The following is a 57671-nucleotide window of genomic DNA, read 5'->3' on the forward strand; positions in this document are numbered from 1 at the left end:
GGGCTGGTGACGGGAATGCGTTCCATGCTGGGCGTGAGGATCCTCGCGGCCAGCGCGCGGCGCGGCGCGTTCGACGGGCAGCGCGGGAGCTTCTGGCGGGCGCTCCGCTCGCCCGTGGCGCAGCGCGCGCTGAGCGTCCTCGCGGGCGGCGAGCTGCTGTTCGACAAGCTGCCCTCGACGCCGAGCCGCCTCGCCCCGGGGCCGCTCGGCGCGCGCCTCGTGATCGGGGCGGTCCTGGGCGCCGCCGTCGGCACGCAGAGCCCCGAGAAGAACCTGCGCGTCGCCGGCGCCGTGGTCGGGGCGGCGGCCGCCGCGATCGGCGCGCTCGTCGGGAACCGCGCCCGCACGTGGCTCGACCGCGGGACGCGCATCCCCGGCCCGCTCGCGGCCGTCGCCGAGGACGCGATCGCCTTCGGCCTGGGCGCGCTGGCGGCGCGCCGCTAGTGCCGATCCCGGCGCGCGCACGTCGCGTCCTGCCACAGCGAGGCGCCGCTGCCGTTGCGGTCGCGGCGCCGCGATCCATGCTGGCGCCTGCCATGCCGCCGAGCCCGCGCGCCCGCGTCCGCCGCTCCGGAGCGCGCGGGGCGCTGCTCGGCATCGCCGGCGCGCTCCTCGGGACGCTCGGCGCCTCCGCGGCGCACGCGCAGGGGCGGTACGAGTCCGCGCTCCTCGGCGGGCGGTCGGCGCTCCTCGGCGGCACAGGGGTCGTGCTGGGGGTCGACGGCGCCGCGCCCTTCCTGAACCCGGCCACCATCATCCGCATCGAGGACCGCAACATCGCGTTCTCGTCGGCGTTCTTCCGCTACGCGCACCGCACGCTGGAGGCCTGGCACCAGCCAGGTCCTGTCGACGCCGCGCTGTACGGCGATCTCCGGCTCGATCGCGCGACGGTGACCGATCAGGGCCTGGACTCCCTCCCGGACGCGACGTGCTACTTCTTCGACGTGAAGCGCGGCGCGCGCGACGCGGAGCCGCGGCGGGCGCGGGTCGGCCGCCAGACCTTCGCCGCCTGCCTCGCGAAGACCGAGGAGAACGAGTTCGGGTTCGACGCGCTCGGGTTCTCGGGCGAGTCCGCCTCGCGCCGCGTGAGCCAGGCGCAGACGTTCCGCTACGCGTGGGGCCGCTTCAGCGCCGGCCCTTCGTGGAGCTACCGCGCCACCGAGCGCCTCGCCGTGGGCGTCTCGCTCTCGGCCGTGCGCACCCGCTACACGAGCGCGCTCGACGTCGCCAGCCTCGTGGAGGACACCGGCACGGGCTCGGCGAGCAGCGTGACGTACCAGGCCGCCCTCTCCGGAGACTCCTGGGACGGGCTCGCGCACCTCGGGGCGACGTACCGGCTGACCCCGGTGTTCTCCGCCGGCATCAGCGTGCGCACGCCCAGCGTGCACCTCTTCGACGCGCTGGACGCGAGCTATCACGACACGCTCGCCACCGCGACGGCGTCGGTCCGCACCTGGGCCGGGGAAGGGGACTTCGTGGCCCCGTCGCCGGCGCGCCTGGCGGTGGGCGCGAGCGCGGAGTGGAGCAGGCTGCGCCTGGAGCTCGACGGCTTCTTCTACCTGGGCCAGCGAGAGTTCGTGCGGGCCTCCGTCGATCGGGAGGAGATCGCGGTCGACGGGGGCGCGGTGACGAGCCGGAGGCGGAGCCGGCTCGACATCGTCGAGGGGGCGGCGCCCATCGTCAACGTGGGGCTCGGCGCCGAGGTGTTCCTCACGCGCGATCTCAGCCTGCTCGGCGGCGCCATCACCGATTTCAACGCGCTGTCGGGCCTGCGGGGCCCCATGTCCGCCGAGTCGAAGCTCTTCCTCGAGCGGATGAGCGGCGTGCACGCGTCGCTCGGCCTGGTGTCCTACACGCGGTACGGCGATCTCGTGTTCGGCGCGCGCTTCGACTACGCGGCGGGGCAGATGGCGGCGGTCAACGCGTTCGCGTCGCCCGTGCGGCTGGACCCGATCGACTGCCGCGAGATCGGCGCGACGCTGGTCCTCGCCGGGCGGATCAGCCTGCGCACGGTCGAGGACGTGGCGCGCGAGATCGGGGACGCCGTGGAGGGCTCGGCCGCGCCTCCGCCCGCGCGCGCCACGCCGCGAGAGCCGATGCGGGCGCCGGCGCAGGAGGACTGAGCGGCGGCGCGCCGCCGCTCAGGAGCCGCTCTCGTCCGGCTCGACGCCGAGCGCCCGCAGCTGCGCCGCGAGCCGCTCGGCGCGCGCCCGCTCGCGCTCGGCGCGCGCCTGCTCGCGCTCGGCGCGCTCTGCCCCCGTGGGCACCACGCTGCCGTCGGCCGTGTGCCAGCGGAGCCAGCGGTCGTGCCGGCCCTCGTAGACGCCTTCCCACGGGCAGAGCCCCAGCCCGGCAGCCTCGAACCAAGCCCGCTCCATCGGCACGTACGTGTGCCCGCGCATCTCGAAGGCGCGCAGCGCCGGGCCCCCGAGGTGGCCGGCCGGGTCCCAGACGACGTAGTAAGCGACGCGCATCCACGCGTACCGGCGCCGCTTCAGGCCGAGCTCTTCGCCCTCCCGGTTCGAGACGATCTCGATCGCCACGTCCGGCGGCTTGCCGAACTCCCAGAGGAAATAGGACCGGTGCTCCTTCTGCCACCACGCCTCGTGCAGCGCGACGTCCAGGCTGAGCAGCACGTCCGGGACGAGCGGCGGCTCCTTCGTCGTGGCGAAGAGCCCGACGTTGGCCGCCGCGAGGAAGCTCCGCCGCTCACCCTCCTGCGCCGGCGGCGGCCCGGACCACGAGCTGTAGAGCGCCTCGGTGAGGAGCCGCTGCTGTTTCTCGGAAGGGAAGTTGTCCAAGGCGTCGTCCTCGGTGACGAGCGCCGACACGTCCGGCCCGACCACCTCGTCCGCGGTCGCGGTGGAGCTCGCCGGCATCGGGGGCATCGCCACCATCGAGGACATCCCAACAACCTTCCTGAACCGGAGCGGTGGTGTCAAGTGGGCGGGGCTGCCGCGACCGCGACGTCTGCGGACGGAGCCGCCTACGGCGCTGGCTCGGGCCGATCCGCCGGCGCGATCGGCTCGATGCGCACCCGCTCCTCGTAGAGCGCGCCGCCCTCGCCGATGTCCGTGGTGCGGGCGCGGATCAGCGCGTTGGCGCAGCGGCCGTCGCGGAGGTGGCCGCCCTTCGGGATGAGCGCCACGTCGCGGCGCTGCGCTGGATCGTGGCGCAGCCGCACCGTCATCGCCCCGACGCGCGACACGATCCGGCCAACGGCGCCGTCGGCCACGCCGCCCGCCGCGTCGGGGTGGACCGTCACGACGGCCGGGCCCTGCGGGGGCCTCGCCCACTGCGACGACTGGGACTTGTCGGTGGAGAGCGCCATGAGCAAGAGCGGCAGCTCGCCCGCGTCGGGATCCTCGCGCTCCTCCGGCCCCTCGGTGATGAGGTTGACCCGCCCGCTCGGGGTCGGGAACTTGCGGTCCTCGAACAGCACCTTCGGCGCCAGCGGGTTGCGCACCGGCCCGCGCTCCAGCGCCTCGAGGGTGACGCCGAGCGGCGCGAGCTTCGGCTCGGCGATCCGTAGCTTCCAGTCGCGGGCGCTGCCGTCGAGCGCGCCGCCGAGGCCCACGCGCCGCGCGAGCGCCTGCATGATCTCGAGATCGCTCTTCACCCCGTCTGGGGGCGGCACCACGGGCGTGGCGACGCCGAGGTAGTGGTGGCCGTAGGCGCCGAGGACATCGTCGGCCTCGAGGAGCGTCCGCGTGGGCAGCACGAGGTGGGCGAGCCGCGCCGTGTCCGTGAGGAACGAGTCGGCGACCACGACGAGCTCGCGCGTCGCGAGCGCCTCCGCGACGGCGCGCGAGTCGGGCAGCATCGCGACCGGGTTGCCGGCGGTCACCCAGACGGCGCGGATCGGCGGGTCGCTCATCCGGAGCACCTCCTGCCCGAACAGCGGCTCGCAGACCGTGCGCGGCGGGGGGCGATCGCCCTCGAGCGGCGAGAGATCGAACGCGCCGCGCCGCTTGAAATAGAACGAGACGCCGCCGCCGGGGATGCCGAGGTTCCCGCTCACGGCCGCGAGCGCGTCGAGGGCGCGCACGATCGCCCCGCCCGATGTGCGCCGGCCCATGCCCCAGCCCACGAGGATCGCCGCCGGCCTGTCGGCGAGGCGGCGCGCGAGGTCCAGGGCGGCGGCCTCGGGCACGTCGGCCTCGCCGCACCACGCCGCGACCGAGCGGCGCCGCGCGAGCGCGCGGAATTCGTCGAGGTGATCGCAGTACTCCGCGGCGCGCGGATCGAGCCACCCCTCGTCGAAGAGCACGCGGGCGACGGCCATGGCGAGCGCGAAGTCGCCGCCGGGGCGCGGCTGGTGGAACGCCGCGCAGAGCGACGCGGTCTTGTGGTGTACCGGATCGATGAGCACGAGCTCCGCGCCGCGCGCCTTGGCCTCGCGCAGCACCGGCAGGGTGTGCGGGCTCGACGTGAAGACGTTCTTGCCCCAGAGCAGGATGTGCCGGGCGTTCTTCAGGTCGGCGAGGTCGTGGCTGTCCTCCTCGCCGAAATCGGCGAGCTGCGCGGCGTCGCCCGCGCCGGAGCAGATGTCGCCGCGCTTGACCGTGACCGGCCCGAAGCGCGCGAAGAAGGCGTCGGCCATCCCGGTGAGGATCCCGAGCGATCCGCCGCTCCGGTAGTGGAAGATCGCGGCCGGGCCCGACGCGCGGCGGATCTCGAGCAGGCGCTCGGCCGCGGTGTCGAGCGCCTCGTCCCAGGAGACCGGCACGAGCTCGCCGCCCTTGCGGAGCAGCGGCGTGGTCAAGCGCTCGGGCGAGTACTGCGTCTCCAGGAAGCGCGACGTGCGGTAGCAGAGAAAGCCCCGCGTGATCGGGTGGTCCGGGTCGCCGCCGAGGCGCACCACGCGGCCGTCCTCCACGGTGGCCACGATGCTGCAAGCGTCGGGGCAGTCGCGGTTGCAGACGGTCTTGCGGAGCTCCTGCACGGCGGCAGCCTAGCTCAGGCGCGCGCGGCGGTACACCCGTGTGGCATCGCGTCTGCCATAGAGGCGAGCGGGCTCCTGCACGCCGGCGCGGACGTCGATCGCGCGCCGCGGGCGGTATCGGTCGGACATGGGTGCTTTCTCGCCGACAGCGATGTCCAACACCGATGTCCAACACCGATGGATGCATTGGCCACCTCACCGGATTCGGAGCCTGCCGTCGTCGCCGGCCCCTCCCGCCTTCACCCGCGCTGCGAGGCCGAGGGACGTTGTCGGCGTCGTCGGTGGCAGGCTTGACCCTCGCGATGCCCCGGTGCTTCCATGGCACGGTGACCCCTGAGGCCTCGCTCACTCCCAGCGCGATCGCGGCGCCTCCCGGCGTGGCCGTGGCGGGGGTCGCGTGGCGCGCGCGGGGCCGGCTCAACCTCACGGTGATCGCCAAGGCGACCTTCGCCTTCGTCGACGGCGCAACGATGATCCCCGTCGAGCCGCAGGGGATCGTCCACGCCGACATCCACCATCACAACAACCCGGGCCGCAGCGTCCGGCTGACGAGCGACCTCGCGCCCTACCTCGCGCGCGTCGACGTGTTCTTCACGGGCCACGCGCACGCGCCGCCGGGCCTGCCTGCGCGGCCCTTCTCGGCGCGCCTCGCGCTCTTCGCCGGCGAGCGCCCGATCCTCGACAAGGCGCTCTCGATCGAGCCCGGCGGCGAGGACAGGGCGATCCCTCTCGTCTACGAGCGCGCGTTCGGGGGGATCGGCATGGCCGACAACCCCTTCGGCACCCGTTGCCCGACCGTCCTGGACCCGGCGCGGCGCGACCGCCCGGCGGGCTTCGGGCCGCTCGGGAGCGTGTGGCCGTCGCGCACGCGGCTGCTCGGGCGCACGAGCCGCAAGGCGCTCGAGGCGCCCATCCTCGAGATCCCCGACGACTTCGACTGGAGCTACTTCCAGGCCGCCCCCCCCGACCAGCGCGTCGAAGCCCTGTGCGGCGACGAGTGGCTCGCGCTCCAGGGGCTCCACCCGACGCTTCCGGTGCTGCGGACGCGCCTCCCCGGGGCGCGCGCCCTCGCGCGCGTCCACGGCCTCTCCGCGTTCGGCGTCAGGGAGGGGCAGCCGATCGAGCTCGTGCTCGACACGCTGCACGTCGACGGCGACCGGCAGTCGTGCTCGCTGCTCTGGCGCCGCAGCTTCCCGCTCGCGGGTGAAGCCGCGCTCGCGGCGGTGCGTGTCGTCGTCGGCGTCGAGCTGCCGGGCGCCCCGCCCGCGTCGCTGGCTCCTGCCGAGATGGCGATGGCCGCCCCGCGCGCGGGCGCGACGCCCGAGCAGGCCGGGGCGACGATCGAGCTGCCCGGCGAGGACGTCGAGGCGCGCGAACCGCGCGGCCCCGCCCGGCGCCTCGATGCGTCCGCCGCGCAGACCAGCCGAGCCCCCGCCGGGTCGGCGGTCCCGCTGCCATTCCGGCCGGGGGCCGCGCCGTCGCTCGCGGCGGCGCCCAGCCCGCAGGCGCCACGCCCGCCGCAGCGGCCTTCCGTCTCGGAGACCCATTCGCTCTCCTCCGAGGAACAGGAGCACGCCCTCGCCGAGAGCCTCCTCCCGTTTCGACGCACCGGGCTCTCTCCCGCGCCGCCGGCCGCAGCGCCCGCGAAAGCGCTCGCAGCCCCTGCGCCGCCTGCCGCCGCTGCGGCTCCGTTGCCCGCCGCGGGCGCTCCCGTGCCGCCGCCCACCGCCGCTCCCGCGGCGCCCGCGCCGCGATCGCCCTGGGGCGGCGCCGCGAGCGACCGCGCGAGCGAGCCCGCGCCGCCTCGCAAGGCCCCGAAGCCGCAGAAGCTCGACATCCAGCAGGTCATCTACGGGTCCAGCAAGGGGCGCCCGTAGGTGGCGGTCCTTCTCCACGCTCAAGGGAGCCAGCCGAGCCATGGAAATCCTCGTCGAAACAGCCGGCGCCCCGTGGGCGGGCGTGCGGGTCCGCGCGCTCTCGGGGCGCGAGGAGATCTCCCGGGTCTTCTCGTTCGACCTCGACGTGGTGTGCGATCCGCAGCGGGACCTGCCCGAAGACGCCGTCCCCGGGGCCCCGGTCAGCGTCGTCGTCCTCGTCGAGGGCGAGGAGATCCGCCGGATCCACGGTATCCTCGGCCAGATCCTCGATCGCCTGGACCCGGACGCCGAGCGCCGCGCCTACCGCCTCCGCGTCGTCCCGCGCGCGTTCAAGCTGACGCTCGTCGAGACGCAGGAGATCTACCTGGACGCGAGCGTGCCGGACGTGATCCGGCGCAAGCTCGAGCGGCACGGCCTCGGCGCCGGCGACGTCGAGTTCCGCCTCCTCAAGGCGTACCCGCTGCGCGAGCTCATCGTGCAGTACAAGGAGAGCGATCTCGCCTTCATCAGCCGCCTCGCCGAGCACCTCGGGATCAGCTTTTACTTCGAGCACCGGGGCGACCGCGACGTCCTCGTCTTCACCGACCACCCCGGGGGCTTTCGCCCCGTGGAGGGCGCCGCGGAGGTGCAGTTCCGGCCGCGCGGCGAGGCGTCCGACGTCTTCGCCATCGAGAGGACCAGCAAGCTCGTCCCCTCGGCGTACGTGGTGCACGACTACAACTACCGCAAGCCGCTGCTCGATCTCGCCGCGTATCACACGCTCGAGGGGGCGTCGGGCGGGGGAATCGTCGAGTACGGCAGCCACGTCAAGACGGCCGAGGAGGCGAAGGAGCTCGCCCGGATCCGCGCCGAGGAGCGCCTCTCGGAGCAGCGCGTCTACGAGGGCAAGAGCGCGCGGCCGGAGTTCAGCGCCGGGCACCGCACGATCCTGCGGGAGCACCCGCGGCTCGAGGCGCCGGAGGGCCTGCTCCTCCTCGGGGTCGAGCACACCGCGACCCTGCCCACCTTCGACGAGGAGGGCGTGGCGGCGTCGTACGCGAACACCTTCACGGCGGTGCCCGCGAGCATCCACTACCGCCCCCCGCGGCGGACGCCGAGGCCGCGCATCCACGGGTTCGTCACCGGCGTCGTGCAGCCCGGCCCCGAGGGCGAGGCCGGCGGCGTCGCGCGCCTCGACGGCGACGGCCGCTACACCGTGCAGTTCCATTTCGACACGGCGCTCCCGGGGGAGCAGAAGAGCTCGCACCCGGTGCGGATGGCGCAGCCCTTCGCCGGGCCGAACCACAACATGCATTTCCCGCTGCGGCCCGGCGCCGAGGTGCTCCTCGTCTTCGCCGACGGCGATCCGGATCGGCCGATCATCGTCGGCGCGGTCCCGAACGCGGCGGCGCCGTCGGCCGTCAACGCCGCGATCGCCGAGCGCCACCGCATCACGACGGCCGCCGGGGCGATGATCGAGATCCGCGACCGACGCTGACACGAGATGGAGGATCCCCGCATGAACCGAGCCCCCGCCCCTCCCGAGGCGCGCCTCCGCTGCCTCGACGGCCAGCCCGCGCCGGCCGACGTCGTCCGCGACTGGAGGCGGCTCCTCGACCTGCCGGACAAGGCCCGCCAGGGCCTCTGGGAGATCCTGGCGCCGAGCCTCGCCGGCTCCGTCGACGCGGCGATGGAGAAGCGCGCGGAGGCGTTCTGCCGGCTCTACGACCTCTCGGCGCCGGATCTGCAAGCGAGCCTGCGCGTGTGCCGCTTCGTGCTCTCGCGCGCGAGCAGCCTCGATCTGGCCGCGACCGACGTCGCCGCGGACGTCGCGGTGCTCTCGGGCGACGACGCGCGCGGCGTCGTCGTGCTCTCGTGGTACGAGGCGGCGAAGGCCGTCATCCGGCGGGGTATCCTCGAGGAGTCGATCTTCGACCACGGCAAGGTGCTGGTCGGGCTCGACTGGCGGGTCGACCGCATCGCCGGCTCGGACCGGGGCGTGCACCTCGACGCGCCGCTCGCGGTGCTGACGCTGCGCCTGCGCGACGGGGGCCGCGACGAGCGCACGACGATCTACGTGGCGCCGCCGGCGCTCGGGCAGATCAAGGAGGCGTGCGACCGGATCGAGCGGATGATCGCCGGCGCGCCGCGCCCGCCCTCCGGCGCGCCGAAGGCGCAGGGATAGGCGCCGCGAGGACCGGAAGACCCCCCGAGGAGCAGGCCATGAGCATCACGATCAACGACGGCGCCAGCTACACCAACTCGGCGTCGGTCACGCTCACCCTCACCGCGCCCGCGGACGCGACGCGGATGCGGTTCAGCAGCGACGGCAAGACCTTCGGCGCGTGGGCGCCGGTCTCGGCCTCCACGAGCTACGCCCTGCCGTCGGGCGACGGCGCGAAGACGGTCTCGGTGCAGTTCGGCGACGGCGGGTCCGCCGTGCTCAGCTCCGGGTCGGCGTCGATCACGCTCGACACCGTGGCCCCGACGGGGGCGTCCATCGTGATCAACGGCGGGGCCGCGGACACGGCGACGCGGCAGGTCGCCCTCACGCTCGACGCGACGGACGGGACCTCCCCCGTCGCGAAGGTGCGGCTCAAGAACGAGAGCGGCGCGTGGGGAGCCTGGCAGCCCGCGACCGCCAGCGCGTGGTGGACGCTCTCGGACGGCTACGGCCAGAAGACGGTGAGCGCCCAGTTCCAGGACAGCGCAGGCAACGAGTCGAGCGTGGTGAGCGCGTCGATCGAGTACGTGAAATTCAGCGTCACCGGGACCTGGCTCATCCTCAAGACCCCCGACTACGACGACGCCACGGGCACGCAGACGAGCTATTTCCGCATCGGCGCTTCGGACTCGACCACCGAGAACGCCCTGCTCGACTCGTTCACGCACCCCGACCCCGCGGACAGCGATAAGACGAAGCCGGGCGTGCAGAACGCCGACGACCTCCGCGCCGGAAACCCGGCCAAGACGTACCCGGGCTGGTTCGAGTACACCGACGGCGACCGGACGCTCGTGATCCGCGGCAACAACCGGGAGAGCATCCAGCTGGACGAGACCGTCATGATCGGCGGGAACAAGACCGAGACGGTCGGCGGCAAGTACCGCCTCAACCTCGGCGCCGGCACGCTCGAGGTGTACAACGCCGATCCCGTCTATCGGGTCGAGTTCTTCCAGCAGGACGTGTACGCGGCCGGGAAGAAGAGCTGGCGCAAGCGCGAGATGGGCCACAACTCCAGCGACAGCTACACCTTCGGCGACACCGAGAGCTTCTACGGCGGCTACAAGTTCGACGCGATGTTCGGCATGACGAACACGGTCTTCCTCGGCGGCAAGATCGATCTCAGCCTGGCGCTGGCGCTGACCGCGAGCGTGGGCTTCACCGTCGAGCTCGGCGCGGGCCTCAAGTACTCGAACGTCGCGGGCAAGGACATGAGCACGGCGGGCAATCACGAGTTCAAGGCGCGCGAGGAGATCCACCTGCGCATCAAGGCCGATCACGAGGGTGTCGGGGGGAGCCGGAACGCGGTGCTCGCGGGGATCGCTGCCGCGACCGCCGTCCCGGTGGCGGTCCTCTCGGGGTGCACCGCCGCGGGGACCGTCGACAGCAGCGGCGTGGCCGCCGTCCCCGCCGGGTGCCTCGGGGGCGCGGCGGCCGCGTTCGCCGTCGGGCTCGTCGCCTCGGTGGTCGTCGCGCTGAAGGACAAGGCCGGGGACCCGAGATCGCAGGCCGAGATCAAGATGGACAAGGAGGGGATCCTCCTCCGGCAGAACGACGCGACGGGCGCGACGCAGAGCGCGGTGTACGTGGGGGAGCACGCCGGCGGGCCAGGAGCGGTGGTCCTCGCGAACTCCAAGGACGCCTATGTAGAGCTCGATCCCGACGCAGACATCGTCGTCAATGCGGGGAAGGATCTCTACCTCCAGACGGAGGACGGGAGCGCGGTCCTGAAGCTGCTCACCGGCGGCAACATCCGGGTCAAGAGCTCGAGCGCCAACATCCAGGGACAGATCACCCTGGGCAACAACAACGCGCTGACCATCCAGTAGGCCGCGCGTGGAGATCCTCAACGACACCGGTCTCAAGCTCGGCTGGCTCGTGGGCCGGGTGCGACCGCCTGCGACCAGCCTGACGGTGATCGTCAAAGGCACCTTCACGCTGGCCCCGAACGCGCCGGCCGCGCTCGCCGCGCCGGGCGATCGGCTCCTGCTCGAGGGCGATCGCCACCTCGACGACGACCCTGGGAAGAGCCTCGTCTACGCCTCCGATTTCGCCTACTTCAAGCCGCGCGCCGACGTCCTCCTGGTCGGCACCTGCCGCCCGCCCCGCGGCGAGGCGCAGCGGGTCTCGTACGCCGCGCTGGAGGTCGGCCGCCTCCGCAAGCAGATCGCGGTGATCGGCGACCGGGTCTGGGACGGCGAGGTCGCCACCGAGCCGCGGCCGTTCCGCGCGATGCCGCTCCGCTACGAGCTGAGCTTCGGCGGCGACGGCTTCGCGAAGAACCCGCTCGGGCGCGGCCGCGGCAAGGTCAGGACCGCCGCCGGCGTCGAGCGCTGGCCGCTGCCCAACCTGGAGCTGCCCGGCAGCCTGATCGACTCGCCGCGGCAGGCCCCGGACCCCGCGGGCTTCGGCCCGATCGAGCGGACGTGGGCGCAGCGCACCGCCGGCGTCGGCACCTACGACGATCGCTGGCTGGCCGAGCGCTGGCCCGGCCTCCCCGAGGACTTCGACTGGGGCTATTTCAACGCCGCCCCGCACGATCAGCAGATCGCGGGCTATCTGCGCGGCGACGAGGCGATCGCGCTCGAGAACCTGCACCCCGAGCTCCCGCGCTACGAATCGCGGCTGCCCGGCCTGCGCGCGCGCTGCTTCGTGGAGGCCGCGGCGCGCGGCGGGGCCGAGATCCGCGAGGTGCCGCTCCACCTCGACACGCTCTGGATCGACATGGACGCGGGCCGGCTCGCCCTCGTCTGGCGCGGCCTCACCCCGATCGCGTCGCGCGCTCACGACGAGCTCCGCCGGCTCCTGCTGGTCGCCGAGCCGCTCGCCGAGCCGCCGCTCCCGGCCTCTCGCTACCGCGAGCCCGCGCGGTGGCGGCGCCCGGAGGCGCCCGAGGTCGCCGCGAAGCCGCGCGCGCCCGGCGCGCCCGACGGCGAGCAGCGCAAGCCCGGCGACGTCGACCCCGACGTCATCGCCGGGCTCGCGCAGGCGCGCGCGATGCTCGAGAAATCCGGGGTCCCGCGCGACGTGATCGAGCGGCTGCGCGGCGTCACCTCGCCCGACGCGTTCCTCGCGATCGTGATCGGAGAGCTGCGGCACGATCCGGAGGCCGCGGCGCGGCTCGAGCGCGACTCGCGCGAGCAGACGCGGCGGCTGCTCATCGAGCACGGCCACGATCCCGCGCTGCTCGACGAGCCGGCGCGGCCCGAGGATCCGTCCACCGCCGCCGCGGCGCTCACGCGCGAGGAGGTCGCGGCGCGCGCGAAGGGCGGGCGGAGCTTCGCGCGCGCGAGGCTCGCGGGCCTCGATCTCTCGGAGCTCGACCTGCGCGGGCTCGTCTTCACGCGCGCGGATCTCACGGGCGCGCGCCTCCGAGGGGCTCGCCTCGACGACGCCGATCTGACGGGCGCCCGCCTCGAGCGGGCCGATCTCACGCGCGCCTCGCTCGCGCGCGCCGTCGCCGTCCAGGCCGAGCTCTACGGCGCCGACCTCACGGGCGCGGACCTCTCCGCGGCCAACCTCTCGGAGGCCGGCCTCCGCAGCGCGGCGCTCCCGGGCGCCAGGCTCGACGAGGCCGATCTCACGGGCGCCACGCTCGCGCAGGCGAACCTCGAGCGCGCGTCGCTGCGCGAGGCCGAGCTCGGCGGCGCCAACCTCGCGGAGGTCCGGGCGCGCGGGGCGAACGCCCGAGGGGCCCGCCTCCGCGGCGCGAGGCTCATCGCCGCCGACCTGCGCGGCGCCTCGCTCGACGCGGCCGATCTCACGGGCTGCGCGCTGGACGGCGCGCAGCTCGGCGGCGCGTCGCTGCGCGAGGCCTCGCTCTACGGCGCCTCGGGCGAGCGCGTCTCCATGGCGGAGGCCGATCTCACGGGCGCGCGCGCCGTCGACGGCGCGTCGTTCCGGCGCGTGGATCTCCGCGCGGCGAGGGCCGACGGGTCCAGCTGGACCGGCGCGTCGCTCCGCGAGGCCGATCTGCGCGGCGCGACCCTGATCCGCGCCGATCTCTCGGGCGCCGATCTCTCGGGCGCGAACCTGCACCGCGCCGTCCTCAAGCACGCCAACCTGAGCAAGGCGAAGCTCGACGCGGCGCTGCTCACCGCGGTCAACCTGTTCCAGGGCACGCTCGAGCAGGCCAACCTGACCCGCGCCGACCTCCGCGGCTCGAACCTGTACGGGTGCGAGCTGCTCGACGCGATCCTCGCCGAGGCGCGGCTCGACGGCGCGAACCTGCAGGCGACCAAGCTCGCCGGGCGGAGCGCGGGATGACCGCGGGCGCCCCCGGCAAGGACGTCGCGGCCCTGCTCGACCGCCTCCGCGCGAGCCCGGCGCCGGGTCCTCCGGTCTTGCCGGAGATCGATCTCGCCGGCGCCGACCTGCGCGGCGCGCCCCTCGAGAAGGTGGCGCTCCACCGCGTCCGCCTCGCCGGCGCGGATCTCTCGGGGGCGCGGCTCGCGGGGGCGATGTTCATCTCGTGCGACCTCCACGGCGCGAAGCTCGCGGGCGCCGATCTCGCGGGCGCGGTCTTCAGCTCGCTCGACGTGGCGGTGGACCGCGAGGCCGCCGTGGAGGTCCCGCTCGACGCCGCCGGGCTCGCGCGCGAGCAGGTCGACGCGCTCGCCGGCGCGGGCGTGCGCGGCTTGCAGCGCCGGCTCCTCGACCTCGGGGGTGCCGACCTCACGGGCGCGGGGCTCCAGGGGGCCGTGCTCGAGGGGGTCGATCTCGCCGGGGCGCGGCTCGCGGGCGCCGATCTCACCGGCGCCATCCTCGAGCGCTGCACGCTCACCGGGGCGTCGCTCGAGGGAGCGCGGCTCGACCGGGCCTCCGTCAGCGACGGCAATCTCGCCGGCGCGGATCTCTCCGGCGCGCACCTCGCGGAGGCCGCGCTCTCGGGCTGCGACCTCTCCGCGGCGCGCCTCGACCGCGCGACCCTCCGCGCCGTCCGGATCGAGCGCTGCGACCTCGGCGGCGCCTCGTTCCGCGGAGCGCACCTCGACGGCGCGGCCCTCGTCGAGGTCACGCCCGCGGCGCCGCCGCTCGCGGGCGCGCGGGTCGACCGCCTCCGGCTCGAGGGCGCGTCGCTCTCCGCGCTCGGCGCGCTCGCGGGCGATCACGGCGGCGGCCGGCTCGCGCGCTGCGACCTCCGCGGCATGGATCTCACCGGCGGCAGCTTCGCCCGGGCCGAGCTCGCGGGGAGCGACCTCGCGGGCGCGAAGCTCGCGGGCGTCGATCTCACCGGCGCCGACCTCCGCGGGTGCGAGCTCGGCGGCGCCGACCTCCGGCGGGCGCGGCTCGCCAAGGCCTCGCTGTCGGCGGCGAAGCTCTCGCGCGCCAGGCTCGACGGCGCGATCCTGGACGGGGCCGACCTCACCGGCGCGGTCCTCGCCGGCGCCGAGCTGCGCGGGATCTCGGCGGCGGGCGTCGATCTCACGAGGGCCGACCTGACGGACGCGGTCCTCGACCGGACGGCGCTCACCGACGGCACGCTCACCGGCGCGAAGCTCTCGCGCGCGAGCCTCCAGGGCGCGGAGCTCGACGGGTGCGAGGCGAGCGGCGCCGTCCTCGAGGGCGCGATCCTCGCCGGGGCCCGCCTGCGGACGAGCAGGCTCGCGGGCGCGAAGCTCGCGGGCGCCGATCTCCGGCGGGCCAGCCTCACGGGCGTCGATCTCTCGGGCGCCGATCTCTCGAAGGTCAAGCTCGAGACCAACGCCTTCGTGCGCTGCCGCCTCGCGGGCGCCGACCTCCGCGGCGCCGACCTGTCGGGCGCCGATTTCACCGACGCCGATCTCTCCGGCGCCGATCTCACGGGCGCGCGGCTGCACGGCGCCACGCTGACCCGCGCGGACGCGAGCGGCGCCGCGCTGCACCGCGCGGCGATGAGCCGCGCCGACGCCGGGGCCGCGAACTTCAGCGGGAGCAAGCTGCAGCAGGCCGACCTGCGCGAGGCGAACCTCCGCAGGGCGTACCTCAAGGGGGCGGCGCTCGGGGGCGCCAACATGACCGGGGCCGATCTGCGCGAGGCCATCCTGGTGCGCGTCGACGCCCCGCGCGCGCTCTTCTGCGGGGCCCGGCTGGGCTACGCGGATCTCTCGCACGCGCGGCTCGCGGACGCGGACTTCGCGCGGGCCGACGTGGCGGGCGCCAACCTGCACCGGATCGCCGATCCCGGCGCGCTCTGGGCGCTCGCGAACCGCGAGCAGGCCCGGGGCACCGATCCGGAGCTGGCCGCTGCCGAGGACTGGCAGCCGCCCAGCGCGTAGTCACCCGAAGCGGAGGGACGATGTCGAAGCTTGCCTTGTCCAGCGTGAGCCCGAAGGAAGCGACCGCGAGCTACGTGAGGCGCGCCGCCGTGGTCGAGGTCGCGAGCGAGCGGCGATGCGTCGTGCGCATCGAGCACGAGGGCCGCGCCGTCGAGCTGAGCGCGACGGTGGCGATGTTCCCGCCGCCCCGGATCGAGGTGGGCTGTCATGTGCTGGTGACCGGAGAGGACCTCGAGCGCTGCTACGTCGTCGGCGTGCTCGGCGACGAGGAGGTCCCTGCCTCGGAGCGGCGGCTCACCACGCGGTCCGGCGCCTCGGCGGCCGTGTCCACCGACGGCGAGCGCGAGCGCATCGAGGTGCGCGATCCGGGCGGGCGCCTGGTCTTCGAGTATCGCCCCGATCTCGGCCGCGGCCTGCTCTCCGTGCCCACAGGCGATCTCGCGCTGGCCGCGCCGCAGGGGAACATCGATCTCGTCGCTGGGGGCGCGATCCGGTGCCGCGGCGCGGTCGGGGTGACGCTCGAGGCCGGCGACGGGGAGGCGAGCGCGCGGCCGTCGCTCGCGCTGGGGCAGACCGAGGCGCGCCTCGGCGCCCGCGCGCTGAAGCTCGTCGGCGAGCGGGCCGAGGTGCTCTTCGCGGAGGCGAGCTACCGAGGCGTCCAGCTCTCGGCGGCGGTCGAGCAGGTGAAGGTGGTGGCGGACCGGATGGAGACGCTCGCGTCCCACGTCTTCGAGCGGCTCAAGCGCTCCTTCCGCCGCGTCGAGGACCTCGACGAGCTCCTGGCCGGGCGCGTGCGCGCGCGCGCCTCCGGGGCCTATTCGGTCAAGGGGGGGCACGCCTCGATCGAGGCCGAGGACGACGTGAAGATCGACGGCAAGCGCATCCACCTCGGGTGAGCGGAGGAGGGCCGATGTTTCCCATCGCGACGAGGCAGGGAGGGACGTGCGAGGCCTTCCCGGACACGTGCAAGACCCCGGCGCCGCCGGCCCCGCCCGTGCCGGTGCCCTACCCGAACACCGCGCAGCTCGTGCAGGCCAACCCGGGGACCTGTGCGAAGAAGGTGAAGGTGTTGAACCAGCCGGTGATCACCAAGCAGACGGTGATCCCGATGAGCGCCGGCGACGAGGCCGGGGCGGCGGGCGGCGTGGTCTCCGGCACGATCAAGGGTCCCGTGCAGTTCAAGCAGGGGTCGGCCAAGGTCAAGGTGGAGGGGCAGCCGGTCGTCTTCCAGACGTGCATGACCGCGCACAACGGCACGAACGCCAACATGCCCGCGGGCGTGCACTCGTCTCCGTCGCAGACCAAGGTGTCTGTCGCGATGTAGGCCCGTGGTCCCGGAGGAGGGGCCTCCGGTGGGGTGGGGGAGGTGTTCAGTCCGCGGCGAGGCGCTCGGGGGCGTAGTCGCGCGAGTCGTCGCCGGAGACCTCCTGGGCGATCGCGCGGAGCTGCTCGTAGCGCTCGCGCAGCAGCGACCACAGCCGATCGCGGATGTCGCGCGAGTCGAGGCGCTCCGGCGCGCGGGTGTTGCTGAGCAGCCACTTCGCGGTGCCGTTCACCCGGGTCACCTCCTCCCGGGTGAGGGAGATCCGGCCTTGCACGTGGTTCCACCGGTCCAGGATGAGGTTGGTGATGGTGGCCGCCGCGCTCGCGGGATCGCCGGCGACGAGCGCGCGCCGGACGATGCCGTAGGTCTCCGGGACGATGCCGCGCGGGAAGCACGCCTCGGCCGCGGCGAGCGTCGGGCGCAGCGCCTCGTAGAGCTGGTCGAGCCGCTCCGTCACCTCGGCCGGCGGCGCGCTCTCGGGCTGCATCCGCCCCACCGCGTAGTCGAGCGCCATCGCCAGCTCCGGCAGGCTGCGGATCGCGTCGAAGCGAGACTTCGGCAGCCGGCGCCGGTGGCGCGCCGGATCGCGCGTCACGGACTGCACGGCGCGCCGGACGATCGCGAGCACCCCGCCCGCGTCCCCACGGAAGGCCTGCACGTTCGCCGCCGGGAGATCGCTCGCCGGCATCGCGTACCGCTCGTAGCGCTCCCGATCCAGGCTCTCGTCGCCCCGGGAGCGCGGCTCGACGGAGAGCGGCTCGACGGAGAGCGGCCCGACGCTGGCGGACGAGGCCGGCTCGGCCCGCTCCGAGCCCGCCGGATCCGAGCCCGCCTGCTGCGGCCGGTCCGCCTCGGGGCGCTCGCCCTCCGCGCGGGGCCGCTCCTCCGGAGCGGGCGCCGCAGCGGTTTGCCGTGTCTCTTCCGGACCGGTCTCGACCGGACCGGACGCCGTGCTCTGGGCGGTGCTCTCGGCCTCGAGCGGTGTGGACCGAAGCGCTGGATCCCGCAGCGCCTCGAGGTCGTCTCGCGCACGCGTCATCCGGGCCATCGTACGTAAGTCGGCGCGACGGCACAAGATCCGCGGCCGCTCGCTCGCCGCGATCGCCGTCGCCCACGCCTCGGCCGCCGATCGGCCACGCCTCGCCCACCCATGGGCGCGCCGATCAAGCGTCGAGCGCGTCCCAGAAGGTGCGCAGATCCTCCGAGAGCGGCGCCTCGACGCGCACGCGCTCGCCTGTCGCCGGGTGCGTGAGCTCCAGCAGCGCGGCGTGGAGGGCGTGGCGATCGAGCTCGAGCGCGCGGCGGTCGTCGTCGGTGAGCTCGCCGTCGGCGCCGCGCGCGAACAGGCCCTCGTCCGGCCCGTAGAGCTTATCGCCCACGAGCGGCAGGCCGCTCGACGCGAGGTGGACCCGGATCTGGTGCTGCCGGCCGGTCTCGAGCGTGCACTGGATCATCGAGTAGCGCCGGCCGGTGAGCGGGTCGGCGCGGCGGCCCAGCACCTCGCACGCGGTGGCGGACGCGAGGCCGCGGCCGGGCGGCGCGACGCGCATCTTCACCTTGTAGCGGCTCTCGGTGTCGAGCTCGAGCGGCAGCTCGACCCGGAAGTCGTCGCGCTCGGGCCAGCCCCAGGCGATCGCCACGTAGCGCTTGAGCACGCCGGTGCGCTCCTCGAACTGCGCCTTCACCGTCCGATCGGCCTCGGGCGTGCGGCAGAGGAGGAGCACGCCGCTCGTCTCGCGATCGAGCCGGTGCGCCAGGAACAGCCGCTCTCCGGGGCGCGCGGCCTCCATCATCTTGATGACGGTGCTCTTGTGGTAGCGCGCCGTGGGGTGCACGGGCAGGCTCGCCGGTTTGTTCACCGCGAGCAGCGCGTCGTCCTCGTGGAGCACCGGGATCGCCGTGTCGGGCGCCTGCTCGTCCCACGGCGCGCGCCAGAGGAGGATGCACTGCTCCGGCCGCACGCGATCGCTGCCGCGCAGGCGCCGCGCCTCGGGCGAGTAGGCGCCGCGGGCGACGATCTCGGCGGCGCGCGTGCGGCTCGTCCGCTTGAGCTGCGACTGCACGAACCGGTCGAGCCGCATGCCCGCCGACTCGGGCGGCACGCGGAGCACGGTGACGACCGACCCCTCCGGCACCTCTTCTGGCCGCACCACCTGGGTGCCGCGGCCGAAGGGGCCGCTCGTCCCGGCGAGCTCCCGCGCGCTGATCCTGGTCATGGGTCGAGGTTGGCGTACGGCTTTAGCAAAAGCGCCGGCCGCGGGCGCGGAAAATCCCCTCCCGCCCGCGGCCCGCGCCGCGCCGCGCCCCGCGGAGCGCGCGCGACACGCCCGCGCGTCGGGCCTCCGCGCGCGACACGCCCGCGCGCCGGGCCTCCGTCGGCGACCGATCGTCCGGCGCGGCGCCGCCGTCGCAAAGGTGCCTTCGCGGCACGGCTGCGAGAAATCCTCTACCGTCCTGCGAACGACGGTGAGCGCCACGCAGACCTCGGATCCCGCGGGCGAGACGGCGGGCGCGCCGGCGCTCCGCGAGCGCCTCCGCGCGCTCCACCTCCGCATGTGCGAAGGGCTGATCGAGCGGGACGAGCCGGCGCGGGTGCTCTTGCTCGCGGCGCTCGCCGGCGAGCACGTGCTCCTCCTCGGGCCGCCCGGGACCGCGAAGAGCGAGCTCGCGCGCCGGCTGCGCGGCTGCGTCGCGGAGGGGATCTACTTCGAGCGCCTGCTGACGCGGTTTTCGGTGCCCGAGGAGCTCTTCGGCCCGCTCTCGATCAAGGCCCTGGAGCGCGACGAGTACGTCCGCCTGACCGAAGGGTACCTGCCCGCCGCGTCGGTCGCCTTCCTCGACGAGATCTTCAACGCCAACAGCGCGATCCTCAACGCGCTCCTCACGCTGCTCAACGAGCGGGAGTTCGACAACGGCACGCGGCGCGTCGCGACGCCCCTCGTGAGCGTGGTCGCGGCGACCAACCACGCCCCCGACGCCCCCGAGCTCGCGGCGCTCCACGACCGGTTCCTCTTTCGCTGCCACGTGACGCCCGTCTCGGCGGACGGCTTCCTCGCCCTCCTGGACGTCCCGGCGAGCCCGCGCCCCCCGGACGCCGCCGCGCCGCGGCTCACGCTGGCCGAGCTGGACGAGATCCGCCGGCGCGCCGCGGGCGTCTCGCTCTCGCCGAGCGCGCGGTCCCTGCTCGCCTCGATGCGCGCGTCGCTCGCCGAGAAGGGGCTCTACGTCTCCGACCGGCGCTGGCGGAGGATCGCGAACGTCCTCCGCGTCGCCGCGCTCTGCGACGGCCGGCGCGTGGTCACGCTGGCGGACGGCCCGCTCATGCTCCATGGCCTCTGGGACCGCCCGGAGCAGATCGAGGTCGTCGAGGGGGCCCTCGCGGCGACCCTCGACGCCGCGCTCGTCGACGAGCCGAGGCGCCACGAGGCGATGGTCGAGGCCTTCGAGGCGGAGATCGACAAGGAGCTCCGCTGCGTCGAGCACGCGTGCGACGAGGAGGGGCGGCCGCTCTACCTCGACGAGGCGGGCGAGCGCGTCACCGAGCCCTATCACCGGCGCCCGGTGACGAACGCGGACGGGGTGCTGCTCTTCGAGGCGCCCCCGGACATGGCCTCTCCCAGGCGCCGCTTCACCATGGGCGAGCTGTGGGAGGAGCACTTCCAGAACAAGGTCAACGGATGGGAGCGGCTCGAGGCCTGGGTGAAGACCCCGCTGCACCAGGCCTTCGCCAGGGAGCTGCGGGCGCCGGTGACGGCGCCGGCGCGTTACCCGGCCGAGCACGTCGCCGCGCGGCGCCGGCAGCTCGAGGAGCTGCTCGGCGACGTCGACGGCTTCCTGAGCGGGATCTCCGCGGCCCACGGCGGCGCGGGCCCGTCGCTCTGGGTCTCCGAGGCGCGCCACGGCGCGGTCGCGCGCCGGCTCGCCGCGTCGGAGCGGTCGCTGTCGGCGCTGCGAGGGCGCCTGCTCTCCCTCCTCGGTCGCCTGGCCGAGCTCCCGGTCCGGGGCGCATGACCGCCGGGGAGGGGCTCGAGGTCCGCTACGCCTGGCTGGACGGCCTCCCGGCGCCGCTCTTCCGGCGGACCGTCACGCACACGCACGGGCGCATCGCGCAGCGAGGCGAGGCGATCCTCGCCCTGCGGGACGCGCTGCTGTCGGGGCGGGTGCCCCCGGCCGACGCGGTCGCGTGGCCCGAGGAGGACGACCTCCGCCGCGCGCTCTTCGACGCGCTCGCCGCGGCCAACGTGGGGCCCTACTGCGACGGGGATCCCCGGACCACCGACGAGGTGCTGGCCTACGTCCTCGACGTCGTCGGCGACGCCCAGGAGATCCACGATCGGGCCCTCATCGCCTTTCACGTCCTCGCGCGCGAGCGCGAGGCCGAGCGGGCGCGCTGCGGCCCGGGCGCGTGCGGTCCGGGCGCCGGGGACGGCGGGGGCCGCGTGGCGGGCGTCCCGCTCGACGCACGGCACTGGGAGGAGGCGCGGCGCGACGCCGTGCGCCTGCTCTGCGAGCTCGTGGCGTCCCGCACCGAGGTCCGGTGGTCGGAGCTCGTGGCGGTCTGCGCCGAGCTCGAGCGCGTCTTCCGGCAGCTCGCGGAGGCGCTCGACCTCCCGCCGGGGAGCTGCCGCGGCATGGTGCGCGCGCTGCCGCGCGGGGATCTCCTCGAGATGCGGCACCTTCTCTCCTATGTCCCTGCGCTCGACGAGCTCATTCGCACGCTCGGGCGCATGCGCGCGGCGGCGGATCCATCGGCGGGGTCCTCCCTCGAGCAGGTGGGCGAGATCGTGGCGCGGCCGAGGGAGGTGTCGCGCGAGGTGCAAGGCGATCGCGGGCCGGAGATCCGGGGGATCGAGCGGTCGAGCGAGGTGTCGCGCATGCTCGCGAGCGAGGCGGCGCTCCTCGCGCGCCCGGCGCTGCGGCGGCTCTGGCGCGCGCGGTGGGCGGAGCAGGCGCTGCTCACGTACCGGGCGCGGGGCGTGTTCACGAAGCGCATCCAGGAGACGCAGGCGTTCGAGGACGGGCAAGCCCACGAGGAGCGCCGCGCGGAGCGAGGGCCCGTGCTCGTCGTGCTCGACACGTCCGCGTCGATGGCGCGCTCGGAGAACGTCGCGAAGGCCGTCGTCCTCCAGATCGCGGGCGCGTGCTTCGTGCAGCAGCGCGCCTGTTACCTCTACAGCTTCAGCGGCTCGGGGGATCTGGCCGAGCACGAGCTGTCGTTCGACGGCGAAGGCCTCGCCGGGCTGCTCGCGTTCCTGAGCCTGTCGTTCCACGGCGGCACCGACATCGACGAGGCGCTGCGGCGCGCCTGCGGGAAGATCGCGACTGGCCCCTACCGGCAAGCGGACATCGCGGTGATCAGCGACGGCTGCTTCTTGCTGAGCGACCACGTGCAGCGGGACATCCGGCGGGTGCGGGAGACGAGCGCGGCGCGGATCCACGGGATCCGCGTCGGCGCCGGGCAGGGCTTCGACGCGATCGGGTGCGACTCGCTGCACGAGGTGTCGATGTGGCTCGGGGGCCTCCCTGGGTCCTCGTCCTGAGCGGCGCGCCCGGGCGGCCGCTCACAGGGGGTCGATGATCTCGCAGGGGAAGTTGAACGAGATGCCCTGCGTCGCGGCCTTGAGCTTCTCGCAGGCGTCGCCGACGAGGACGAGCTGGGTGGGGCTCTCCATGGTCCAGCCGTTCTGCGCGTCGTAGGGCACGGGCATGCCGTCGATGAGCACCTGGCCCTCCGCCGCGTGATCGAGATCGACCGCGATCGAGCCCTGGAGGTCGAACGTGCAGCTCTTGGCGCCGGAGATGGCCGCGTTGAGCTCGTTTTCCAGGGCGTTCGCGTTGGTCGGGTCCGGCGTGTAATACATCGCGGTGCCGCCGACGTCGGCGTAGGTGCCGGCGGCGGTGAAGCAGGCCTGGTTCGTGTTCTCGGGCCGCCGGACCGGCTGGCCGGCGCCGGCGTTGGCGAGGTCCTGGAGGTGCTCGGCGAACGCGCCGTCGCCGAGGCCGAAGACGAACGTCCCGATGCCCTGCTCGTACGCCGACTGCACCGCGCCTACGACGTCGTCGCGCGCGCAGACGGAGGGCCCGTCGTCGCAGCGATCGGGCTCGCCGTCGGTGACGAAGAGGATGTACTTGGGGCCGGGCTCTCCGAACGCGAGGAGATCGGGGATGATCGTCTCGTTGAACGTCATGCCGGTCGGCGTCTCGAGCTTCTGGCCCGGCCGCATGGAGGCCACCTCGTACGCGGCCGCGATGTCGGCGTGGCTGTTGAGGGCGATGGCGTCGGTCCCGGCGAGCAGCGGGCACTGATCCGGGGCGATCCCGGTGAAGGTGAGGAACCCGAAGCGCACCTTCGCCTGCAGGCTCTCGACCACGTTGAGCACGGCGGTCTTCAGCGGGTCCCAGAAGCCGCTGTCGTACATGCTGCCGGAGCGATCGACGACGATCATGACGGTCGGCGTCTGCGGCTCGAAGGCGATGTCGAGCTGCTGGCAGCTGCCGCCGGCCCCGCCGCTGCCGTTCGTGGTGATCAGGCCGCCGCCGCTGCCGACGAAGATCGGCTCCTCGCCGCCGCCTGTGGAGCCGCCGCTGGTGGTCGCGCCGCCGCCGCTGCCGCTGATGCCGCTCGAGGCGCCGGAGCCCTGGGATGAGGAATCGCCGTCGTTCGTGCCGCTACAGCTCAAGGCGATGCCGGCGGCGACGAGGGCGAGGGACCAAGAGAGCCTGGGGAAGATAAGTGTGCTGCTCACGAGGTAAAGATACACAGGCCGGGACGGCGTGTCTCCGCCGCGCACGTCCCCGGCGGCGGATGTGGCGCGGGTGGAAAGATGCTCCGCGCGGAGAACGCAGCGCCGCCCCTGCGGCGACACCCGGGCGCCGGCCAGCGCGCAGCGCTGCCTTCATGGCTGCGTCCCGGAGCGGGCGGTTGCGCAGGAGCGCGTCCGCAGGGGCACCTGGGAGTAACGCGACATGCAGAAGGGTCTGCGCGGACCGAGTTTGAAGTAAAAATTCATACAAAAGTGTCTGCGAAACTGCACCTGAAAGTAAGCCATCATTCAGAAATGTGTACGGGAGGACCTCCTGGATGCAGTTTGACTTACACATTTGTCTACGGCGGCGCTCCGATGCGTGCCGGCGCAGCGGCGGGTGTGTGCCGAGGGGGTCCGGCCGCGGCTGCGGGTGTGTGCGGAGAGCCGGATGTCCGATTCTTGCCGGGAATCTGGTGCCGTGAGGGACCCTGGTTAGCTTCGGCGACCATGGCGAGACCTACAAACCGACCTGAAAAGGCCCCGTCGGCGCATGTCGCGGGAGAGGAACGGGTCCTGAGCTACCAGGCCCTCTACAAGCATTACCTGCCCATCGGCGCGGAGCTCCGTGTCGAGGAGGTGCAGGTCTGTCGCGCGGATCCGCGCCTCGTGCTCGTGAACGCGAAGCGCGGCGTCGCGGCGGTGCTCGGCACGAAGGAGCAGGCGCAGGCCGTGCGCGAGCACCTGCCGAAGGTCCCGGTGAAGCAGGCGCAGGAGCTGCCGGACATCGCCCGCGCGCTGCTGTTCGCGTCGCGCGAGGCGCTGCCCCGGGTCGCGAGCCCGAAGGAGATCGAGAAGGCGCTCGCGGAGATCAGCGGGCCGCGCGAGGAGCTGCTCACCCAGGCGGAGCTGTTCGCCCGGCGGGGGCTGCTGGACCGGGAGCGGGTCGCGCAGATCCGGGCCGGCTCCGGCAAGTACGACGCGGCCCGGGACGGGATGGAGCTCGCGGCGCTGTTCACGGCGCACGCGGAGGCGCTGAAGGGGCTGCACCCGTTCACGCGGGACGAGATCGAGAAGCTCGGGCGAACGAGCGAGTGGCTGCTCGAGAACCTGACCCCGACCGGAGCGCGGGCGGAGGCGAAGAAGCGGGAGAAGGGGCCGGCGGAGGACGCGCGAGACCGGCTGTGGACGCTGATCGTGCAGCGGTACGCGCATGTCCGGAAGATCGGGTACTACTTCCACGGCGACGACTTCGAGCAGATCACGCCGCGGCTCCTGTCGCGGGCGCACGCGGCGCAGGCGGGCGCGGAGGCGGAGGAGGCGCTCGACGAGGAGACGGAGGCGGGGGGGGGCGGCTCTGCCGAGGCGGGGGGCGAGGGGGTGGTGTGAGGCCCTGATTCGAACGGCTGCTTTTATATCCACGCATCACGGGAGGCGCTGGTAAGCCTCCCGTGATGCATTGACCGAGAACATGATTCGAGTCGGGATTAGCGCATTTCGCGGCGAGGATGCGTATCCCAGGATGAGCGCTCTCCGGACCGGAGCTGGAGGCGGATCGACCGGAGCTGGAGGCGGATCGACCGGAGCTGGAGGCGGATCGACCGGAGCTGGAGGCGGATCGACCGGAGCTGGAGGCGGATCGACCGGAGCTGGAGGCGGATCGACCGGAGCTCGGGCCTGATCGGCTGGAGGACCCCCCGCCCGGGTGTGCGGAAGCCGCCCCGTGCGCCTCCCGGTTCGTGCTACACACGGCGCCCGCATGGACATCCTCTTCGCTGCTTCCGAGATCGCGCCCATCGTCAAGGTCGGCGGGCTGGCTGACGTCGTGTCGTCGCTCTCGAAGGCGCTCCGGCTGCTCGGCCACAAGGTGACGATCGCGCTGCCCCGCTACCAGGCCCTCGATTCGAGCGGGCTGATGATGGCGCGCCGCCTCACCCCGATGCCGCTCGAGGTCGACCCGAAGGTGTCGCCGGGCGGGCCGATCCAGGTGACGCTCTTCGACGGGCGGCTCAGCACGGGCGTGGAGCTCATCGTCCTCGACGTGCCTGGCTTCCACGATCGGCCCGGCATCTACGGCGAGGAAGGGCGCGACTACGAGGACAACGCGCGCCGGTTCTCCCTGTTCTCCCGCGCCGTCGTCGAGCTCGTCCGCCAGCGCGCCAGGTCCGGCTCGCCGTTCGATATCGTCCACGCCCACGACTGGCCCACCGCCATGGTGGCGTACCTGCTCCGCCACCAGCAGTCCGTGCCCGGCCGGACCGTGCTCACCCTCCACAACGTCGCCCACCAGGGCCTCTTCCCCAAGGACGTGCTCGGGGCCCTCGGCCTCGACGAGGACCACTTCCGGCCGGACCGGCTCGAGTTCTACGGCCAGGTCAACTTCCTGAAGGGCGGCATCCTCGCCGCAGACGCGCTCACCACCGTCTCCACCACCTACGCGAACGAGATCCTCACGTCCAAGCAAGGCGAGCGGCTCGACGGCGTGCTCCGCACCCGGACGAACCAGCTGACCGGCATCGTCAACGGCATCGACTACGCCGTCTGGAACCCGATGACCGACCCGGCCATCATCGCCCGCTACGACGCCGAGGACGTGAGCAACAAGGGCCGCTGCAAGAGCGCGCTCCTCCAGGAGATCGGGCTCGAGATCCGGCCGGACCGGCCGCTGATCGTGTCCGTCGGGAGGGTGGTCGCGCAGAAGGGCAGCGACCTGCTCGCGAGCGCCCTGCCGAAGATCCTGAAGGGCGACGTCAGCGTCGTCGTCGCCGGCGAGGGCGACCCCGAGCTCATGGAGAAGCTCGCCGCCGCCGCGGCCAAGGCGCCCGAGCGCGCGAAGGTCCTCGGCGGCGTGAGCGAGGCCGTCGTGCACCGGCTCATGGCCGCGGCCGATCTCGTGGTCGTGCCGTCGCGCTTCGAGCCGTGCGGCCTCGTGCAGCTGTACGCGCAGCGCTACGGCGCCGCCCCGGTGGCGTGCCGGACGGGAGGCCTCGTCGACACGATCGTCGACCTCGACGCGTCCCTGGAGACCGGCACGGGGTTCCTGTTCGACAAGCCGACCGCCACGTCGCTCGTCGGCGGCGTGCAGCGGGCCCTCGCGGCCCTGACGTCGCCCCGCTGGCCCGCGGTCCAGCGCCGCATCATGCGCCTCGACCTCGGCTGGGACCGGCCCGCGCGCCGCTACGTCCAGGTCTACCGGCAGGCGCTCGCCCGCTGATCCTGCCGCGCCGGAGCGGAGCGCCCGCGCCGGACAGCAGAGCGTGTGCGCCGGAGCGGAGCGGCCGCGGTCGACAGCGGAGCGGCCGCGGCGGAGCGGAGCGCGCGGCGCCGGAGGGCGCGCCGGAAGGGGCAGCCCGAGCGCGCTGCGGCGCCCCCCGCGCGACAACGTGACGCATTGTCGCGGGGCAGCCGCGTCGCCTATAGCAGCGGCCGTGCTGCCCAGAGCCCTCGCCGGCGCCGCGCTCCTCTTCTCGCTCGCGGCGTCTCCGCGCGCCGCGAGCGCGTCGGCCTGCTGCGGGACCGGCCACGGGATCGCCCAGTGGCTCGCGCCCTCGGAGCGCGCCGCGGCGAGCTTCTCGCTCCGGTTCACGGAGCAGCTCGGGAGCTGGTCGCCGGCGCGGGACTTCACCACGCAGGGCGAGGGCGTCTACCACCGCGAGCTGCGGGCCGACGTCGGGTGGACGGTGCGCGCCGGAGAGCGCCTCCAGCTCGGCATCTCCGTCCCGCTGCTGCGCACGTGGGCCGGGGCCGGCCCCGGCGACACGGCCGCGGGCGGCGGCGTCGGGGACATCAGCGCCTCGGGCCGGGTCGCGCTCGTCGACGGCGTCATGTCCCCGTGGCTCCCGTCCGCCGCGTTCACGCTCGGCGTGACGCTCCCGACCGGGCACGGCCAGAACGACGCGATCGAGCCCGTCGGCGTCAGCGCGACCGGCGTGGGCACGGGCGGCGCCAGCGCGAGCGGCCTCGGCGCGGCCAGCGCGGACACGACCGGCCTCGGCGTGGCCGAGTTCCGGCCGGGGATCCTCCTCGAGAAGTCGTGGGGCTCGTTCCAGGCGCTGTTCTCGTTCTCGACCAGCGTCCGCACGAGCTACTACGCCGCGAGAGACCGCGAGGTGCAAGCCGCGCCGCGCATGCAGTTCCTCGCCGCGGCGGGGCCCGTGTGGGCCTCCGGCACCTCGCTCAGCGTGGGCGGCGTCTACGAGCGCGAGGGATACGCGCGCCAGGCCGGCCGCCCGGGCAAGGGCGGCGCGCACGAGCGGACCGCGCTGCTCGCCGTGCTGGCCCACGACGTCAGCGCGCGCTGGACCGCCGTCGGCAACCTCCAGGTGGACGTGCCGATCGCGGGGATCGGCCGCAGCGAGGGCGCCTTCGCCGCCCTGTCCGCAGGCCTCCGTTACGTGTGGGGGAGACATGATTGAACCGCGCGATCGGCCGTCGACGAGATCACCCCGGGAGCGCCGCAGGGCGCTGGCACGCCGCGCGGCGCTCGCGGCGGTCGCGGCGCTCGCCCTCCTCGCGCTCCAGGGCTGCGGCGGCGAGGGGTGGGAGCCGGATCCCGGGAAACGGCTGGGCTCCGGCGTGAACGGGCGCATCGAGTTCTCGGTGGCGTCGACCGGGCCGCTCGCGGTCGGCGCCAACACCTTCCACGTGCGGCTCACCTGGCTCGACTCGAAGAAGCCGGTGCAGCGGATCAAGCTCCGCGTCTACTCGACGATGCTCGGCATGCGGCACGAATCCGTGCACGACGCCGTGGAGATCGAGCCGGGCCTGTACGAGGTGGCCGACGTCCCGTTCTCGATGACCGGCACCTACGACATGCAGTTCCGCGCCCTGGCCGCGTCCCTCGTCGACGAGGCGGAATTCTCGTTCGAGGTGTACTAGGTTTCCGCCCGTGCACACCTCTGCAGAGGAGACGCCTCGCCCGCGACGGGGCTCGAGCGCGCCGCGGCGCGGCCGGCTCGCGCTGTCGGCCGCGGCGCTGCTCGCGGCCCTGGGGCTCGCCGCGCCGGCCTCGGCGAACGGCCGCTTCCCGGCCGCGGGCCTCATCGCGAGCCACCCGAGCGATCCGTCGCGCCTCCTGGTGCGCGCGACCTACGGCCTGCTCTCCACGAGCGACGGCGGCGAGGCGTGGCGCTGGATCTGCGAGCCGGTCGTCGGCTTCGGCGGGAACGAGGACCCGATGGTCGCCTTCCTCGCCGACGGGACGATCATCGCCGGCGTCTTCGAGGGGCTCAGCGCGTCGAAGAACGGCGGGTGCGACTGGTCGTTCGCCCCGGGCGAGCTCTCGGATAGCTACGTCATCGACCTCTCCGCCGATCGCGAGGACCCCTCGCGGGCCGTGCTCGTCATCAGCTCGGGGCTCGGGGCAGGGCGGTTCCTGACCCAGCTCTGGGAGACGAGCGACAACGCGGACAGCTGGACCAAGTCGAGCGCCGATCTGCCCGAGGATTTCCTCGCGCAGACGGTCGACGCGGCCCCCTCGAACCGCGATCGCGTCTACCTGAGCGGCCGCTTCGGCGGGCCGGACTACGCGGGGGCCCTGGAGCGGTCCGACGACCGGGGCGCGACCTGGGAGCGCTTCGACATCCCGGGGAGCGACGACAAGCGCCTGCCGTACATCGGCGCGATCGATCCCGCCGACCCTGACACGATCTACGTGCGCCTCGACGGCGATCCCAGCGACGCGCTGCTCGTCTCGCGCGACGGCGGGCAGAGCTTCGCGACGGTGTTCGAGAGCCAGGGCGACCTCCTCGGCTTCGCGCTGTCGCCGGACGGGGCGACCGTGCTCGTGGGCGGCCCGCAGGACGGGATCTGGCGCGCGGCCGCGAGCTCGCTCGAGTTCACGCAGGTGTCGGGCGTCGGCGCGCGGTGCCTGACCTGGACCGACGCGGCGCTCTTCGCCTGCGGCGACGAGATCGTCGACGGCTTCACCGTCGGCCGCTCGCTCGACGAGGGAGAGAGCTTCGAGCCCCTCCTGCACCGCGACGGGCTCTGCGGCCCGCTCGAGTGCGCGCCGGAGAGCGGCGCGGCCTCGACCTGCACGGATCTCTGGGGCGCGACCGAGCTCACCATCGGCTCCCGTCAGTGCGGCGGCGACGGCGCCGGCAGCGGCAGCGGCGCCGGCAGCGGGGGATCCTCCGCGGGGCCCGCGGAGGAGGCGGGCGGGTGCGGGTGCAAGCTCGGCGCGCCGGGCGCCGTGAGCGCCGACGCCGCCGCGCCGCCCGGCGGCAGGCGCGCGCTCGCGCTCGCGCTCTCGGCCGCCGGCGCGCTCGCGCTGGTGCGGCGTTCGCGGACCCGCGCGCGCTGGAGCGCTCGCGGGCCCGTGAAGGGCGCGCGCTGAAGAAGGGCGGCGCGACGGCGGGCGAGCGAGGCCGTGCGCCCGCGCGAACGACCGCGGACGGCTTCATCAACCGCTTATGGAAGGGCGCGGCGAGCGCCGGCCCGAGCGCCGGCCCGAGCGACCGAGCGCAGCGCTCGCTCCCGGCGCCGCGCCGTCCGTGCGGGAGCGGGGCGGGCGGCGGTGAAGGCTGCGTCCGGTTCGTTTCTGGATCTACGCCCTCGCGGGCTGGCGTAGACTGAGCGGGCCTAGGCTCCGGCCAGCGCGTGAATGGCTCCCAGAGACCTTCCCAAGTCGCCGCTCGCCGCCTTCCTCCGCACCCACGGTGCAGGGCTCCTGGAGGCATGGGAGCGCGCCGAGCGGCGCCGCGCGCCGGGCGAGCAGTCCCCGGGCTACCTCGCGCTGCGCGAGGAGCTGCCCTCCGTCCTCGAGCGCATCGCCGAGCGCCTCGACGCGGCCGTGTCGTCGGCGGTCGTGCCGCAGGGCGACGACGCGCGCGACTCGTGGACCGGCGTCGAGTCGCTGTCGACCGAGTTCCCCGAGCCGCTGCTCGGCTTCCGCGTGCTCGATCGGCTCCGCGACGGGTTCGACCTGGAGGACGTGACGGCCCAGTACTCGGTGCTGCGCCGCTGCGTGCTCCGGCTGCTCGAGCGGACCGGCACGCAGCCGTCGTGGCTCGAGATGACCGTCCTGCACGAGGCGCTCGATCAGGTGATCATCGATCCGGCCACGCGGAGCGCCGCGGCCCGCGAGCGCGCGCTCGGGGCGCTCGATCGCGTCTCGGCCGAAGGCATGGGCAGCGTGCACATCGACCGGCTGCTGCGGCGGCTGCTCGAGGTGCTGATCGAGTCGGCGCGCTCGGTGGACTGGGCGGTGATGCTGCTGCTCGAGGGCGAGGTGCTGCGGATCCGCGCGGCCATGGGCGTCGACGAGGCGCTCTGGGGCCTGCGCGCGTACCGGCTGGCCGAGGGGTTCGTCGGCCGCGTGGTGCGCGAGCGCCGCCCGGTGGCGCTGCGCTCGGCGGCGCCGGATCCGCTGGCGACCGACGCCGGGGGCGGCGCGGCCGGGCCCGAGTCGGGCGCGCAGAGCGAGCGCCCGAGCGACGCGCTGCACGCGCTCTACGGCGTGCCGATGCTGTCGGAGGGCCGCCTCGTCGGCGTCGCGGTCGTGAGCTCGCGCCGCGTGTCGGAGTTCTCCGAGGGGGACCGGCTGCTCTTCCGGAAGGCGGCCGAGCGCGCGGCCGCGCTCGCGACCCAGGCGCAGCTGCGCGAGCAGCTCGCGGCGGAGCGCAGCCGGTTCGAGACGGCGATCCAGCGGCTGCCGGTCGGCGTGGCCGTCGCGGAGGGGACGGCGGGCACGATCGCGCTGAGCAACCGGCGCTTCGCGGAGATCGTCCGCGGCCCCGAGGAGACCCCGAGCAACGCCCCGCTGCGGACGCTGCTCAGCGAGGCGGACGACGACCAGCGCGCGCGCTGGCTGCTCTTCCGGGCGCTGCACGGCGGCGAGACGGTCGCCCGCGAGGAGCTCGAGTTCGTCCGCGGCGACGGGGAGCGCCGCCTCGGGAGCTTCAGCGCGACGCCGGTGCGCGACGCCGACGGGCGGATCACCGCGGCCGTGATGATCGTCGATGACGTGACCGAGCCCCGAAAGGCCGAGCGCGGCCGCGAGCTCCTCGTGGCGGCGAGCGCGGCGCTGGCGGAGTCGGCCGACCACGACGCGGCGGTCGAGCAGCTGGTGCGGCTCGGCGGCGAGCGCTTCGCGGACCTGTGCGCGCTCGACCACGACGACGGCGGCCTCCCGCGGCTGGTCGCGTCGGCGCGGCTGCCCGAGGCGCGGGCGCTCGTGCCGCGGCTCCTCAAGCACCCGCCGCTGCTGCTCAGCGAGGCCGGCCCGATGGCCGAGGCGGCGGCCCGCCGCGAGGCCACGCTGATCCCGCTGGTCACCGATCCGTGGCTGCAGCGGATCGCCCGCGGGCCGGAGCACCTCGCGGCGCTGCGGGAGCTCGGCGCCCGCTCGGCGATCCTCGTGCCGCTCGCGGCGCGCGGCCGCAGGCTCGGCCTGCTGAGCCTGTGGGCGGTGGAGCGCGAGCTCCGGCAGGACGACGCGAGCGTCGCGACGGAGCTCGGGCGCCTCGCGTCGATGGCCATCGAGGGCGCGCGGCTGCACCGCGAGGCGGCGCGAGGGCGGTGAGGCGGAGCTAGCGCGGCGCGCGGGGGTGAGGGCGCGCGGGGGTGAGGGCGCGCGGGCGGCGAAAGCATGCCGGACCAGCTCGCGCACGCGCACGCGCACGCGCACGCGGAGGCCAGACGCAGACGGGAGAGGGGAGACGGGAGAGGGGAGACGGGAGAGGGGAGACGGGAGAGGGGAGACGGGAGAGGGGAGACGGGAGAGGGGAGACGGGAGAGGGGAGACGGGAGAGGGGAGACGGGAGAGGGGAGACGGGAGAGGGGAGACGGGCTGAGAGACGAAGCGGCCGGCGGAGGGGTGGAAGGGCGTCAGGGCGGGCCTGCGCGGCGTCGTGGCCGGGCCGGGGAGAGCGCGGGGAACGCCGCAGGGAGGCGTCGGGCGTGCGCCGGAGAGCGCGCGGCGGCTTGCGTCGCGGCGGGGGATGAGGCGAAGCTCCCGCCCTCACACACCATCGTATGACCACGACCCAACAGGAACGTCCTCTCGCGGTGCTCGTCGGGGTGCAGCTCCCCGGCGTCGACGACGTCGAGCACGCCGCAGATCTGGCCGAGCTGGGCCGCCTCGTCCACACGCTCGGCTTCGACGTGATCGCGACCGTGTCGCAGCGGCGCAGCGCGCTCGCGGCGGCCGCGGTGCTCGGGGAAGGCAAGCTCAAGGAGCTCGCGGAGCTCACGGGCGGCAGCGGCGTCGTGCCGTCGGGCGCGCCGGAGCGGAAGAACAAGGCGCGCGCGCGCCGGGCCGCGGAGAGCGGCGAAGTCGACGACGACGGCGAGCTCGGCGGGGACGAGGTCGACGACGCGGACGGCGAGGACGGCGGCGCGGATCCGGACAGGGGCGGCGCCGGGCGGGAGGCGCGCAGGGCGACGGTCGTGGCCGTCGATCACGACATCTCGCCGAGCCAGGCGCGCAACCTGGAGCGCGCGACGGGCGCGCAGGTGCTCGATCGGGCCGGCGTGATCATCGAGATCTTCCACCGCCACGCGCGGAGCCGCGAGGCGAAGCTCGAGGTGGAGATCGCGCGGCTCAACTACGTGGCGCCGCGGCTCCGCGAGACCGGCGGCGGCGGGGACCGGCAGCGCGGCGGCATCGGCGGCAAGGGCGCCGGCGAGAGCGCGCTCGAGCTCGACCGGCGCAAGATCCGCGACCGCATCGCGGAGCTGAAGCAGGAGCTCTCCGGCATCCAGCGCGAGCAGTCGACGCGCCGCGCGCTCCGGCAGGGGCAGCGCCGCGTGGCGCTCGTCGGCTACACGAACGCCGGCAAGTCCTCGCTGATGCGGGCGCTGACGGGCAGCGAGGTGCTCGTGGCGGACAAGCTCTTCGCGACGCTCGACACGACGGTGCGCGCGCTCCACCCGGAGGTGCGCCCGCGGATCCTCGTCTCGGACACGGTCGGCTTCATCAAGAAGCTGCCGCACGATCTCGTGGCGAGCTTCCGGTCGACGCTGGACGAGGCGCTCGAGGCGTCGCTCCTGCTCTACGTGGCCGACGCGTCGGACCCGACGTTCCGCGATCAGCTCGGGGTGACGCGCAGCGTGCTCTCGGAGATCGGCGCGAGCGAGGTGCCGAGCCGGCTCCTGCTCAACAAGGTGGACCGGCTCTCCGAGGAGGAGCGGGAGGCGCTGCGCCTCGAGTTCCCCGAGGCGACGCTGCTCTCGGCGAAGATCCCGGCCGACGTGGCGGCGCTGCGCGAGGCGATCATCGCCTTCTTCGAGCAGTCGATGGTGGAGGCGGAGCTGCTCCTGCCGTACGCGAAGCAGAGCCTCATCGGGGAGATCTACGAGAACGCGCGCGTGCTCTCGGAGGAGTACGACGACGCCGGCGGCCGGCTCTCGGTGCGGGCGCACCCGGCGGCGCTCGACCGGCTGCGCAGCCTGCTCGCGCGCTGAGCGCGGCCGAGCCCGGCGAGGTGCGGCGGCGGCGGCGCGCGCCGCGTCAGCGCTGCGCGCGGCGAGGCGCGGCGGCGGCGCGCGCCGCGTCGGCGCGGCGAGGTGCGGCGGCGGCGCGCGCTGCTTCGGCGCGGCGCCGCCGGCGGCGGCGCAGGAACAGGCCGATCGCGAACGCCACGAGGTGGAGCCCAGCGATCACCGCGACGAGGATCCACCGCTGCACGCGCCGAGCGTAGCACCGGAAGGCCGGAGCGCGGGCCCGCCGGCCCGCGTGCTATCGTCGACGGCCTCCGCCGCCGTCTGCGCGCCTCCTCTCGCCGGTCCGCGCCAGCCATGAACAACCCGTCCGACGCCGAGCTCGAAGCGATCGTGCAGCGCGGGCTCTTCGCCTACCGCGCCGGGCTGTTCTACGAGGCGCACGAGCTGTGGGAGGACGGGTGGCGCGCTGAGCCGGACCCGGTGCGGAAGGCGTTCCTCCAGGGGCTCATCCTCGTCGCCGCCGCCCTGCACAAGCTCACGCGGATGCGGAGCCCGTCGGGGGCGGTGCGCCTGCTCGACAAGGCGCACGCGCGGCTCGCGGGCGTGCCGGAGGGCATGGGCGGGCTCGCGGTGGGGCTCCTGTCCGGCGACGTCGTCCGCGCGGCGAGCGCGATCGAGCGGCTCGCGCGCGAGGGGAGGACGGACCTCGACGCGTCGCTCGTGCCCAGGATGGAGATCGCGGCGGAGAGCGCGGCGTCCTCGCTGGCCGGCGCGCGTCCGCGGCCGTGAGCTTCTGCCCCGAACGGGCGCTGCGATCGAGATTGCGCTTGTCACGTGCGACGTGGGACGCCGGCGTGACATCGTTTGCCTGGGTGGAGATCGCACGGGGAGCGCCCGTGCGGGGGGAAACTCGTGGCAGACGGAACCTGTCGAACCGGGGCGGAGAGGCCGGCGAGCGCCGAGCCTGGATCCAAGCTGCAGACCGAAAGGAGCCGCGTGAAACGGCGCAAGCAGATCCTGATCGTGGACGACGACCAGGAGATCCGGGAAATGCTCGAGATCACGCTGATGGAGGAGGGGTACGACGTCCTCTCGGCGAGCGACGGCGAGGCCGCGCTGGCGCTGCTCGAGCGCAACAGGCCGAACCTCATCCTGCTCGACATGCGCATGCCGGTGATGGACGGCTGGGGGTTCGCGCGGGCGTACGCGTCGTGCCCGGGTCCGCGCGCGCCGATCCTGGTGATGACGGCGGCGGTGGACGCCGGCACCTGGGCCCGCGAGGTCGGCGCGTGCGCGTCGGTCGCGAAGCCGTTCGACCTGAACCGCCTGCTCGACTCGATCGCGGTGCACGCCGGCTCGGCGTGCGGCCCGAGCCCGGCCTCGGCCTGAGCGGCGCAGCCGGTCGGACCGGGCCGGGCGGGATCCCGGCCTGAGGCGACCGGCGACGGAGGTGCGCTCGACGGCGGTGCTCGGCGGCGGTGGTGGGGCCGTCGGTGGTGCGGCACTCTGGGAACCGCCGAGGACGCCAAGAAATCTCGACGAGCTGGCGTCCTTGGCGCATCGGCGGTTCGATCCGCTGCGGCGCTGCTCGCGGCGAGCATCGCACCCTCGGGCCTTTGGGCGGCGGTGGAGGAGGGGCCGCCGCCGAGCGAACGATCGGCGTCGTTCAGCGGCGGCCCGCGGATCGCTTCCGCTGCGGCGGATCAGCCGCCGGTCGCGCGGCGCATGGCGCACATGAGGTCGCCGCCGCAAGGGTCGGCGGGGGCGCGGCGATCGGTCGTGCTGGGCGCCGCGGGGCCGGCGTTGCCGCGCGGCGGAGCGGCTGCCCCGGTGGACCGCGCGCGGCCCTCGGGCGCGCGCTGCGAGGCGACGGCGGCCTCGGGCGCGCGCTGCGCGGCGACGCCGGTGCCGGGCTCGTCGGTCGAGGCGGGCGCGCGCTCTGCAGCGGCGTCCGTCGCGGCGGCGGTCGCCTCGACGGCGGTCGGCTCGACGCGCGGGAGCCGCGCCTCGATCGCGCGCGCCGCGGCCGCGAGCCCAGCCGTCGCGGCAGGGCCCGGCGCGGCGTCCGGGGTCGAGATGCCCGCGGTGAGGGCCGCGACCGCGGCGGCGGCCGCGAGCAGGGCGGCGGCCGAGCGAGCGCGCCACGCGCGCCTCGGCGCGTCCGGCGACGGAGCCGCTGGCGTGCGGGCGGACGCGGGGCCGCGCATGGACGCGGGGCCGCGCATGGACGCGGGGCCGCGCATGGACGCTGGCGGCTCGCCGAACGGGAAGATCGGCAAGACGTCGAGGACCCTGGGCGGAGCGCCTGCCGCGCCGGCGCTCAGCACCGTGAGATCGATCTGCCCCGAGGGCACGTCGCGGTCGTCGTCCGCCGCCCGCGCCGCGGGCGAGGTCGCGGCGGCGGCGTCCTCACCGGCCGCCGGCGCGTCGATCGAGAACGTGACCGAGGTGTCGTCCGCGGGGCTGTTGACAACGGATGGGTGTTCGTTCCTCCGCTCCTCGTGCTGCGTGCTCTTCATGGTTGCTTCTGCTTCAGCCGTATCGGTCGAACGCTGGAGTCGTGACGCTCAGGCGGCCGGTCGGCGTGTCCTTTCGTGATTTGGACATGCGCACGAGCGCGCGCTTGGGCCAGGGGCGCGCGCGGGATCACCTCGCGCGGCCGCCGTCGCGCGTCGCTGCGCTCGGTTCCGCCCTGCGCGCGCGCCGTCGTGCGCCGCGACACGCGCGCCGTCGCGCGTCGTGACACGCGCGTCGCGTGCGTCGCGTATGTCGCGTGTGTCGCGTGCGTCACGGCGGCGGAGGCGCCTGCAGACGAGGTCGGGGCGCACCTGAGGCGCGGCCGTCGCCGGCGTTCGCGATCTTGCGACCGGGCTTGCGACGCCCATACTTCGACCGCTCGGATCGCCGAGGGCGTGCAGTCGGCGGGTATCATGACCGCGTGCGCTCGGGGAAGTTGGTTGCGATCGGGGCGTTCCTCGTCGAACAGAAGTTCCCACGCAAACGCGAATCGGATACTTGAGGTGAGATGAAACCTACACGGCTCTTCACGGTTCTGGGGGCGCTGACGTTCCCCCTCGCGGTGGCTCTGGTCAGCAACGGGTGCAAGAAGGAGGAGGAGGAGCCGCCGCCGGTGCCCTCGGCGCCGGCCGCGGTGACGCCGGCCCCGACGCCGACGCCCACCACGCAGATCGTGCCCGAAGAGGACGCCGGTGCGGACGCGGCGGACGCCGACACGGCGGACGCGGACGCCGGAAAGAAGGCGGTCGGCACGGGCGATCCCAGCGGGATCCGGAAGTGCTGCGCGGCGCTGCGCCAGAACGCGAAGTCGGCGCCGCCCGAGCAGCAGGGCGGCTACCTCGCGGCGGCGTCGGCCTGCGACGGCCTGGCGAACTCGCCGCAGGGCCGGCAGGCGCTCTCGACGCTGCGCGGCCTCCTGCTCGGCGCGCAGATGCCGGCGAGCTGCCAATAGTCGACGGGACGGGAGAGCCAGCGCGTGCGCCGGGCGAGCTGGCGGCGCGCGGCCCTTCGCCGGAGGCATCCGGCGCGATGGGCCGCGCGAAGCCAGCTCAGCCGTGCACGTAGACCAGCGTGCCGCCGCCCTCGATGTTGACGGCTCCGTGCCACTCGGGCGGGACGGCGGGCTCGGTCCACTCGAAGAGCCAGGCCGCGTCGGCGGGCGCCAGGTTGATGCAGCCGTGGCTGCGCGCCTTGCCGAACTCGTCGTGCCAGTAGGCGCCGTGCAGCGCGTACCCCTCGTGGAAGTACTGGGTGTACGGCACGTCGCGCAGATCGAACGCCTCGGCCGCCTCGTCGTCGCCGTCCATGGTCGTCGAGACGTGCTTCGCGTGGATGTAGAACGAGCCGCGGACGGTGGCGTCGGTCTCCTCGGGGTCGGCCATGCCGCTGCGGCCGCTGGAGATGAGCGCCGCGAACACGGGTCGCGTGCCCTCGTAGGCGACGAGCATCTGGCGGCGGATCGAGACGTCGATCCACTTCTTGCCGTCGCGCGCGAACCCTTGCGGGTCCTTGCGCAGCTCGGCGATGACGAGGTGGCCGCTGGCGAGCCATGAGCCCTCGGTGGTCTCGACGAGCCCCTTGGCGCCGCCGCGCGTGCGGCCGGTGAGCACCCAACCCGAGCGGAACGGCGCAGCGCCCGCGTCGACGAGCGCGCGCCCCGAGGCGGACGCGCGCTGCCGGGTCGCGCCGTGGACGCGGACGAACGCCGGGGCGCCCTTCAGGCTGGGATCGATGCGCGGGTCGGTGCCGGGCGGCGCGGGAGGGAGCTCGTCGGCCGGGGGCTCGGCGATGGAGAAGCTCGCGGCGTCGGTCTGGGGGGCGGACGGGGAGGAAGAGGCGCTGGCGGTCGGGGAGGCGCCGCCGGCCGCGGGCGCGCTGACGGCCGCGGGAGGCGCGGCGGGGGGCGGCGCGCCGGGCGGAGGCGCGGCGTCCGAGGCGCTCGCGGGAGCGTCGGCGACGTCGGCGTCGAGGTCCTTGATGATCACGCCGCGCAGCGCGCTGAGGCGCGCCGGGCGCGTGCGATCGAGCGGGATGAGGTCGAGCTCGGTCGTGAGGCCGAAGCGGCGGTTGGTCCACTCGAAGGTGGTGATCAGGCCGAACGCCGAGCTCTCCTTGGCGCGGCCCGTGTGCACGGAGTAGTGGAGCTTCTCCTCGGCGCCGTAGGGCTTGGGGAGATCCCGGCCGGCGAGCAGGAAGTCGGGCACGGGGTCGAGCGGCAACGTCGAGGGCGCACCGGCGGTGCGGGCGAGGTGGACGCCGAGCGTGGAGCCCTCGACGCGGCGCTGGTCCTCGAGGGTCGGGAGCCGGAAGTAGAGGTGCGGCGGGGGCGAGCCCGACATGACGTAGTGGTACGGCACGGGGGCGCCGCGGCGCGGGCCGCGCACGGCGGCGGCGACCACCTGGTGCTCGAGCGCGAGCGAGGCGCCCTTGCCGACGCAGACGTAGCCGCGCGGCGCGATCCGGTACCAGCCGCCGGCGCAGCCGTCGGTGCCCGCGGGGAGCTCGGCCCGATCGACGACCGCGCCGGCGCGCAGGTAGCCGAGCTTCGTCGAGCGCTCGTCGGGGGCGACGTAGATCCAGGTGCGCATCGCGATGCTGGCGATCTTCGCGCCCTGCCCCGGGAGGGTGGCCTCCTTCGCGGCGGGGGAAGCGGCGACCGCGGACGTGAGGGACGCAGGCGACACGGCGCCGGGCGCGGGGGAGCCAGGGGAAGCCGGGGAACCGGGAGAGGAGGCCTGGCCCGCGAGCGCTGGGGAGAGCGGGCGAAGCGAGGGCGAGAGAGCGGCCGCCGAGGGCGCCGCCGGGTCGGCCGCGGCGGGGCCCGGAGCGGCGGCGGAGGCGGCAGGGAGAGCGAGCGGGGCCGTGGTTTCAGCGGAGCCGGCGCGGTGATCGTCGGTCGCCCTGCCGGGGGGATCCTGGGCCGGAGAGCAGGCCGCGGCCAGCAAGGCGAGGACGGAGGCACGAGCACGAGCGAGGGGAAGCATCGGCGGCGCGGAGGCGAAGGCAGGGCGAGCTGGGCCGCGGGCGCGAGCGCGGGCGCGGGCGCGGGACCAGGGGGCGAGGAGAAGCGGAAGCAGGGGCTGCAAGGGGCTGAGCGGGCGAGGTGTACGCTCAACCGAGGGGGAGATGCAATGTCCTGCCGGGGGCGGGTGGGGAGGGCGAGCGGGACGGCGCGGGAAGGCGGGGCGACGGCGCGGGAAGGCGGGGCGACGGCGCGGGAAGGCGGGGCGACGGCGCGGGAAGGCGGGGCGACGGCGCGCTAGCGCTTGACCTTCTTCGCGAGCAGGTCGCCCAGCGTGCCGAAGTTGCGCGGGGCAGGCTTGGCGCCCTTGGCGCCCTTGTCGCCGGCGTCGCCGGAGCGCTCGGCCTTGGCGTACGACTCGAACTGGCCGCGCTCCTCGTCGGCGCGGAGCGCGGAGATCGACAGGCGGATCTTGCCGGACTCGTCCACGCTGAGGATCTTCGCCTCGACCTCCTGCCCCACGGTGAAGTGCTTCTTCAGGTCGGCCGCGCGCGGCGTCGCCGTCTCGGCCGTCGGGACGAGCCCACGGCCCGAGCGGCCCGAGGTGCCGGCGATCTGCACGAAGATGCCGTACCGCTCGATGCCCGTCACCTTGCCCTTGACCCGCGCTCCCTCGACGAGCAGCGGCGCGCCGCCGGCGGCAGGCGCGGCGACGGAGAGCGACGAGGCGCCGTCGTCGCTCGCGCGCACGACGACCGGCGTGAGGCGCACCTGGCCGGTGCCCGAATCGACGCCGGAGACCACCGCCGAGACGCGCGAGCCGACCGCCACGCGGAGCTTGCCCTCGCCATCGATGAGGGCCGCCCGCTCGAACATTCCCTCCTGCTTGCCGCCGAGATCCGCGAAGACCGCCTCGCGCGCGATCGCGACGACGGTCACCTCGACGGTCTCACCCGTGTGGTACTGGCGGCGACGCTGCTTGCCAGCTCCCTCCGACTGCTCGAAGAGCGAAGCGAACGATTCCTTGGAGGCGGCGGAAGGGCGTGACGGCGACATGGCGCGACCTCATAGCGCGAGGCGAGGGCGTGAGGAAGGCGGCGGTGAGGGGGAAGCGAGGGGAGGGGGGCGAGGGAGGGGTAGCGAGGGACGGGACGGAGACCCGGGGGGAGGGGGAGGTGGGGCGGACGGGGGAAATAGGGTGGGGAGAGGGCCGGCGGGCGCAGGGCGCGGCAGGAGACGGCCGGGCGCAAGGGGGCGCGGCGTGGCGTGGCGGCGGGAAGGGGGGTCGGCGGCGAGCTGGACGGGGCGACGGGCCGAGGGAGGGGCACGGAGGCGGCCGGAAAGAGAAGGTGGAATCTGCCAGGGGCTTCTGCTAGGTTCGCCGGCCGCTGAATCGGGTCGATAGCTCAGTCGGTAGAGCTGCGGACTTTTAATCCGTAGGTCCAGGGTTCGAGTCCCTGTCGACCCACTGAATGATTCCGAGGGGTTAGAGCTGAATGCTCACGCGGAATCGAGGGGGGAGGTGGGCAGCCGCGGTGCCCACCCGGGCGTCTGGCGGACGGCGCCCTTGATGGCCGTCTCGCTCAGGTGCGCGTAGCGGTGCGTCGAGGCGATCGACGTGTGGCCGAGGTGCTCGCGGACCTCCTCGAGCGTCCAGCGACGGCCCCACCAGCCATCGACGAGCGAGCTGGCGCAGCTGTGGCGGAGGTCGTGCCAGCGGACCGGGCGGGCGATGCCGGCGGCGGCGAGGTGGCGGTCGAAGATGTCGACCTTCTTCTGCTTCCGGCGGCCGGTGCCGGACGGGAGCGTGACCATCTCGCTGCGGATGAGCGGGTGGTCCTCCCGCGGTTCCGTGGACAGTCTCCCTATGCCGCGCGCGCGGCCACGTAGGTCTTCGATTCGAACTCGATCGGGCTCATGTAGGCGAGCCGTGAGTGCCGGCGTTTCAGGTTGTAGAAGTTGTCGATGTAGTCTCTGACCGAGGCGGTAGCGGCCGCTCGCGTCGGGTAGCGCTCGTGCTCGACCAGCTCCGCCTTCAGCGTCGCGAAGAAGCTCTCGGCCACGGCGTTGTCCCAGCAGTCGCCAGCGCGGCTCATGCTCGGGATGAGCCCGTGGGCACCGAGCACGAGCCGGTAGTCGTCGCTGGCGTAGGGGCTGCCGCGATCCGAGTGGTGCACCAGCCCAGGCGCCGGCCGCCGCGTTCCAAGGCGAACGCGAGCGCGGTGAGCGCCAGGGCGCGATCGTTGAACGCGCTCGCGGCCCAGCCGACCACGCGGCGCGAGAACAGGTCCAGGATCACGGCCAAGTACAGCCAGCCCTCGCCGGTGGGAATGTACGTCACGTCCGTCACCCAGACCTGGTTGGGCGCTCGAGCATCGAATTGCCGCTCGATCACATTCGGGGCGATCGGGCCGTTGTGCCGCGAGTCGGTGGTGCGGCGGAAGCGCCGCTTCCTCCGAGCCGAGAGCCTCTGAGCGCGCATCAGCCGCTCGACCCGTTTCTTGCCGACACGCATGCCGCGAGCACGCAGCTCCACGTGGATGCGCGGACTGCCGTAGCGGCCACGGCTCTTGTGGTGCAGGGCCCTGATCTGCGCGCTCAGTTGAGCGTCGGACTTGGCCCGCGCGGACTCCGAGCGCTTGGCCCACCCGTAGTAGCCGCTGCGCGAGACCTGCAGCACCGCGCACAGCACCAGCACCGGGTAGTGCGCCTTCTCCGCGTCGATGAACTCGAACCTCACTCGTTTTCCTTCGCGAAGAAGGCCGCCGCTTTTTTAGGATCTCGCGCTCCATCTCCAGCCGCTTCACGTCGCGGCGCAGCCGCTGCAGTTCCTCACGCTCCGGCGTCGTCAGCGCCCCCGGCGGGCCGTGGCCCGCGTCGGTGTCCGCGCGCTTGCTCCAGTCGCGCAGCGCCGTCTCGGTCAGGTCGAGGTCCTTCGCCACCTGGCCGATGCTCCGGTCGCTCGCCTTCGCCAGCCGTACCGCCTCCGCCTTGAACTCGGGCGTGAACGCCCTCCTCTTTCTCCGTCCCATCCCTGCCTCCTGGTGCCGTCGGGGGTGTCGACGGAAGCGGGGGAGGACCAGTGCCGTTCAGGACCGCTCCCGCGAGCACGCGTCGGATCTCGGGGAGCATCACGCCGGGGACCTACTTTTTCAGGGTCTTGTCCCGATTGGGGCGCGGAACCTGCGCGGAGAGCGCGACGCTCCACGTGCGCTGGTGAAGCACGCACACGCGTCTCGAGCTCATCCGGAAGACGGGCGTGACGGCCCTCGAGGGTCACCGGCGCCAGAGCTCTCCGCAGCGGGATCTTCTAGTCCGCGAGCGCGGCGTCGGCGGTCCGTTCCATCTCGGCAGGGCTTGCGGGCCTCGCAGCCCTCACGCGCTTGAAGGGACGGATCTCGCCTGGCGAAACGAGGCTGTACTCGAAGCCCCTTGCTGTCTCGGCTCTCGCCACGCGGCCGCGAGCCATGAGCGCTCGAAGCGCGACGTAGACGCTCCCGTTCGGCAGCCCGCTGCGTGTGGCGATCTCCGTTGCCGTCCCGCGCACGAGGGATCGAACGGTTTCGAGCACCACAGCCTCCCGTTCGCTCGTGGAGGCTCCGGTCGCAGCCATCGTGCCAGCCGTGATACGGTCCGCGCCGGATGCTGGTGCCACGATCCTCTTCGTGGCCGGTGCCGCCGTCGTCGAGGCGCTCGGCGCTCCCGAGCGCGTGCCGTGCTTCCTGCTCCTCACAGGCCCAGCCACGCTCTTCTGGGTGGGCGCGGGCGCCTTCCGGCGCTTCGGACGGCGCGCCGAGGAGGCGTTCGCCGCTGGCCGTCCCGGATCGGTCAGCATCGCCGTTACAGCGCGGCGCGCCGTGGCGCGGTGCTCTTCCTGGACCCGTCGGACCAGGCGCAGGATTTCCTTCACAAAGCGGTCCACCCGCTCCTCGATCGCCTTCGATGCGTTCATGGCCGGCGCCGTACTAGCACGCACGCTTCGACCGTCGAGAGCCTGCACGCAAGCTGGCGGGTGTGGGTCGCCGGTGGCGTTGGCTACGTATCCGAGGATCTGGCTCCCGAAGGCGATCCTCGCACGCGCGCCCAGCGCCCGCGTGGGGACGGGCGCGGTCGCGTAGGCGTGGAATGAGATCCGCGGAAGGACGCGCGACGGCGACGCACGGCAGGCAATCCCGCCGAGCCCTGGGCGCGCGCGGAGCCCGACTCCGGCGGGCGGTGCGGCCCCCACGGCGCTGCTGAGCCTCCCTGTCGGCGCCGCTCAAAGCTGCTCGCCCAGGCCCTACGCGCAAGGTGGTGTGCTGGTCGGCGACGGGGGAGATCGCGCCGCCTCTCGGTGACGTGTTCATCGATATCACAGCACATGGCCATGCTTGCGGCCTCACGGCCGATCGCCGGGCCGCATCGTTCAGAGCGAGCGTGGCTCCGGCGAGATCACCGAGCTCAATCGTGACCCCGTCGGGCGGCTCGTCGAGCGGGTCTACGCAGACGGCACGGTAGATCGGTTCGAGGACGACCCGGCAGGCCGCCTGCTACGTGCGGAATCCCCCGCGTCCGAGACGGTGTTCAGGTACGATGGCCGCGGACGGCGGCAGAGAGCGTCCACGAGGCGGGTCCGTCGCCGCAGCTGGACACGCTCGTGCGGGCATCGGGCGAGCACGCGGAGGGCGGCTGGATTCACTACATCAACGACCCCGTCGGGCATCCTCAACGGTAGCCAGATGCTGGCCAACCTGGGGGTACAGAGCCATCGGGTGCCGCCCGTGAACGGCCAGAGCTGCAGCCAGCCGGACCGGGGCTGGGCGAGCCAGCACCAGGGGCCGGTCGTCCACCTTGGCTTTCGCTGACCGGCTGCACGGAGGAGCGCCATGTCCGATGCGATGATCGCCGTCTGGGAGACCTCGGGCTGGTCCGACGCGGGGGTCGGCGTGGCGGCCATCCACGCGCTCAGGGACGACTGGGCGTCTCAGGAGCGGCTGCGGGAGCTCGCGCTCGCCGGGGAGCCTGTCGTGATCCGCGAGGCGGCCCTCCTCGCCGTGGCGCTCGCGCCGAGCTGCCTGCCGGTGTTGCGCCAGGGTGTGACCGCGGCGCAACGCCAGGTGCGCGCCGCCTCGGTCGCCGGCTTGCGCGCTGATCCTCTGGCCCGACCGATCGCGGCGCACCTCCTGGCGAGCGATCCGTCGTGCGGCGTGCGCGCGGCGGCAGCGACGTTGCTCGCCGGCGATCCCAGGTACACGCCCGCCTTAGTCCGGGCGTTCGAGGCGTCGCTGCCGAGCCCCGGGGTGGATCCGGAAGCGCCTCGGCTCGAGGGCGCGCTGGTGCGTGCGCTGGTCAGAGAGCCGGCGGTTATCGAGCAGGTGAAGGGCCGACTCGCCGGGCTGGCGAGTGATGTCCGAGATTTCGTGCTCGAGGACCTCTGGGCACGTCCGGAGCAACGCTCCTATGTGCGCGCCCTGCTCGCGCACGAGGCGGCCCTGGTTCGCGCTTCGGCCGCGCGGGCGCTGCGTCGCGATCCGGAGTCGGCGAGCGCGCTGCTTGACCTGGAGGCCGGGGATCCCTCGCCGCTCGTCCGGGCGGCAGCGGTGTCGGTGCTCGGCTTCGATGCGGTGGCGCGGCAGGTGAGGGCAGGGCGGCTCGCGGATGCGAGCGAGCACGCGTCCGTGCGCGTGGCGATCGTGGAGACCATGCGCGCCGGCGAGGAGGAGATGGTCCGAGCGCTGCTGTCCGATCCAAGCCCGACGCTCCGCGGGGTCGCCGCGTCGGCTCTGCGGGACGACGCGGCGTCCGTCGCGGCGCGTCGGGCCCTGGTCGAGGACGCCGAGCCGTTCGTGCGGGCGCGCGCCGTGAGCAGCCTCGCGCACCAGGATGCGCTGTTCGACAGCGTCATGCCTTGCCTGGAAGATCCAGATCCCCACGTCCGCCGGGCGGCCATCGAGGTCCTCGGTCGATACCCGCCGGCGATTCCGCTGCTCCGGCGGCACATCGACGCGCCATCCCCGGTCGGACCCGCGGCGATGCAGGCGCTGCGCGACGATCCGGGGTCGCTCCCGCTGCTGCGTGCGCGCCTCCGTCCGGCCCAGCGCGTGGAGCGGCGGCGCAGGCTGCGTGACCTGGCCCGGGATCCCTCCTCGGTCGCGGGGGTGCGCGCGCTGCTCGACGACCCCGATGTGCTCGTCCGTGCCGATGCGGCCAGCGCGCTCGGCGACGCCGGGGATGAGGCCATCGTGGGGCGGCTCGACGATCCAGACCCGTGGTGGCGTGCGGTCGCGACGAGGGCCGTTGCCGGGGCGGCAGAAGCGCGGGAAGCGCTCCTGCGACGGCTCGGGGACGGCGACGGCGCCGTGCGCGCCGCGGCGGCGGAGGCGCTGGCCGGGGACGAGGCGGCGGCGCCGCGCGTCCGGGAGCTCCTCGACGAGCCCTCCGCCGCGGTTCGCGCCGCGGCGATCACGGCGCTCGCGCGGGACGCGGGCTCCGTGGAGCGGATCGCGGCGATGCTGGACGAGCCATCGGACATGGACGGCGATCCGGCGCAGCTCGCCGCGGCGCGGGCGATCGCGGGCCGGCCGGAGCACGCGAGCCGGCTGCGCGCCATCGTGGAGCGAGGCGACTACGCCGCCGAGGTGACCCGGGTCGCGCTGGAGTCGCTGGCGCCCGCCGACGCTCCAGCGGAGCCCCTCCTCGGGATGCTGGACGATGTGCAGGAGCTCGATGCGCTGAGGATCCCGGCCGCGAGGCTCCTCTGGGCCCAGGGGCAGCACCGCGGCGCGGTCATCGCGCGGATGGACGATCCCAGCCCCGCGCTCCGCGCCGCGGTGCTGGAGCTCCTTGGGGATGACGCGAGCGCCGTCGACCTCGCCCGGGCACGGCTGCGCGACAGCGACGCGCGCGTGCGCGCCGCCGCTGCTGCCGCGCTGCGCCGCCGCGCGCCCACGGATCGGGGTGTCGCGCTCGTCGGGCTCGTGGAGGAGATGGGGCTCGCGACGGGGGGCAGGCTTCACGACGCTCCGATTCCAGCGCGATCGCGATTGGAGCTATGTCTGGATGGCGATGCACGAAAGGACGTTGTGCTCGCGTGGCTCTGCGCGCGGCTTGCGAGCGACGAGCGCGGCGGGATCATCGCGGCCAGCGCGGAGGTGGCGCGCTCGGAGGTGCCGTGGGGGGATAAGGACGTGTACCTGGTGCGGCTGCCGTTCGATCAGGAGGAGGCCCCGGTCGCGGCCGGCGTGATCCCGATGCACAACCTGATCGAGACCTCTGCGGTGGCGCGCCAACTCACGGCCGAGAGGTCGCCGTCGATCTGGCTCGTGTGTGCGGACGTCGCGTTCTCGGATCTGGCGCCGCCGGAGCTCGACCCCGGCGCGGCTGAGTGGGGACCCACGTATTTCGGCGTGCGGATTGGGCGCTCGCGCTAGTGCCGAGTCGCCCCGGGCGGGGTCGTGGTCGTGGGGGTCGAGCCGAGCTGCCTGGCCCAGGGAGAGGGATGCTCCGTGCGAGGTGGGGCTCAGCGCGAGCTCGGTCGCGACGCGTTCGCCGAGGGCCCGGCGCACGCCACGAGCGACGAGCTGCCGCGGCTCTCGGAGGCCGCCGCGCGATTGCCCCCCTCGGTGGTCCCTGATCGCGATCGCCGGGGCCGTCGTGAGCCGCCGACGGCAGCGTTGCGCAACTGCGCAATCCGTTGCGGATCGTGACAGGGCGCTGCGCTCACCCCGTCGTCGTCTTCAGAGGCTGCGCCGAGATAGGGACGCACCTCGCGCCGGCACGTCGGTTGCCGTGCCGCCACGCCGCAACGAAACGACGGCGTGTCGCTACGGCGACAGGCCGGATTCCATCAGATAGCACAGGAGGTTTACCCCGTGAGTGAATCACCGATGTTTTCGACCATCGTCCTGCCCCCGGATCTCGTCGCGGACGACGTGATCGGTCTCCGAGATCAGACGAGCGCGCGGATCGCGGCGGTGCTTCGGCCCAAGGGCGGTAAGCGCAAGGAGGCCGACGCGCCGCTGCCCAGGGGGCTCGAGCCCCTCGCGGCGCTGCCGCCGCACATCGACAGGCCGTGGAAGCGCTTCGACGCGGCCGCGACGGAGCTTCAGGGGTTCCGCGGCCAGCGAGCGAGCGCGCAGGCCGACCAGCGCCATGCGGCGCCGAGCGAGGCCGAGCGGAGCGCGGCGAACATCGACAGCGACGACCGATGGCGCGCGTTCGAGCAGTGGAACGCGGGAGCGGCCGGGCTCTCGGAGGATCGGGAGGCGCCGTCGCCGTTCGAGGCGCGCTGGCTGTATGCGCAGCTCTTCCCGGCACCCGAGGGGCTTCGCTTCATCACGCGCCGGCCCCGGATCCAGTGGGCCGCGATGGTCCAGCGGATGAAGACGCTGGAGGAGGAGCGCGCACAGGCGGTGATCGAGGGGTTCGGCGGGACCCGGCACTACCGGCAGCTCGTCGCCGCCCACGCGCGCTTCGGCGAGGCCTACGGCTTCACGACCGTGGTCCTCGCCAAGGAGGGCGGGCCGACCGACGGCAGGCCGCAGTGGAGCGCCGCCCGGGATGCGCTGCGGAGCCTGATCCAGAAGATCGAGAGCCACGCCGACCCGGAGATCCCGGGGAGCGAGGCGCTCGCCGCGTTCCTGCTGGCGCCCTACGTCGAGATGGTCGACGACCTCGGGAGATCCCGCCGGAAAGCCCCCGCCAAGAAGCCCGAAGCCGTCCCGGCGCCCCTGCCGGACGCGGGCGGGATGCCGTGAACCCATCCGGGTGAGGTGGCGCGTCCACGCGGGAGATGGGTGGCACCCGTCTCCCGGTGGACGTGCCTCCAAGAAAAGATGGGTGGCACCCATCTCCGCGGTGGACGTGCCTCCAAGAAAAGATGGGTGGCACCCGTCTCCGGGTGGACGTGGCTCCAAGAAAAGATGGGTGGCACCCATCTCCGCGGTGGAGAGGCCACCGTCCGAGCGCGCGATCCTGGCCAGCGCTTCTCGTCGGCGTTCCGGCGTCGGCATCCGAGGAGCTCGACCTGCTCGTGCGCATCGGTCCGCTCGGCGACTCGATCCCCGTCGCGCGCCGTCGCCGCCGGCACGAACTGCTGCCGCTTTGCTCTTGCCCGGTCCAGGCGAGGGTAAGCGCCAGGAGCAGGTCCTGCGAGCGGCGCGCGCCTCCGGGGGACACCGTCGACAGAACAATCCTCACCGTGTCGTTCTCGAGGCGTACCTTGCCGTGCGCGCCCAGCTCTACGCGGCGCGTGGAACCCCGATGTCGATGTCTGTCTCCTCGTCCCCCGCTTCCTCGCCCTCCGCGTCCGGCAGCGCCAGTACCTCGTCGAGGACGTCGTCACGCCCGAAGCCCCGAACGAGGCCACCCGCGTCGACCTGGTCCGCCTCGACGACGACGCGCAGGGCGTTCGTCTCTCGGTGCTCTGGGAGATCGAGCTCGGCGCGAAGGTCCTCCAGCCCGAAGCTGAGGGGCTCGGCGCGGTCGCCTCGCTCGACCCCCCACGCCGGTTCGCCGCTTACTTCCACGTCCTCAAGTGGAGCAGCGTCACGGCCACGCGCGCCGACCTCTTCCAGGCGCCGTTCCGGGCCGGCATCAAGCTCCTCGACCACCAGCTCACGCCGCGCAAGAAGGCCCTCGAGCTGCCGCGCGCGAACCTGTTCATCGCCGACGACGTGGGCCTCGGCAAGACCATCGAGGCCGGGCTCGTGATGCAGGAGCTGGAGCTCCGGCAGCGCGTGGACTTCGTCCTCGTCGTCTGCCCCGCTTCCCTCTGCCTCCAGTGGCGCGGCGAGATGGAGAAGCGCTTCAGGAAGCTCGACCTGTAGGATCCGCCCATGCTGCGGCGTGGGCACGGGGATGCTCCACGGCCGCGGGTCGCCTTCCGTCTCCCCGCACAGCGGTCGACGCGCTTCCGGAGCAGCCCTCGTGGCCGACCTGATAGGGCTCGTGCACCCTCCGCAGACCAGGTTAGCATCCGGCTCGTGGCACGGACGGCTCCCATTCCGAACATCCCCGCCATCCCCGGCATGAACCCCGGCGTCTGGATCCTGGGCGGCGGAGGCTCAGGCGGCGGAGGGAGAGGGCCCGGGGGGAAGGGCGACGGCGGCGGCCAAGGGGGCGACGGTAAGAACGGCGGCAAGGACGCCAAGGGCGGAGGGAAGAGCGCGAAGGGCTGCGGCCAGGGCTCGGGCGCCGGGTGCCCCAATCCGGCTCATGGCAATGGTGGCTCGGTGTCGGCGGGCGATCCCGTCGACGTGTTCACTGGGCGGGTGTACACGGTTCCAGCGATCGATCTCGGGTTGCCGGGGCCGCTGCCGCTCGTCATCGAACGGCACTACTCGAGCGCCGCCCGAGAGCGCGACGTGGGCCTTGGCTTCGGCTGGTCGCACAGCCTCGCCTGGGAGATCGAACAGCGGCGACGGACGGTGCGCCTCTGGAACCCGGAAGGCACCTTCTCGGAGGGAGCGCTGCCCGCGGTCGGCGAGAGCCTCCCGACCCCCAGAGGCACGCTGACCCGGCATGAATGGGGATACTCGCTCGCGTCGGACGAACGCATCGTCCGTGTGTTCTCCGAGCACGACCGCGACCGCTCGCGGTTTCGCCTCTCGATGATGGTCGACCGGAACGACAACACGATCGAGCTGCGATATCGAGACGGAGCGCTCGACGCCATCCTGGACAGCGCGAGGCGGCTCATCCGCGTGAGGCGCCACCGAGGCGGACGCATCGCCGCGTTCGAGGTGAAGAGCAGCGAGCACCAGGGCCGATGGACGGCCTTCCGCACCTACGAGTATGACGCGAACGGAGATCTCGTGGCCGCGGTCGACCGCGCCGGTCACGCGACGCGGTTCTCGTACGACGACCACCTCCTCACGTCGTACACGTATCCTGAGGGGCTCTGCGTCCAGTACCGCTATGACCGCGTGGGTCGGTGCATCGAGACATGGGCGGAGTATCCGGGAAAGGTGGACGAGAGCCTCTGTGGCGACGCACCGTCGCTCCTCGCCGACGGTGTGACGCGCGCCAGAGGCGTGCACCACTGCAAGCTCGAGTTCGGGCCTCACGGGTACGTGGAGGTCGCCGACTCGCGCGGCGTGCGCCGATACTTCGGCAACGAGCACGGGCGGGCCGATCGGGCGGTGATCGGCGGCGGCGTCCACGTGAACTCGTACGACCATGCCGGCAGGATGACGGCCTACTCCGACCCGTACCAGGCCACCTGGCGCTGGGAGCGGGACCCCTCCGGTCGTGTCGTGCGCGCCGTCGATCCCTCCGGCGCGATGACCTCTTATGGCTACAACGATCTCGGCCTCCTGGCCGAGGTGGTCGACGCGCTCGGGCACGCGACGCGATACGCCTACGATCTGCGCGGCAATCTCGTCTCCGTGGACGACGAGGTGGGAAACGCGGCCAGCTACGAGTTCGATCGGCGGGGCCAGCTCGTCAAGGCCACGCTGCCCGACGGCGGCACCACGCTCCTCGGCTATGATGACGCCGGAAACCGCGTCCTCGTGCGAGAGCCGAACGGAGGTGTCCGGAAGGTCCGCTACGATTACATCGGGCGCGTGCTCGGCTTCACGGACGAGCGCGGGTTCGAGACGCGGTTCACGTACGGCGATCGTCTCGAGCTGCGCGCGGTCCATCTGCCTAACGGCGGGCAGCTCTCGTACGAGTACGATCGCAACGGCAGGTTGAGCGCCGTCACCGGCGCCGACGGCCGCCGCTACGAGCTCTGCTGGAGCGGGCTTGATGTGGTCCATGAGCTGCGGAAACCCGATGGGCAGCGGATGCGCTACCGCTACGATCGCGAGGGAGCGCTGGTGCAGGTCGTCAACGAGCGCGGCGAGGTGCACCGGATCAAGCGAGATCCTGCCGGCAGGATCGTGGAGGAGGAGACGTTCGACGGGCGGCGAGTACGGTATCGACTGGACTGGCTCGGTCGCATCGTGCGCATGGAGGGCGACGCGCGCGAGCCGACCGAGACCGCGTACGACGCCGCGGGGCGGATCGTCGAGCGCTCCTACCACGACGGATCGAAGGACGTCTTCACGTACGATCCTCTGGGGAGGCTCCTCGAGGCGGACAACGGCGACGTGCGCTGCTCGTTCGCATACGACGGGCGCGGTCGGATGACGCGCGAGGAGCAGGAGGTCGCGGGGGTCTCGCATGCCGTTGTCAACGTCTATGATGCCATGGACCGGCGCCGCGAGAAGCGTTCGTCTCTCGGATATGTCGAGCGTGTGACGTACGATGTGATGGGCCTTCCGGCGGAGGTGAGCCTGGGTGGAACCGCGCCGGTGGAGTTCCGTCGAGATGCGGCCGGCCACGAGCTCGAGCGCATCCTCCCCGGCGGAGGCGTGATGCAGCGTGTGGTGGACGCGATGGGCTGTGTGACGCGGCAGCGCGTCCTGATGCCTGCGCGCCAGCCCGTCATCGCCTCGGGGCAACCTGCCTGGGTGGGAGAGCTGCCGTGGGGAACGACGAGCGATCGAGCATTTCAGTATTCGCTGGCGGGGGACGTCATCCAAGCGTGGGATATGCAGCAGGGCGGGACCACGTTCTCGTACGATCTCCTGGGGCAGGTCGTCGCCAGGATCCCGGAGCATTCGAGGGCAGAGCTGTTCCGCTACGATGAGTCAGGCGATCTCTACGAATCTGGGCCCGGAGCGGAGCCGCGCGTCTACGGGCACGGCGGCAAGTTGTTGAAGCGCGGGACGACCGCGTACACCTACGATGAGGAGGGGCGCCTGGTCAGGAAAGAGAAGACGGCAGACGCCCCCGAAGCCGCCCGAGCGTGGTCCTACAGCTGGAACGGTCGTGGGTTGCTCGAGTCGATCGAGACGCCCGATGGGCGCCGGATCGCGTTCATGTACGACGCGTTCGCGAGGCGGGTGCAAAAGCGTGTCTCCTCGCAGGACGGCACGACCGCGACGACGCGGTTCGTGTGGGATGGCGATCTGCTCCTGCATGAGCTGCGGAACGTCGGCGGGGTAGCGACCGTCGAGGAGCGGACCTACAGCTTCCTGCCGGAGACACATGTCCCGCTCGCGCATCGCGACGCCGTCGTCCGCGGGGAGGAGCGGTCCACGGGCGAATGGGTGCACTACATCAATGACCTGAGCCAGGGGCCGGATCTCCTGGTCTCCGGGAGCGGCGATCTCCTTGGACGCATGGACGTCTCCGTGTGGGGGAGCGCGGCGCCGGACGCGGCAGCAAAGGCGGACACGCCGCTGCGCTTCCCCGGCCAGTACGCAGACCCGGAGACGGACGTCATCTATAACCGATTTCGTTATTACGACCCGGAGTCGGGGAGATACATCAGCGCGGACCCCATCGGCTTGCAAGGCGGCGTGCGCGCGTTCGCGTACGCCGACAACCAGCCGCTCGGCGTGATGGACCCGGACGGGCTCGCGTCGGTGATCACGACAGTCACCTCGGATCAGACGGACAAGCGGGGCAGGCGCCGTTCGAAGAGCGTGAGCGTCGGGAGCGCCGGCACGGAGTCGAGCGGAGACATCCATGACATCGTGAAGCAGTCGTTTCCGCCCAGGAACGACGCCGGCGGGTGGCCCTACCCGGGACGTTATGATCCGTCGAGCTGCGGAGAGCCGCGCGCTCTCTCCCAGCACATTCGCAACTGGGAGGGCAAGATCGGCCGCAAGCTCGACCCTGATAACCCCGACGACCACGACGAGATCAAGAAGTGCCTCGGCTCGATCACGGCCATTCGCTCGGAGGAAGAGGGCGGCGTCAAGCGCGCGCCGTGCCCGAACTGCAGTCAGCTCCTCGCCAACCTCCACGAGCGGTGGGGGGCGCCAGACCCCAAGGCCATCCGCAGGGGTCTCGGGCCGGAGCTGAACCGAGGGGGCGAGCCGACGAATTTCACTCAGGCCAACCCGAACTACAAGCCCCCCGAGGGCTACACGTTGAAGACGGGCTACGATACCGCATGATTGTCCAGCCGAAACGACACGAGTTCCTGGAGAGCCTGTCAGCGCGCGCTCTCGCCACGCTCGATCTCGGTCCCCGCGACGAGCGCGCGTCGCTGAGCTTGGACGAGCTCCGCCGCCATCTCGCTGGAGCGCGGCTGCCAACCTGGGACGTCCTCTTCGAGCTCCACGCGCAGCTCGCCGGCATCGGTCCCCGGCGCGCGCCCGGACAGGCGGATCTGTGGCTCTTCCCTGGGGCCGACCATCCGGCGATGCGCGCCCCGCCGCTTCGTGCCCCATCCGGCGCGATCCTCGCCGTCCCCGTCGGCCTGGCGAGCCTCGGCGGCCGGACCTTCCCGTTGCTCGGCGACGAGCGAGGCGCCCTGATGCACGCGAGCGGCGCGCCTGTGGCCGCGTCGGCCCGCGGCCTGATCGAGGTGCTCGCGTTGCTCGCCGATCGCGAGCCGATCGAGGCACACCGCATCCGTGCCGCCTTTCGCCCGCGCCTCGGCGCGCGGCTCGCCGAGGCGCTGGCCGCGCTGCCGGCGGTGGAAGCAAGCGACGCCTCCCACACCTACTGGGTCTATCCGGGGGGCGTGATCGCCGATGGTCACCCGCTCCGTGACGATCTCGCAGGCGAGACCTTCGTCTGGACGAGCTCGCTCGCGGACGTGGCCCGTTGCATCGAGACGGCTCGCGGCGCCGCCTCCGACGAGGCCGGCGTCGACCTGGCGGGGCTCGAAGTGCTGGAGGATGCTCGCCCGCCGGAGGAGGCCCCCCGGCCGCTCTCTCCCGAGGAGCGGCGCGCGCGCGGTGCAATTCGGACCCTATCGGAGGAGCCGGGGCAGGCCGGATACGTCTACGTCAAGCGATCGGGCGGTGACGTCGAGATCGAGGTGTTGCGTGAGCACGCAGGGCGCGTCCTCAAGGCGGAGCAACTCTACCACGACGGCCGCATGGTGCTCGACTATGCGAACCCGCTCGAGGCGCTGCGCCCGTACCTCTCCGACCGCACGCTGGCCTATTACGCGAGCATCGATCTCCGGTGGAGTGCGGACGACACCTGCTCGCCCGGAGAGCTCGCCGCGCTGTTCCATGCCGCCGGGATGGAGCTGTCCGAACCGATCGCGGCGTTCGAGAGGACGTGCGGTGGATTGACCTTCGCTGGGCTCTCCTGGGGGATCTATTCTCACGTCAAGCGCGGCTTCGCCTTGCGAGCCATCGAGGGGTCGATGGCTACGCGGCTCGTGCACGTCGGCCATGCGACGGACAGCGACAGCAACTATTACCTGGATCAAGAAGGCACGCTGTACGTGGACGCGAGGGAAATCGGGCTGCCGCCCTCGCCCGTCGCTGCATCCTGGTCCAGGTACTTCGAACGAGTCTTCACCGCTGGGCGGGTCTCTCCGTCGTGCCCGTTCTCATTCGAGACGTTTGAGCGTGTCGGCGGAGCCTTGGCGGATGCGTTCCATGTGCCCGTGCTCGGGCCCGGTACGGACCGTTATGCCTCCGTCTGGCTACGGGAGGAGATCGAGATCTACGAGCAGGTGAGCGACCTCTTCTATGCAGCAGGGCGGCCGCGCACGGTCGTCGTCACGGCGCAGCTCGCTGATCTCGTGCGAGCGCTCCGCGGTGTCCTCGACGCCGCGCCGGGGGCCACGTTCTCCCTTCGGACTCCCAGGCCCATGGAGGACCGCCCCATGCCGAGTGAACCGCCTGCTCTCTGCGCCCCGCTCCACGACGACGCGCGACGGCGCTCGCGGCGTGAGCTCCGTGTCTACGGCCGACCCGGCGCCCCGAGCCTCTGGATCGGCGATCCCGTGCGCGGCCGATGATGTCCTAGCCGGCGGTTATCGAGCAGGTGAAAGGCCGACTCGCCGGGCTGGCGAGCGATGTCCGAGATTCCGTGCTCGAGCCCGCGGAGCGACGGCGCAGGCTGCGCGACCTCTGGGCCCAGGGGCAGCACCGCGGCGCGGTCATCGCCCGGATGGACGATCCCAGCCCCGCGCTCCGCGCGGCGGTGCTGGAGCTCCTTGGGGATGACGCAGCTCGACCCGGGCGCGGCTGCGTGGGGGCCCACGAATTTCGGGGTGCGGATTGGGCGCTCGCGCTAGTGCCGAGTCGACCCGCCGTGGTCGGGGGCTTGGCGTCTTGGCCATCGGTGTCCGCAGACTCCGTGAGGCTCGACGGCTCGCACTATCGAATGTCGCCGGCGTCGCGGTACCGCGAGGGCGACACCATCGGGATCTTGCCCCAGTTCGATCCGGGCGAGGCGAACGCGTGGGTCGACATCGTCCTCGCGACGGGCCTCGACCACGCCCGCAACGGCCTCGTCGCCCACGCGGACGCCGTCGTCGCCGTCGGCGGCGGCGCCGGAACGCTCTGCGAGGTGACGTTTGCGTGGATGTACAAGCGTCTGATCGTCGCCATCGCGTTGCCGGGCTGGAGCGCGGAGCTGGGTGGACGCCGGCTCGATCACCGCGTCCGGTACCCGGGCATGGCGGACGATCAGAGCTTCGCCGCCGAGGACGCGAGGCAGGCGATCGCGATCGTTCTTGAGCGGCTGCCCGACTATGACGCGCGGCACACCGGTCTCCGTCGGCGTCGGCGCGAAGCTGACTGAGCGCCTATCCCAATCCTCCGCGTCGCTCAGGTTGCCGGCGAGGTGCGCCAAGAGGTCCTCCTGGCGCTCCTATCCAGCGCCGCGCGACGAGGCCTCCAGATCTCTCACGGTGTCCCCACCGAGGAGGCTGGCGGGGTAAATGGATTCTGCGGACACCTCCGCCTCGCTGTTGTCCGCGGGAGTGAAGATCCCGACCCGCCTGGCATCACGGTCGATCCACCTCACGTGACCTTTCCATAGCTTGTTTCCGAACAGCCTGTCATCGGGAACGTAGACGCACACGATCGAGTCGACCTTGATGTTCTTCAGCGGCACAGGCAGGGCGCCGGAAGCCGGCGAGCGGCGCGATGGCCCCACGTCGCCTGCGGTCCTGCCTCGCGCCGCGCGCCCCTGCGGTGCGACGCTCGGCGCGCGGGCGGTATCGACGGAGATGGTGGTGGGAAAGTTGCAGCCGGCCTCGCGCAAGCTGTCGTGGATCTCACGCAGCAGGCTCTTGAGGTAGGGCTTGAGCCACCGCGCGTCATTCCCGGTCGCCAGCCAGATTTGCCAGCGTTCCGAGGGCGAGCCGCGCTGCGTTACCTGCACCTCCGTCACCGCAGCGCATTGATAAAAGAAATTGATTTTCCGACGAAGGAACCTCTCCCATGCGTCAAGGTTCGAGGCGTCGCGCAGGCCCGGTGGCTGCACCGGATGAGACGGGCCGGGGGCGGTGAGGGGTGTGCGATCTCTGCGGAACGAGAGCTCTTCCAGGCCCTGCTGTCGGTTGCAGGTGCCGCAGAGCGATTGGAGGTTCTCGGGCGAGTGCTCGCCTCCATGGTAATTCGCCTTGATGTGTGCCACCTGGAGCAGGCGACGTTTGTCCTCGCCGCAGCAGAGGCAGCGATACCCGTCTCGCGTCAGCACCTCCTGCTTGACGTCGTCGGACGCCTCTCGCGCGCGGGGCGGCCTGCCGGTGCGATAGACGTCATCCGCGGAAACGACCGGCTGCCCCACGTTCAAGATGCGATTGACGCAGGCGTCATACTGGGATTTGAACTGTTCGTAGCTGCGATAAAGCACCTCCCAGAGTCGGTCCTGGCGAGCGAACTCTTCTGCGAGGGCTCGATGCTCGGCGAGGCGATCGAGCCGCTCGTTGATGAACGTGTCCGCGAGCGCGTCAAGATCGTGCGAGTCGCGCTCCTCGAACGGGAAAAAGTCCGGGAGAGCATCGTTCTGGGCGATGTGTCGGACCACGTCGAAGAGATCGTCGGCGAGGTCGCCGGGGTGCTGATCCTCCGCGCCCGGGAAGAAGCGCCGCTTCCATCGGTCGAGCTGGGCTCGACAGCTCTCGATGCGAGCGTCCTCCGCCGCGAAGCCGGCCAGATCACGCGGACCCAGCTCCTCGTAGAGACGCTCGTAGCCCTGCTGCTCGTCGCCAAAGACCATGACGAGGCGCTGCACGTTCTCGACGCTGTCGCTCGCCGCGACACTGTCCGCGAATTTGACCCGGTACCACCCGACCGGCAGGAGAGTGAGGAACGGCCCAGGCGCGGTGTTCTGGCCGCTGTCGAGCTGACGCGCCAGCCGGCGGACGAGCTCCACCGAGATGAGCTGGAGGGGCGCCCTGTCGGCGCGGGGCTTGCTCGGAGAGTCGGAGATTTCACCTGCGAGCTCGCCGTAGCCGGCCCAGTTGATCGCGTGCTTCCAATCGTCGATGAACGAGACGATGTGAGCATCCTTCGTGCCCTTGAACTTCGGTCCTCGCAGCGCCCGACCGATCATCTGGGTGAGCAGGATCCGGCTCGTCGTCTGCCTCGTGAGGAAGACCGTCTTCACGTCGGGTACATCGGTCCCCTCCGTGAGCATGCGGACATTGATCAGGACCTCGAGCTCATTGCGCTGGAACGCCGCGAGCACGCGGGCGTTCTCGGTCTTGTCGCGACGGTTG

Annotated in this window: 40 protein-coding genes, 1 tRNA gene and 1 pseudogene (2 of these 42 running past the window's edge); 29 read left to right on the forward strand and 13 right to left on the reverse strand. The window is 73.2% G+C overall.

Annotated features, from left to right (window positions below):
• Together WME83_RS18925 and WME83_RS18930 are read left to right on the forward strand one after the other, a co-directional pair.
• On the forward strand, nt 1-444 hold the 3' portion of the coding sequence (locus WME83_RS18925; protein WP_437320680.1) for a DUF4126 family protein. Its footprint begins 81 nt before the window's first position; only the last 444 of its 525 coding nucleotides appear in the window; the start codon falls outside the window, past its left edge; the stop codon is at nt 442-444.
• A gap of 77 nt (nt 445-521) precedes the next feature.
• Entirely contained in the window at nt 522-2123 is a 1602-nt protein-coding gene (locus tag WME83_RS18930; RefSeq protein ID WP_437320681.1) for a hypothetical protein, read from the forward strand.
• An 18-nt stretch (nt 2124-2141) separates the two neighbouring features.
• Here the strand turns inward: WME83_RS18930 and WME83_RS18935 are convergent, their stop codons facing one another.
• Nucleotides 2142-2906: a Uma2 family endonuclease gene (locus WME83_RS18935; protein ID WP_437320682.1), complete on the reverse strand. Its 765-nt coding sequence runs from the start codon at nt 2904-2906 to the stop codon at nt 2142-2144.
• A gap of 80 nt (nt 2907-2986) precedes the next feature.
• A complete protein-coding gene (locus tag WME83_RS18940) occupies nt 2987-4945 on the reverse strand; it encodes a molybdopterin-containing oxidoreductase family protein (protein ID WP_437320683.1) in 1959 nt (652 codons plus the stop codon).
• A 281-nt stretch (nt 4946-5226) separates the two neighbouring features.
• Here WME83_RS18940 and WME83_RS18945 point away from each other — a divergent pair, with 281 nt between their 5' ends.
• The 8 genes from WME83_RS18945 to WME83_RS18980 are packed head-to-tail and all read left to right on the forward strand — an operon-like array spanning nt 5227 to nt 16603.
• Nucleotides 5227-6822, forward strand: a complete 1596-nt coding sequence (locus WME83_RS18945) for a DUF2169 family type VI secretion system accessory protein (protein ID WP_437320684.1) — start codon at nt 5227-5229, stop codon at nt 6820-6822.
• A 40-nt stretch (nt 6823-6862) separates the two neighbouring features.
• Entirely contained in the window at nt 6863-8299 is a 1437-nt protein-coding gene (locus tag WME83_RS18950) for a type VI secretion system Vgr family protein (protein WP_437320685.1), read from the forward strand.
• 21 nt (nt 8300-8320) lie between these two features.
• Nucleotides 8321-8986, forward strand: a complete 666-nt coding sequence (locus tag WME83_RS18955; RefSeq protein ID WP_437320686.1) for a COMM domain-containing protein — start codon at nt 8321-8323, stop codon at nt 8984-8986.
• A gap of 38 nt (nt 8987-9024) precedes the next feature.
• The gene (locus tag WME83_RS18960) at nt 9025-10851 is read left to right on the forward strand and encodes a hypothetical protein (protein ID WP_437320687.1); all 1827 of its coding nucleotides are present in this window, start codon (nt 9025-9027) and stop codon (nt 10849-10851) included.
• 7 nt (nt 10852-10858) lie between these two features.
• Complete coding sequence (locus WME83_RS18965) at nt 10859-13288, forward strand: DUF2169 family type VI secretion system accessory protein (protein WP_437320688.1); 2430 nt, start codon at nt 10859-10861, stop codon at nt 13286-13288.
• Nucleotides 13285-15279, forward strand: a complete 1995-nt coding sequence (locus tag WME83_RS18970) for a pentapeptide repeat-containing protein (RefSeq protein ID WP_437320689.1) — start codon at nt 13285-13287, stop codon at nt 15277-15279. The genes WME83_RS18965 and WME83_RS18970 overlap by 4 nt, the downstream gene beginning before the upstream one ends.
• A 20-nt stretch (nt 15280-15299) precedes the next feature.
• The gene (locus WME83_RS18975; protein ID WP_437320690.1) at nt 15300-16175 is read left to right on the forward strand and encodes a DUF3540 domain-containing protein; all 876 of its coding nucleotides are present in this window, start codon (nt 15300-15302) and stop codon (nt 16173-16175) included.
• Between the two features lie 14 nt (nt 16176-16189).
• On the forward strand, nt 16190-16603 hold the full coding sequence (locus WME83_RS18980) for a PAAR-like domain-containing protein (protein ID WP_061624628.1): 414 nt from the start codon (nt 16190-16192) through the stop codon (nt 16601-16603).
• 46 nt (nt 16604-16649) lie between these two features.
• Here the strand turns inward: WME83_RS18980 and WME83_RS18985 are convergent, their stop codons facing one another.
• Nucleotides 16650-17642: a hypothetical protein gene (locus WME83_RS18985; protein WP_437320691.1), complete on the reverse strand. Its 993-nt coding sequence runs from the start codon at nt 17640-17642 to the stop codon at nt 16650-16652.
• 124 nt (nt 17643-17766) lie between these two features.
• Complete coding sequence (locus tag WME83_RS18990) at nt 17767-18819, reverse strand: RluA family pseudouridine synthase (protein WP_437320692.1); 1053 nt, start codon at nt 18817-18819, stop codon at nt 17767-17769.
• Nucleotides 18820-19069: 250 nt separating this feature from the next.
• Here WME83_RS18990 and WME83_RS18995 point away from each other — a divergent pair, with 250 nt between their 5' ends.
• Together WME83_RS18995 and WME83_RS19000 are read left to right on the forward strand one after the other, a co-directional pair.
• Nucleotides 19070-20614: an AAA family ATPase gene (locus WME83_RS18995; protein WP_437320693.1), complete on the forward strand. Its 1545-nt coding sequence runs from the start codon at nt 19070-19072 to the stop codon at nt 20612-20614.
• Nucleotides 20611-22143, forward strand: coding sequence for a VWA domain-containing protein (locus WME83_RS19000; protein WP_437320694.1), 1533 nt, complete (start codon nt 20611-20613; stop codon nt 22141-22143). Before WME83_RS18995 ends, WME83_RS19000 begins: the two co-directional genes overlap by 4 nt.
• A 21-nt stretch (nt 22144-22164) precedes the next feature.
• Here the strand turns inward: WME83_RS19000 and WME83_RS19005 are convergent, their stop codons facing one another.
• A complete protein-coding gene (locus WME83_RS19005) occupies nt 22165-23349 on the reverse strand; it encodes a vWA domain-containing protein (protein WP_437320695.1) in 1185 nt (394 codons plus the stop codon).
• A gap of 507 nt (nt 23350-23856) precedes the next feature.
• Between WME83_RS19005 and WME83_RS19010 the strand changes: the two genes are divergently transcribed.
• The 7 genes from WME83_RS19010 (at nt 23857) to hflX (ending at nt 33753) form a co-directional block, all read left to right on the forward strand.
• Nucleotides 23857-24735 (forward strand): hypothetical protein, encoded by an 879-nt coding sequence (locus tag WME83_RS19010; protein WP_437320696.1) that lies wholly within the window; start codon nt 23857-23859, stop codon nt 24733-24735.
• Between the two features lie 370 nt (nt 24736-25105).
• Complete coding sequence (gene glgA / locus WME83_RS19015; RefSeq protein ID WP_437320697.1) at nt 25106-26560, forward strand: glycogen synthase GlgA; 1455 nt, start codon at nt 25106-25108, stop codon at nt 26558-26560.
• A 214-nt stretch (nt 26561-26774) separates the two neighbouring features.
• Nucleotides 26775-27761: a hypothetical protein gene (locus WME83_RS19020; protein WP_437320698.1), complete on the forward strand. Its 987-nt coding sequence runs from the start codon at nt 26775-26777 to the stop codon at nt 27759-27761.
• On the forward strand, nt 27754-28224 hold the full coding sequence (locus WME83_RS19025) for a FixH family protein (RefSeq protein WP_437320699.1): 471 nt from the start codon (nt 27754-27756) through the stop codon (nt 28222-28224). Before WME83_RS19020 ends, WME83_RS19025 begins: the two co-directional genes overlap by 8 nt.
• Nucleotides 28225-28234: 10 nt before the next feature.
• Nucleotides 28235-29683, forward strand: coding sequence for a WD40/YVTN/BNR-like repeat-containing protein (locus tag WME83_RS19030; protein WP_437320700.1), 1449 nt, complete (start codon nt 28235-28237; stop codon nt 29681-29683).
• Nucleotides 29684-29950: 267 nt separating this feature from the next.
• Nucleotides 29951-31870 (forward strand): GAF domain-containing protein, encoded by a 1920-nt coding sequence (locus WME83_RS19035; RefSeq protein ID WP_437320701.1) that lies wholly within the window; start codon nt 29951-29953, stop codon nt 31868-31870.
• 452 nt (nt 31871-32322) lie between these two features.
• Nucleotides 32323-33753, forward strand: a complete 1431-nt coding sequence (hflX, locus tag WME83_RS19040; RefSeq protein WP_437320702.1) for a GTPase HflX — start codon at nt 32323-32325, stop codon at nt 33751-33753.
• A 46-nt stretch (nt 33754-33799) separates the two neighbouring features.
• On the opposite strand, the gene WME83_RS19045 is transcribed toward hflX, so the two are convergent.
• Nucleotides 33800-33976 carry a hypothetical protein gene (locus WME83_RS19045; RefSeq protein WP_020735772.1) on the reverse strand — a complete coding sequence of 59 codons (177 nt, stop codon included), beginning with the start codon at nt 33974-33976 and terminating at the stop codon, nt 33800-33802.
• A gap of 110 nt (nt 33977-34086) precedes the next feature.
• On the opposite strand from WME83_RS19045, the gene WME83_RS19050 reads away from it, so the two are divergent.
• Both WME83_RS19050 and WME83_RS19055 read left to right on the forward strand, forming a co-directional pair.
• Nucleotides 34087-34521 (forward strand): DUF309 domain-containing protein, encoded by a 435-nt coding sequence (locus WME83_RS19050; protein ID WP_437320703.1) that lies wholly within the window; start codon nt 34087-34089, stop codon nt 34519-34521.
• A gap of 207 nt (nt 34522-34728) precedes the next feature.
• Nucleotides 34729-35121, forward strand: coding sequence for a response regulator (locus WME83_RS19055; protein ID WP_437320704.1), 393 nt, complete (start codon nt 34729-34731; stop codon nt 35119-35121).
• A gap of 314 nt (nt 35122-35435) precedes the next feature.
• Here WME83_RS19055 and WME83_RS19060 read toward each other — a convergent pair whose 3' ends face one another.
• The gene (locus WME83_RS19060; protein WP_437320705.1) at nt 35436-36251 is read right to left on the reverse strand and encodes a hypothetical protein; all 816 of its coding nucleotides are present in this window, start codon (nt 36249-36251) and stop codon (nt 35436-35438) included.
• Nucleotides 36252-36757: 506 nt separating this feature from the next.
• On the opposite strand from WME83_RS19060, the gene WME83_RS19065 reads away from it, so the two are divergent.
• Nucleotides 36758-37201: an acyltransferase gene (locus tag WME83_RS19065; protein ID WP_437320706.1), complete on the forward strand. Its 444-nt coding sequence runs from the start codon at nt 36758-36760 to the stop codon at nt 37199-37201.
• Between the two features lie 97 nt (nt 37202-37298).
• Here WME83_RS19065 and WME83_RS19070 read toward each other — a convergent pair whose 3' ends face one another.
• Entirely contained in the window at nt 37299-38933 is a 1635-nt protein-coding gene (locus WME83_RS19070) for a L,D-transpeptidase (protein ID WP_437320707.1), read from the reverse strand.
• A gap of 575 nt (nt 38934-39508) precedes the next feature.
• Entirely contained in the window at nt 39509-40267 is a 759-nt protein-coding gene (locus tag WME83_RS19075) for a S1 RNA-binding domain-containing protein (RefSeq protein ID WP_437320708.1), read from the reverse strand.
• Nucleotides 40268-40606: 339 nt separating this feature from the next.
• On the opposite strand from WME83_RS19075, the gene WME83_RS19080 reads away from it, so the two are divergent.
• A tRNA-Lys gene (locus WME83_RS19080) sits at nt 40607-40679 on the forward strand.
• 32 nt (nt 40680-40711) lie between these two features.
• Here the strand turns inward: WME83_RS19080 and WME83_RS19085 are convergent.
• The 3 genes and pseudogenes from WME83_RS19085 to WME83_RS19095 form a co-directional block, all read right to left on the reverse strand.
• Nucleotides 40712-41026 (reverse strand): tyrosine-type recombinase/integrase, encoded by a 315-nt coding sequence (locus tag WME83_RS19085; RefSeq protein ID WP_437320709.1) that lies wholly within the window; start codon nt 41024-41026, stop codon nt 40712-40714.
• A gap of 50 nt (nt 41027-41076) precedes the next feature.
• Nucleotides 41077-42243: pseudogene (locus WME83_RS19090) on the reverse strand (IS3 family transposase).
• A 278-nt stretch (nt 42244-42521) separates the two neighbouring features.
• Entirely contained in the window at nt 42522-43163 is a 642-nt protein-coding gene (locus WME83_RS19095) for a helix-turn-helix domain-containing protein (RefSeq protein WP_437320710.1), read from the reverse strand.
• A 913-nt stretch (nt 43164-44076) separates the two neighbouring features.
• Between WME83_RS19095 and WME83_RS19100 the strand changes: the two genes are divergently transcribed.
• From WME83_RS19100 to WME83_RS19125, 6 genes are all read left to right on the forward strand, one after another.
• Complete coding sequence (locus tag WME83_RS19100) at nt 44077-46620, forward strand: HEAT repeat domain-containing protein (protein ID WP_437320711.1); 2544 nt, start codon at nt 44077-44079, stop codon at nt 46618-46620.
• 456 nt (nt 46621-47076) lie between these two features.
• Nucleotides 47077-47946, forward strand: coding sequence for a hypothetical protein (locus tag WME83_RS19105; protein ID WP_437320712.1), 870 nt, complete (start codon nt 47077-47079; stop codon nt 47944-47946).
• 663 nt (nt 47947-48609) lie between these two features.
• A complete protein-coding gene (locus WME83_RS19110; protein ID WP_437320713.1) occupies nt 48610-49017 on the forward strand; it encodes an SNF2-related protein in 408 nt (135 codons plus the stop codon).
• Nucleotides 49018-49173: 156 nt separating this feature from the next.
• On the forward strand, nt 49174-53145 hold the full coding sequence (locus WME83_RS19115; RefSeq protein ID WP_437320714.1) for an RHS repeat-associated core domain-containing protein: 3972 nt from the start codon (nt 49174-49176) through the stop codon (nt 53143-53145).
• The gene (locus tag WME83_RS19120) at nt 53142-54956 is read left to right on the forward strand and encodes a hypothetical protein (RefSeq protein ID WP_437320715.1); all 1815 of its coding nucleotides are present in this window, start codon (nt 53142-53144) and stop codon (nt 54954-54956) included. The genes WME83_RS19115 and WME83_RS19120 overlap by 4 nt, the downstream gene beginning before the upstream one ends.
• A gap of 326 nt (nt 54957-55282) precedes the next feature.
• Nucleotides 55283-55744 (forward strand): hypothetical protein, encoded by a 462-nt coding sequence (locus WME83_RS19125; RefSeq protein WP_437320716.1) that lies wholly within the window; start codon nt 55283-55285, stop codon nt 55742-55744.
• A 69-nt stretch (nt 55745-55813) separates the two neighbouring features.
• Here the strand turns inward: WME83_RS19125 and WME83_RS19130 are convergent, their stop codons facing one another.
• Nucleotides 55814-57671: the 3' portion of a DEAD/DEAH box helicase family protein gene (locus WME83_RS19130; RefSeq protein ID WP_437320717.1), read on the reverse strand. 1031 nt of this gene lie beyond the right edge of the window; only the last 1858 of its 2889 coding nucleotides appear in the window; its start codon lies off the right edge, out of view — the gene reads right to left on this strand; its stop codon occupies nt 55814-55816.

It is taken from the genome of Sorangium sp. So ce385 (assembly GCF_051474135.1).
In the GTDB taxonomy this organism is placed as follows: Bacteria; Myxococcota_A; Polyangia; order Polyangiales; family Polyangiaceae; genus Sorangium; species Sorangium cellulosum_D.

Coding starts and splice junctions, on each gene's coding strand:
- WME83_RS18930 (WP_437320681.1), top strand. CDS start 522: ATGCTGGCGCCTGCCATGCCGCCGAGCCCGCGCGCCCGCGTCCGCCGC.
- WME83_RS18935 (WP_437320682.1), bottom strand. CDS start 2,906: ATGTCCTCGATGGTGGCGATGCCCCCGATGCCGGCGAGCTCCACCGCG.
- WME83_RS18950 (WP_437320685.1), top strand. CDS start 6,863: ATGGAAATCCTCGTCGAAACAGCCGGCGCCCCGTGGGCGGGCGTGCGG.
- WME83_RS18955 (WP_437320686.1), top strand. CDS start 8,321: ATGAACCGAGCCCCCGCCCCTCCCGAGGCGCGCCTCCGCTGCCTCGAC.
- WME83_RS18960 (WP_437320687.1), top strand. CDS start 9,025: ATGAGCATCACGATCAACGACGGCGCCAGCTACACCAACTCGGCGTCG.
- WME83_RS18970 (WP_437320689.1), top strand. CDS start 13,285: ATGACCGCGGGCGCCCCCGGCAAGGACGTCGCGGCCCTGCTCGACCGC.
- WME83_RS18975 (WP_437320690.1), top strand. CDS start 15,300: ATGTCGAAGCTTGCCTTGTCCAGCGTGAGCCCGAAGGAAGCGACCGCG.
- WME83_RS18980 (WP_061624628.1), top strand. CDS start 16,190: ATGTTTCCCATCGCGACGAGGCAGGGAGGGACGTGCGAGGCCTTCCCG.
- WME83_RS18985 (WP_437320691.1), bottom strand. CDS start 17,642: ATGACGCGTGCGCGAGACGACCTCGAGGCGCTGCGGGATCCAGCGCTT.
- WME83_RS18990 (WP_437320692.1), bottom strand. CDS start 18,819: ATGACCAGGATCAGCGCGCGGGAGCTCGCCGGGACGAGCGGCCCCTTC.
- WME83_RS19000 (WP_437320694.1), top strand. CDS start 20,611: ATGACCGCCGGGGAGGGGCTCGAGGTCCGCTACGCCTGGCTGGACGGC.
- WME83_RS19010 (WP_437320696.1), top strand. CDS start 23,857: ATGGCGAGACCTACAAACCGACCTGAAAAGGCCCCGTCGGCGCATGTC.
- glgA (WP_437320697.1), top strand. CDS start 25,106: ATGGACATCCTCTTCGCTGCTTCCGAGATCGCGCCCATCGTCAAGGTC.
- WME83_RS19025 (WP_437320699.1), top strand. CDS start 27,754: ATGATTGAACCGCGCGATCGGCCGTCGACGAGATCACCCCGGGAGCGC.
- WME83_RS19035 (WP_437320701.1), top strand. CDS start 29,951: ATGGCTCCCAGAGACCTTCCCAAGTCGCCGCTCGCCGCCTTCCTCCGC.
- hflX (WP_437320702.1), top strand. CDS start 32,323: ATGACCACGACCCAACAGGAACGTCCTCTCGCGGTGCTCGTCGGGGTG.
- WME83_RS19050 (WP_437320703.1), top strand. CDS start 34,087: ATGAACAACCCGTCCGACGCCGAGCTCGAAGCGATCGTGCAGCGCGGG.
- WME83_RS19060 (WP_437320705.1), bottom strand. CDS start 36,251: ATGAAGAGCACGCAGCACGAGGAGCGGAGGAACGAACACCCATCCGTT.
- WME83_RS19065 (WP_437320706.1), top strand. CDS start 36,758: ATGAAACCTACACGGCTCTTCACGGTTCTGGGGGCGCTGACGTTCCCC.
- WME83_RS19075 (WP_437320708.1), bottom strand. CDS start 40,267: ATGTCGCCGTCACGCCCTTCCGCCGCCTCCAAGGAATCGTTCGCTTCG.
- WME83_RS19085 (WP_437320709.1), bottom strand. CDS start 41,026: ATGGTCACGCTCCCGTCCGGCACCGGCCGCCGGAAGCAGAAGAAGGTC.
- WME83_RS19095 (WP_437320710.1), bottom strand. CDS start 43,163: ATGAACGCATCGAAGGCGATCGAGGAGCGGGTGGACCGCTTTGTGAAG.
- WME83_RS19100 (WP_437320711.1), top strand. CDS start 44,077: ATGTCCGATGCGATGATCGCCGTCTGGGAGACCTCGGGCTGGTCCGAC.
- WME83_RS19105 (WP_437320712.1), top strand. CDS start 47,077: ATGTTTTCGACCATCGTCCTGCCCCCGGATCTCGTCGCGGACGACGTG.
- WME83_RS19120 (WP_437320715.1), top strand. CDS start 53,142: ATGATTGTCCAGCCGAAACGACACGAGTTCCTGGAGAGCCTGTCAGCG.